This window comes from Trueperaceae bacterium, from assembly GCA_023954415.1.
GTDB lineage: Bacteria > Deinococcota > Deinococci > Deinococcales > Trueperaceae > JAAYYF01.
In genome coordinates this window covers 1-57,671 of the sequence record JAMLIB010000007.1, presented here as the reverse complement: position 1 = coordinate 57,671, position 57,671 = coordinate 1, and the positions used below count along the sequence as shown (strand labels likewise).

General features: G+C 68.6%; 52 protein-coding genes (1 of these 52 running past the window's edge). 24 read left to right on the top strand and 28 right to left on the bottom strand.

All coding sequences use genetic code 11. From position 1 onward, the window contains the following. Positions 1-106, top strand: the final stretch of a protein-coding gene (locus tag M9914_10060) for a hypothetical protein (GenBank protein ID MCO5174521.1). Its footprint begins 713 nt before the window's first position; only the last 106 of its 819 coding nucleotides appear in the window; its start codon lies beyond the left edge, outside the window; the stop codon is at positions 104-106. A 179-nt stretch (positions 107-285) separates the two neighbouring features. Here M9914_10060 and M9914_10055 read toward each other — a convergent pair whose 3' ends face one another. After that, positions 286-678, bottom strand: coding sequence for an Hsp20/alpha crystallin family protein (locus tag M9914_10055; protein MCO5174520.1), 393 nt, complete (start codon positions 676-678; stop codon positions 286-288). A gap of 47 nt (positions 679-725) precedes the next feature. Between M9914_10055 and miaA the strand changes: the two genes are divergently transcribed. Further along, complete coding sequence (miaA, locus tag M9914_10050; protein MCO5174519.1) at positions 726-1,742, top strand: tRNA (adenosine(37)-N6)-dimethylallyltransferase MiaA; 1,017 nt, start codon at positions 726-728, stop codon at positions 1,740-1,742. A 189-nt stretch (positions 1,743-1,931) separates the two neighbouring features. Here the strand turns inward: miaA and dnaJ are convergent, their stop codons facing one another. From dnaJ to mnmG, 12 genes are all read right to left on the bottom strand, one after another. Further along, positions 1,932-3,182 carry a molecular chaperone DnaJ gene (dnaJ, locus tag M9914_10045; GenBank protein MCO5174518.1) on the bottom strand — a complete coding sequence of 417 codons (1,251 nt, stop codon included), beginning with the start codon at positions 3,180-3,182 and terminating at the stop codon, positions 1,932-1,934. 120 nt (positions 3,183-3,302) lie between these two features. Then, positions 3,303-3,683 carry a DUF2089 domain-containing protein gene (locus M9914_10040; protein ID MCO5174517.1) on the bottom strand — a complete coding sequence of 127 codons (381 nt, stop codon included), beginning with the start codon at positions 3,681-3,683 and terminating at the stop codon, positions 3,303-3,305. Positions 3,684-3,871: 188 nt separating this feature from the next. Then, complete coding sequence (locus tag M9914_10035) at positions 3,872-4,300, bottom strand: hypothetical protein (protein ID MCO5174516.1); 429 nt, start codon at positions 4,298-4,300, stop codon at positions 3,872-3,874. Further along, positions 4,293-5,396, bottom strand: coding sequence for a hypothetical protein (locus tag M9914_10030; protein ID MCO5174515.1), 1,104 nt, complete (start codon positions 5,394-5,396; stop codon positions 4,293-4,295). The genes M9914_10035 and M9914_10030 overlap by 8 nt, the downstream gene beginning before the upstream one ends. Before the next feature lie 320 nt (positions 5,397-5,716). Continuing rightward, positions 5,717-5,986 carry a hypothetical protein gene (locus M9914_10025; protein ID MCO5174514.1) on the bottom strand — a complete coding sequence of 90 codons (270 nt, stop codon included), beginning with the start codon at positions 5,984-5,986 and terminating at the stop codon, positions 5,717-5,719. Between the two features lie 84 nt (positions 5,987-6,070). Further along, positions 6,071-6,997: a GNAT family N-acetyltransferase gene (locus tag M9914_10020; protein ID MCO5174513.1), complete on the bottom strand. Its 927-nt coding sequence runs from the start codon at positions 6,995-6,997 to the stop codon at positions 6,071-6,073. A 16-nt stretch (positions 6,998-7,013) separates the two neighbouring features. Next, on the bottom strand, positions 7,014-7,505 hold the full coding sequence (locus M9914_10015; GenBank protein MCO5174512.1) for a transcriptional repressor: 492 nt from the start codon (positions 7,503-7,505) through the stop codon (positions 7,014-7,016). A 200-nt stretch (positions 7,506-7,705) separates the two neighbouring features. Then, on the bottom strand, positions 7,706-8,683 hold the full coding sequence (locus tag M9914_10010) for a malate dehydrogenase (GenBank protein ID MCO5174511.1): 978 nt from the start codon (positions 8,681-8,683) through the stop codon (positions 7,706-7,708). Between the two features lie 698 nt (positions 8,684-9,381). Beyond that, positions 9,382-10,206, bottom strand: a complete 825-nt coding sequence (locus M9914_10005; GenBank protein MCO5174510.1) for a ParB/RepB/Spo0J family partition protein — start codon at positions 10,204-10,206, stop codon at positions 9,382-9,384. Further along, positions 10,190-10,948, bottom strand: a complete 759-nt coding sequence (locus tag M9914_10000) for a ParA family protein (protein ID MCO5174509.1) — start codon at positions 10,946-10,948, stop codon at positions 10,190-10,192. The genes M9914_10005 and M9914_10000 overlap by 17 nt, the downstream gene beginning before the upstream one ends. Beyond that, the gene (locus M9914_09995; protein MCO5174508.1) at positions 10,930-11,571 is read right to left on the bottom strand and encodes a class I SAM-dependent methyltransferase; all 642 of its coding nucleotides are present in this window, start codon (positions 11,569-11,571) and stop codon (positions 10,930-10,932) included. Before M9914_09995 ends, M9914_10000 begins: the two co-directional genes overlap by 19 nt. A 206-nt stretch (positions 11,572-11,777) precedes the next feature. Next, the gene (mnmG, locus tag M9914_09990) at positions 11,778-13,610 is read right to left on the bottom strand and encodes a tRNA uridine-5-carboxymethylaminomethyl(34) synthesis enzyme MnmG (GenBank protein MCO5174507.1); all 1,833 of its coding nucleotides are present in this window, start codon (positions 13,608-13,610) and stop codon (positions 11,778-11,780) included. 815 nt (positions 13,611-14,425) lie between these two features. Here mnmG and dnaA point away from each other — a divergent pair. From dnaA to pyk, 4 genes are all read left to right on the top strand, one after another. Next, on the top strand, positions 14,426-15,769 hold the full coding sequence (gene dnaA, locus M9914_09985; GenBank protein ID MCO5174506.1) for a chromosomal replication initiator protein DnaA: 1,344 nt from the start codon (positions 14,426-14,428) through the stop codon (positions 15,767-15,769). A 563-nt stretch (positions 15,770-16,332) separates the two neighbouring features. After that, positions 16,333-17,424 carry a DNA polymerase III subunit beta gene (gene dnaN / locus M9914_09980; protein MCO5174505.1) on the top strand — a complete coding sequence of 364 codons (1,092 nt, stop codon included), beginning with the start codon at positions 16,333-16,335 and terminating at the stop codon, positions 17,422-17,424. A gap of 19 nt (positions 17,425-17,443) precedes the next feature. Continuing rightward, the gene (gene eno / locus M9914_09975) at positions 17,444-18,718 is read left to right on the top strand and encodes a phosphopyruvate hydratase (GenBank protein ID MCO5174504.1); all 1,275 of its coding nucleotides are present in this window, start codon (positions 17,444-17,446) and stop codon (positions 18,716-18,718) included. Next, the gene (gene pyk / locus M9914_09970) at positions 18,715-20,142 is read left to right on the top strand and encodes a pyruvate kinase (protein ID MCO5174503.1); all 1,428 of its coding nucleotides are present in this window, start codon (positions 18,715-18,717) and stop codon (positions 20,140-20,142) included. The genes eno and pyk overlap by 4 nt, the downstream gene beginning before the upstream one ends. A 252-nt stretch (positions 20,143-20,394) precedes the next feature. Here pyk and rplI read toward each other — a convergent pair whose 3' ends face one another. From rplI to M9914_09925, 9 genes are all read right to left on the bottom strand, one after another. Then, positions 20,395-20,847, bottom strand: a complete 453-nt coding sequence (gene rplI, locus M9914_09965) for a 50S ribosomal protein L9 (protein MCO5174502.1) — start codon at positions 20,845-20,847, stop codon at positions 20,395-20,397. Continuing rightward, entirely contained in the window at positions 20,844-21,125 is a 282-nt protein-coding gene (gene rpsR / locus M9914_09960) for a 30S ribosomal protein S18 (protein MCO5174501.1), read from the bottom strand. Before rpsR ends, rplI begins: the two co-directional genes overlap by 4 nt. Beyond that, positions 21,126-21,944: a single-stranded DNA-binding protein gene (ssb, locus tag M9914_09955; protein ID MCO5174500.1), complete on the bottom strand. Its 819-nt coding sequence runs from the start codon at positions 21,942-21,944 to the stop codon at positions 21,126-21,128. Positions 21,945-21,995: 51 nt separating this feature from the next. Further along, the gene (rpsF, locus tag M9914_09950) at positions 21,996-22,349 is read right to left on the bottom strand and encodes a 30S ribosomal protein S6 (protein ID MCO5174499.1); all 354 of its coding nucleotides are present in this window, start codon (positions 22,347-22,349) and stop codon (positions 21,996-21,998) included. Between the two features lie 187 nt (positions 22,350-22,536). Then, positions 22,537-23,694, bottom strand: a complete 1,158-nt coding sequence (locus M9914_09945; GenBank protein MCO5174498.1) for a hypothetical protein — start codon at positions 23,692-23,694, stop codon at positions 22,537-22,539. Continuing rightward, complete coding sequence (locus M9914_09940) at positions 23,691-25,013, bottom strand: hypothetical protein (GenBank protein ID MCO5174497.1); 1,323 nt, start codon at positions 25,011-25,013, stop codon at positions 23,691-23,693. Before M9914_09940 ends, M9914_09945 begins: the two co-directional genes overlap by 4 nt. Before the next feature lie 170 nt (positions 25,014-25,183). Beyond that, a complete protein-coding gene (locus M9914_09935) occupies positions 25,184-26,071 on the bottom strand; it encodes a hypothetical protein (protein ID MCO5174496.1) in 888 nt (295 codons plus the stop codon). Positions 26,072-26,212: 141 nt separating this feature from the next. Continuing rightward, entirely contained in the window at positions 26,213-26,809 is a 597-nt protein-coding gene (locus tag M9914_09930) for a hypothetical protein (GenBank protein MCO5174495.1), read from the bottom strand. A gap of 29 nt (positions 26,810-26,838) precedes the next feature. After that, positions 26,839-28,368 (bottom strand): apolipoprotein N-acyltransferase, encoded by a 1,530-nt coding sequence (locus tag M9914_09925; protein ID MCO5174494.1) that lies wholly within the window; start codon positions 28,366-28,368, stop codon positions 26,839-26,841. Between M9914_09925 and M9914_09920 the strand changes: the two genes are divergently transcribed. After that, a complete protein-coding gene (locus tag M9914_09920) occupies positions 28,367-28,573 on the top strand; it encodes a hypothetical protein (GenBank protein MCO5174493.1) in 207 nt (68 codons plus the stop codon). The two genes, M9914_09925 and M9914_09920, sit on opposite strands and share 2 nt — an antisense overlap. Here the strand turns inward: M9914_09920 and M9914_09915 are convergent. Beyond that, a complete protein-coding gene (locus M9914_09915) occupies positions 28,570-29,082 on the bottom strand; it encodes a cysteine peptidase family C39 domain-containing protein (protein MCO5174492.1) in 513 nt (170 codons plus the stop codon). The genes M9914_09920 and M9914_09915 overlap by 4 nt on opposite strands. Positions 29,083-29,315: 233 nt before the next feature. Continuing rightward, positions 29,316-31,406: a heavy metal translocating P-type ATPase gene (locus M9914_09910; protein MCO5174491.1), complete on the bottom strand. Its 2,091-nt coding sequence runs from the start codon at positions 31,404-31,406 to the stop codon at positions 29,316-29,318. A gap of 155 nt (positions 31,407-31,561) precedes the next feature. Between M9914_09910 and M9914_09905 the strand changes: the two genes are divergently transcribed. Both M9914_09905 and M9914_09900 read left to right on the top strand, forming a co-directional pair. Then, positions 31,562-32,686 carry an endonuclease/exonuclease/phosphatase family protein gene (locus tag M9914_09905; GenBank protein ID MCO5174490.1) on the top strand — a complete coding sequence of 375 codons (1,125 nt, stop codon included), beginning with the start codon at positions 31,562-31,564 and terminating at the stop codon, positions 32,684-32,686. A 188-nt stretch (positions 32,687-32,874) separates the two neighbouring features. After that, positions 32,875-33,738, top strand: a complete 864-nt coding sequence (locus M9914_09900) for an META domain-containing protein (GenBank protein ID MCO5174489.1) — start codon at positions 32,875-32,877, stop codon at positions 33,736-33,738. Between the two features lie 354 nt (positions 33,739-34,092). Here M9914_09900 and ggt read toward each other — a convergent pair whose 3' ends face one another. Next, on the bottom strand, positions 34,093-35,685 hold the full coding sequence (gene ggt / locus M9914_09895) for a gamma-glutamyltransferase (GenBank protein ID MCO5174488.1): 1,593 nt from the start codon (positions 35,683-35,685) through the stop codon (positions 34,093-34,095). A gap of 375 nt (positions 35,686-36,060) precedes the next feature. Here ggt and M9914_09890 point away from each other — a divergent pair, with 375 nt between their 5' ends. The 3 genes from M9914_09890 (at position 36,061) to M9914_09880 (ending at position 41,758) form a co-directional block, all read left to right on the top strand. Beyond that, positions 36,061-37,326 (top strand): hypothetical protein, encoded by a 1,266-nt coding sequence (locus M9914_09890; protein ID MCO5174487.1) that lies wholly within the window; start codon positions 36,061-36,063, stop codon positions 37,324-37,326. Between the two features lie 125 nt (positions 37,327-37,451). Continuing rightward, on the top strand, positions 37,452-40,016 hold the full coding sequence (locus M9914_09885; GenBank protein ID MCO5174486.1) for an ATP-binding cassette domain-containing protein: 2,565 nt from the start codon (positions 37,452-37,454) through the stop codon (positions 40,014-40,016). Positions 40,017-40,027: 11 nt separating this feature from the next. Then, positions 40,028-41,758, top strand: a complete 1,731-nt coding sequence (locus tag M9914_09880; protein ID MCO5174485.1) for an ABC transporter ATP-binding protein/permease — start codon at positions 40,028-40,030, stop codon at positions 41,756-41,758. Between the two features lie 125 nt (positions 41,759-41,883). Here M9914_09880 and M9914_09875 read toward each other — a convergent pair whose 3' ends face one another. Together M9914_09875 and M9914_09870 are read right to left on the bottom strand one after the other, a co-directional pair. Beyond that, positions 41,884-42,327, bottom strand: coding sequence for a PIN domain-containing protein (locus M9914_09875; protein ID MCO5174484.1), 444 nt, complete (start codon positions 42,325-42,327; stop codon positions 41,884-41,886). Further along, a complete protein-coding gene (locus M9914_09870; protein MCO5174483.1) occupies positions 42,324-42,578 on the bottom strand; it encodes a hypothetical protein in 255 nt (84 codons plus the stop codon). The genes M9914_09875 and M9914_09870 overlap by 4 nt, the downstream gene beginning before the upstream one ends. Positions 42,579-42,964: 386 nt before the next feature. On the opposite strand from M9914_09870, the gene M9914_09865 reads away from it, so the two are divergent. The 7 genes from M9914_09865 (at position 42,965) to M9914_09835 (ending at position 51,468) form a co-directional block, all read left to right on the top strand. Further along, positions 42,965-44,119: an aminotransferase class I/II-fold pyridoxal phosphate-dependent enzyme gene (locus M9914_09865; GenBank protein ID MCO5174482.1), complete on the top strand. Its 1,155-nt coding sequence runs from the start codon at positions 42,965-42,967 to the stop codon at positions 44,117-44,119. Positions 44,120-44,177: 58 nt separating this feature from the next. Continuing rightward, on the top strand, positions 44,178-45,665 hold the full coding sequence (locus M9914_09860) for an ABC transporter substrate-binding protein (GenBank protein MCO5174481.1): 1,488 nt from the start codon (positions 44,178-44,180) through the stop codon (positions 45,663-45,665). A gap of 58 nt (positions 45,666-45,723) precedes the next feature. Further along, positions 45,724-46,614, top strand: a complete 891-nt coding sequence (locus tag M9914_09855) for an ABC transporter permease (GenBank protein ID MCO5174480.1) — start codon at positions 45,724-45,726, stop codon at positions 46,612-46,614. After that, positions 46,611-47,510, top strand: coding sequence for an ABC transporter permease (locus M9914_09850; protein ID MCO5174479.1), 900 nt, complete (start codon positions 46,611-46,613; stop codon positions 47,508-47,510). The genes M9914_09855 and M9914_09850 overlap by 4 nt, the downstream gene beginning before the upstream one ends. A gap of 9 nt (positions 47,511-47,519) precedes the next feature. Further along, complete coding sequence (locus M9914_09845; protein ID MCO5174478.1) at positions 47,520-49,268, top strand: gamma-glutamyltransferase family protein; 1,749 nt, start codon at positions 47,520-47,522, stop codon at positions 49,266-49,268. Further along, positions 49,268-50,614, top strand: a complete 1,347-nt coding sequence (locus tag M9914_09840; GenBank protein ID MCO5174477.1) for an MmgE/PrpD family protein — start codon at positions 49,268-49,270, stop codon at positions 50,612-50,614. The genes M9914_09845 and M9914_09840 overlap by 1 nt, the downstream gene beginning before the upstream one ends. A 104-nt stretch (positions 50,615-50,718) precedes the next feature. Next, positions 50,719-51,468 (top strand): GntR family transcriptional regulator, encoded by a 750-nt coding sequence (locus tag M9914_09835; protein ID MCO5174476.1) that lies wholly within the window; start codon positions 50,719-50,721, stop codon positions 51,466-51,468. A 173-nt stretch (positions 51,469-51,641) separates the two neighbouring features. On the opposite strand, the gene M9914_09830 is transcribed toward M9914_09835, so the two are convergent. Continuing rightward, the gene (locus tag M9914_09830; GenBank protein ID MCO5174475.1) at positions 51,642-52,619 is read right to left on the bottom strand and encodes a sugar-binding transcriptional regulator; all 978 of its coding nucleotides are present in this window, start codon (positions 52,617-52,619) and stop codon (positions 51,642-51,644) included. A 282-nt stretch (positions 52,620-52,901) separates the two neighbouring features. Between M9914_09830 and ulaG the strand changes: the two genes are divergently transcribed. The 5 genes from ulaG to M9914_09805 all read left to right on the top strand — a co-directional run. Next, a complete protein-coding gene (gene ulaG, locus M9914_09825) occupies positions 52,902-53,963 on the top strand; it encodes an L-ascorbate 6-phosphate lactonase (GenBank protein MCO5174474.1) in 1,062 nt (353 codons plus the stop codon). Positions 53,964-54,037: 74 nt separating this feature from the next. Beyond that, positions 54,038-54,865, top strand: a complete 828-nt coding sequence (locus tag M9914_09820; protein ID MCO5174473.1) for a BtpA/SgcQ family protein — start codon at positions 54,038-54,040, stop codon at positions 54,863-54,865. 61 nt (positions 54,866-54,926) lie between these two features. Next, positions 54,927-55,661, top strand: coding sequence for a creatininase family protein (locus M9914_09815; protein MCO5174472.1), 735 nt, complete (start codon positions 54,927-54,929; stop codon positions 55,659-55,661). A gap of 35 nt (positions 55,662-55,696) precedes the next feature. Then, on the top strand, positions 55,697-57,199 hold the full coding sequence (locus M9914_09810) for an ABC transporter substrate-binding protein (GenBank protein MCO5174471.1): 1,503 nt from the start codon (positions 55,697-55,699) through the stop codon (positions 57,197-57,199). Between the two features lie 140 nt (positions 57,200-57,339). Further along, a partial coding sequence (locus M9914_09805; protein MCO5174470.1) for an ABC transporter permease occupies positions 57,340-57,671 on the top strand: 332 nt, incomplete at its 3' end.

The window sequence follows — 57,671 nt, the reverse complement described above, 5'->3', positions numbered from 1 at the left end:
GGGCGAGGACGTCCTGAGCGGGAACCGCCTGCTCTACTACCTGGACAGCAACGACGTCGTGGTGCTGGGCAACGTCAGCGGCGAGCTGGACGTGGACCTGGAATGACGCCCGCCGAACGCTGCTAGGCCCCTCGTGGGCGCAGCGCTCGTCAGCCGGAACCGAACCGACGCCCGCCCGCGCATGGCTCGCCTGACGAGCGAACCGTCAAGGTCCGGCGCTGGGACCCGACGCCCGCGCGTGGCTCGCCTCGCCTGCGACAGAGCGCCGGCGAGGCGAGCGCGTGGCTAGCTCTCGACGAGCTTGGGGAGCGTGACGGTGAGGACGCCGCCAGCCAAGTGCGCGGTGGCGAGGTCCTTGCTCACGGGGCTCGGCAGCGCGAAGGAGCGCTGGAAAGGCCCGACGCCGCGCTCCGAGAAGAGCATGCGGCCGTCGAAGAGCGGCGGCTCGCGCAGCCCCGCCACCAGGAGCTCACCGTCCTCCACCGCGATCTCGAGGTCGGCCTGGTCGATGCCCGGCACCTCGAGGTGGAGTTGGAAAGCATCGCCGCGGTCCAGGAAGTCCGCCTTCGGCAGGTTGGCCTGCTTCGCGTTCGCCTGTTCTACGAGGGCCTCGATGTGGTCCCTGACCGCGAGCAGCTCCTGGACGTCTCCGGCCGTACCGAACTTCTCGATGCTCATGGCGCGAGTCTAGCACCGGACTTTGAGCCGCTTGTTAGCGTTGGGGCATGGGTCCCGACGTCCATGCGGTCACAACAGACGTGCCGCGCCCCGTCATCCCGGTGCTCGCCGGTCCGACGGCCTCGGGCAAGAGCGCGTCCGCCATGCGCCTGGCTCTCGCACTGGCCGGCACGCCGCACGCCGCCCAGGTGGTCGCGCCTGGGGCGGCCGCGTCTGGCGCCGGCGGGCGCGTCGAGATCGTCTCGGCGGACGCCATGCAGGTCTACCGGGGCATGGACGTAGGCACCGCCAAGCCGACGGCGGAGGAGCGGGCGGCGGTGAGGCACCACCTGCTCGACGTCGTCGACCCGTCCGAGCCGTTCTCCGTGGCGCAGTACGTGCGCCTGGCGGAGGCGGCGATCCAGACGGTCCTGGCGCGCGGCGGCGTCCCGCTCGTGACCGGCGGCACGGGCTTCTACCTCAGGGCCTTGCGGGACGGCCTCCCGACGGTGCCCCCCGCCGACCAGGCGGCGCAGGCCCCCTTGTGGGAGGCCGTGACGGCGGGCCGACTCGGCGAGCTCGAGGCGGAGCTGCGGGCGGCGGCCCCGGCCGACGCGGCGCGCGCGGCCGGGAACCCCCGCCGGATCGTGCGCAGCCTGGAGGTGCTCCGCGCCACCGGCAGGCCCCCGAGCGCGTTCCCCCGACTTCAGCCCAGGTACTCGTACTCCACGGCCCAGCTGTTACCGACCGTTGCCGAGCTGCGCCCGCGCATCGCCCTGCGCACGGCGGCCATGTTCGAAGGCGGTCTGGTGGCGGAGGTGGCCGAGCTGTTGCGCCTATACCCCGAGCAGCCGACCGCCCTCCAGGCGATCGGCTACAAGGAGGTGGCGAGCCACTTGCGGGGGGAGTCGAGCGAGGCCGAGGCCAGAGAGGCGGTCGAGCTGGGAACCGTCCGCTACGCCAAGCGCCAGCTCACGTGGTTCCGCTCTCCCGTCGAGGCGCCGGCCCTGCGCATCGCGGCTACGGGGGAAGGCGCCTTCGGGCGCCTGCGAGAGTGGTTGCTCGGGGTCATCGAAAGGCTGTAGGCGTGGTGACGGCCGGCACGGCTCGGTCGACGCACAGCCGACCAGCCGGGTGACGGGTATCGCCGCCTCCGACCGTCGGGTACGTCCGGTAGCCACGCAACCGACCGGCCTCATGGGTCGACGAACGCGAAACCACGTGCGCCGGCTGCCGGCGCACGGCGGAAGCGGCGGCCGGATTGGGGCCGGGCCTCAGGCGCTCGCCTGCGACCCCCGCCCGTCGCCCTTGCTCGCCTGGCCTTCCTCGCGTCCGCCTTGGACGCCTCTACCGCCGGGAGTATCGGAGGCGTCGACCTGGTCGTCCGCGCGCGCCTTGCCGTGCCCCCGCCGCTTGCCCTTGCCTTTGCCTGCGAAGAAGTCGCGCACCTTGCCTGCGACCGTCTCCTGCTCCTCGACCGTCTCGTCGACCGCTCCGGCATAGGCGGCGAGGTGCTCGCGCGCTTCCGCGGTGAGCTTGGTGGGGACGACTACCTTGACCTCGACGACCTGGTCGCCGTTGCCGGTCTGCCTGAGGCGCGGCATCCCCTTGCCGCGCAACCGGAACGCGCTGCCCGGCTGGGTGCCGGCCGGGACCGTGAGGCGCTCCCGGCCTTCGAGGGTCGGCACGTCGAACGTGGCGCCGAGCGCGGCCTGCGCCATGCCCACCTCGAGGGTGTAGTGGAGGTCGTCGCCGGCCCGCTCGAGGAAGGGGTGTTGCCGCATCTCGATGTACAGGTAGAGGTCGCCCGACTGGCCGCCGTCCACGCCGACGTTCCCTTCGCGTGGAACGCGCAGGCGGTAACCGCCGTCGATGCCCTTGGGAAGGGTGACGCCGACCGTGTCCTTGCCCCGTTCGCGGCCGCGACCGTTGCAGACCTTGCAGGGCGTCGGGATGACGTGACCGTCGCCGTGGCAGTCAGGGCACGTGCGCGCCGTGATGACGGCGCCGAAGATCGACTGCGCCTGCACGCGGACCTGACCGGCTCCGCCGCAACGCTGGCAGGTCGACTTGCCGGCGGAGCCCGGCTCGGCCCGCTCCCCGTGGCAGTGGTGGCAGGCGCGGAGCCGCTCCACCTCGACCTCGACGGTCGCCCCTTCGCGCGCCTGCTCGAGGGTTATGCGGAGCTGCGCCTCCAGGTCCTCGCCCGGTTGGCCGCCGGCCCTGCCGCGTCCGCCGGACATGTTGGCCACGTTGGTGCCGAACACGGAAGCGAAGATGTCGAAGATGTCGCCGCCGAAGACCGCGTTGTCGTCGACGGTGCCGTAGCGATCGTAGCGTGAGCGCCGCGCCTCGTCCGAGAGCACGGCGTACGCCTCGTTGATCGCCTTGAACTTCTCCTCGACTTCCTTGTCGCCCGGGTTGCGATCCGGGTGGTAGCTCATGGCGAGCCTGCGGTACGAGGCTTTGATGGTCTTGCTGTCTGCGTCCCGCGAGACTTCCAGGACGGCGTAGTAGTCGGTCATGCGGCCGCCAGTATACCGGAGGTCGCTAAGACTTCTTGAGTGTCGCGATGCGAAGTAGTGAACCCGACGCCCCGCCCGGAACAACGAGTCCGAGCGGGGTCTGCGCGGTCCCGCTTCGGCCTAGCCCTTGCGCGCCAAGGCGTTGAGCCTCCTAGCCGCCTCCTCGGCGTCGATGTCCCCGGCCTCGAGCCGGTCGAGGATGCCGGTGCGCTCCTCGAGGATGTCGTCGGCGACCTCGTAATCGAGCGCCAAGAGGAGCTTCTCGAAGCGGAGCCGCACCGTCGGGTAGCTCAAGCCCAGCACCCGTTCGACCTCCTTGAGGTTCCCCCGCACCTTGACGAAGATGCGCAAGAACTCGAGGTGGTCGGCCGGAAGCAGCGCGAACTCGTTGGGGGTGAAGCGCCCTTCGATGACGACGCCGCTGGCGTCGCATTCCAGGCGCGTCACGAGGAGGGGCTCGCCCGTCACCGGGCAAGCGGTCGGCATGGGGAGGATCTTCATCCGCTGTTACTCCTGTTCGGTCAGTGGGCTGGGGCCGGGGTGCCGCTCCAGCGGCCCGCCGGGGTCAGTGCGCGGCCCGATCCGCTTGCGGGGCCCGCAGGGTCGTTCCGGTCGCGGGCGGTGGCTGCGGCGCCAGTCCCCGGCTAGGCCGCAACCGTGGCGGGGTCCGAGGCCGTACGCGCACAGCCTCACACGACCTCGACGATCACCGCGATCTTCGCGTCGCCGGAGTCGTCTTCCGCTTCGATGTCCACCAGGCGCCCCTGAGGCAGGTCGTCACCGAGGTTCTGCAGCAACTGCGCCAGGTCGATGCCCTGGTCGCTCAGCTCCTCCGTCGTGTCACGCGGGATGAACCGCATGGCGTACTTGGCGAGGGCGAGCGGCACGTTCACGCGGACCTTGCCGCCGTTGCCGGTGTGGGGGGCGTCGACGAGGATGCGGAGCATGCGGGCGCCGCCGCGCTGGGGCGCCGGTGGGGGCGTAGGCACGGGCGGCGGGGAGGGCAGCCTCGGCCCCTGGGTAGAGACGGCCTTCAGGAGCTCGGCTGCGGCGTCCGCGGTGATGTGGCCGGCCGCCAGCATGTCGAGGATGCGCTTGCGGGTGTCGGAGTCAGCCACGGTCGTCCGTTCCGGTCTTGAGCTTGATGGTGCCGGCCGTGACCTTGAGGTCGAGCCTGGCGACCCCGGTGCCGAGGGTGCCGGTCACCGTCCCGCTCATCAGCCTGCGGCCAGTGGTGAACTCGGGCCCGGCCTTCACCTCGCCTATCGAGACGTCGCCGTTGACCGTGACGTCCGAGCCGGGCAGGAGCACGACCTCGAGCTCCCCCGCGGTGTTTATGATCCGGTGCCGACCGCTGCTCGCCCGCAGGCTCACCGACACATCGCCGGCCAGGCTCGAGAGGTCGATCCCCTCCAGCCCGTAGGCGTCTAGGTCCCCGGCCGAGAGGCTCCCGCGAAGGTAAGGCACCCCGTGGAGGTCGACGTCTCCCGTCGTCATGACCAGGTCGATGCCGAAACCCGCAGGCAGGGTGAGCTCCACGTCCCCGGGCCGGCCCCTGCCGGCCAGCAGCCCCGCGAGCGGGCCCTCGAGGTTGCGCAGGAAGAACCCCTCGCCCTTCCCGCCCAGCGCGACGCGGTAGCCGTAGGCGGTCGCCTCCAACGTGGCCTCGCCAGAGTCCGACGTGACCTTCGGCTCGCTGAGGCTCGGGTCGACGTGCACGTCGAGGTCGCCGGCTACGACGTCCACGCGCACCCATCTCGTACCAGCCGGGGCGGAGGCCTCGGCAGCCTGGTCGTCGGTCTTCGGCGCGCGGCCCTGCGTCTGCCGGCCGTCGCCTCGTGCACCTTCGTTGGCACCCGGCCGCCCAGGTTCCGCCGGCACGGTCGGCCTCGGCGCGTCGGCGCCCAGCGCTGGTCGTGATGCGGGCGGCATGGCCGCAGTTGGCGGGGTCGCCGGCTGAGCGGGCGGCGATGGTGTCGTCACAGGGACCGTCGGCAGGGGCGCAGGCGGCACGAGGGCGGGGGCCTGGTCGCCGTTCGGAGGCGAGGTCACGAGTCGTGCGTCCAGACCTTCGCCGCCTTCCGACGCAGCGTGCGCCGCCTCCAGTTCGTCGGCCTCTTGGACGGAGCGCAGCACCGCCTTGAGGCGCTCGCCCTCCTCCGCGGTTATGAGGCCTTCCGCGACCATCTGCTCGACTCGGGCTATCTCGTCCATCTGTGCTCCTGTCTCTCTTGCTTCGCTTTCGTGGGGTTCTGCGGTGGCCCGGGCACGTTATCGAGGGTCCTGACATCCTCCGGGCCGCCGAGGGTCCACCGCCTTGCGCTTACCGCTGGTCCGGCATCCGTGCTTCGTACCCTTCCGCCGGCCCGGCATCCGTGCTTCGTAACCCGCCGCCGGCACGGCATCCGCACCTCGCACCTCTCCGCCGGCCCAGTATCCGTACTTCGCACCCCGCCTGCCCGGCGTCAGACTTCTCGGTAGATTCGACGCTTTCGACGTAGCCCAGGCCCTAGTGCTCCGGACGGAGCGCCGCCTCAGCGCAGATTGGGCATCACTTCGCGCAGGTCGTCGAACTTGCCGGCGTCCGTTAGCGCTGCACGCCCGCCTTGGCCCTTCGGGTCCAAGCGACGGCTCACGGCGTCCAGCCGGGTCGCCGAAGCGTGGAGCCACTTGGCGCAGCGCGCACGCAGGCGCGCGCTCGGGCTGGGCGCGTTGGCCGCACGGACGAGGCGGTCGTTCGCGGCCTCGTTCCGCAGTTGTGAAACACGGTCAAGGGTGTGACGCTGATCGAGGTACGCGTTCATCATCTCGCCTCCTTGGCAAGATGATAGTCGCTAGTTTACAGATTGTCAAGTGGAGCTTTATAGATTGATAGATGCCATTTCGCATCAGCCATCGATGGGGTCGAAGACGTATGCGCCGGCCGCGAAGTCGACGGCTACGTAGCCGGCTGCCAGCAGGGGCATCATGGTCCGGACGAACGCGTCCTGCCAGCGCCCGGCACGCTCTGGCGCGGCTAAGCCGCCGGCCTCCGGCGGGGCGGCCACCATCACCCTGGCACCGGTCTCTACGGTTCGGGCGAGTAGGCCCTCGGAGAGCTCGACCACGGGTTCGGCGTCGCCATCGCTGGAAGCGGCTCGGACGGCCCAGGTCGCCAGGCGCTCCCGGACCGGAAGCGCGGACCGAGCACCTACTGCCGGTCCGTGTAGGGGTCCGCCACCCTCGGCGCGGGCCGTCACTCTCTGTCCGGTGAGCATCCAGAGCGCGAGGAGGCGATCGCTCCTTCCACCGCCAAGGGGTCCACCCATAGGACCGTAGAAGTCCACAAGATAGTCGACGCCGACCGCTCCGAGGTGACGAAGGTTCAAGTTCGCGTTACGCGCCTGCAGCGGATCGAACGTCCAGGTCATCCATTCGATGCCCCGCTCCAGGCACCAGGCACGCTGCTGCCACTTGAGCGCTCTACCGACCCCACGACCGCGCGCGCCCGGCCTGACCGCCGCCATGTGCGAGTGAAGACCTGGCCCTACCATCAGGCGGCCGTGGGGCGAGGCGAGGAAACCGTAGGAGAAGCCGACGAGCGCATCTTCGAGGAAGGCGCCGCCGAGTTGCCCCCCGGCGTGAAGCGCCGCTCGGAGCTGCGAGTTGGGCACGACCTCCAAGTCGTCCAGCCCCCAGACTTCCCGCTGGATGCGCTCGACCTCATGGAGATCGGCGTGACTGGTCAACTCCCGCAAGACCAGCTCAGGCGGTGACCCGCCGGTGGCCAGTTCACGGGCGGCTCCGTCGTCGTCGCTGGACCCGAGGTCTGGCATGGCAGTCTGTAACGGGTCAGTCTTCGGAAGCGCCACCCGCTTGGCCCATCGGCGGCTTGCCGGTGAGGCTGAAGCGGGGTTCGTCTACGGTCCAGCCCGTCTCGCGCTCGACGTACTCCTTGAGGAAGCGTCCGAGCGGGACGCCGTTCACGAGCGGAGCCGGCACGTCTCGCACCTCACCCGTATCGGCGCAGACGACGTGGTAGTGCGGTGTGACGTTGCTGTCGTAGAGGGCTTGTCCGGTAGCTCCCCTGAACTCCCGCACGAGCCCGGCACCGGCTAGGGCCGAGAGGTTCAGGTACACGGTCGAGAGGCTCAGCTCCTCGCCGCGCTTCTTCAGGTCGAGATAGAGGCTCTCCGCGCTCACGTGCCGGTCCTTCTCGAGCAGGTAGGTGAGGATGATCTCCCGCGGCCGGCTGTAACGCATGCCGTGGTCCTTCAGCACCTCACGCGCACCATCGACCATCGGCTGGTGGTCGGCGTGCTCGTGGTGACCCGCGGGCCGCACCGCACTTAGTTCATCGCCCTCGTGGCGCATCTGGCTACATAGCCTCTCTGACGGGCCGATCAGGCCCGCTCGGTTGCCGTCAAGGATAGCATGTCGGAACGACTCCGACTTGCCGGGGGGTTTCTCGACCTTCACGGTCCAAGAATAACCCGGCGGGGTGCCTGTCGCCACCGGGGCTCACCTGGTTGAGTTGCGCGTCTCTAGAGCAGGTCCTCCACGGCGGCGCGCTCTTCCAGCAACTCGCGCTCGGTCGCTTCCATCTTGCTCCGCACCGCTGGGCTTACGGAAAGACCGGCCACCAGGGTCACCCTGCCGTCTCGCACGGTCACCGGGTAGGAGTACACGATGTCCTTGGCGACGCCGTAGGCGCCGTCGCTCAAGATCCCCATGCTGACCCAGTCGCCCTCCGGGCTGCCCAAGGCCCACGTGCGCATGTGGTCGACGGCGGCGTTGGCCGCCGATGCCGCACTGGACGCACCGCGGGCATCGATTATCGCGGCGCCACGCTTCTGGACGGTCGGAACGAACTCCCCCGCGACCCAAGCGTCGTCCACGAGGTCGGCGGCCGGCTTGCCACCGACCGTCGCATGGGTGACGTCCGGCACCTGCGTGCTGGAGTGGTTGCCCCAGATGATCATCTTCCGTACGTCCGAGACTTGCGCGCCCGTACGCGCCGCGAGCTGGCTGAGCGCCCGGTTGTGGTCGAGGCGGGTCATGGCGGAGAACTGTTCAGGGGCCAAGTCGGGGGCGTTCTTCAAGGCGATGAGGCAGTTCGTGTTGGCGGGGTTGCCGACCACTAGGACCTTGACGCCGCGCGCGGCATGCTCGTTGAGGGCCTTGCCTTGCACGGTGAAGATAGCGCCGTTGGCTTGCAACAGATCCTTACGTTCCATGCCGGGGCCACGGGGCCGGGAGCCGACCAGCAGGGCGTAGTCGGCGTCCTTGAACGCCACGTTGGGGTCGTCCGTCGCTACGATGCCGTGCAACAGCGGGAAGGCGCAGTCGTCGAGCTCCATGACTACGCCCGCCAAGGCCTTCAACGCCGGCGTGATCTCGAGGAGTTGCAGTATGACCGGTTGGTCCTTACCCAGCATGTCGCCGGCTGCGATGCGGAACAGCAAGGCGTAACCGATCTGGCCTGCGGCACCTGTGACTGCCACGCGTACGGGTTGCTTCATGTGCTTCACCTCTGTTCGGTCTCGGCCCGACCCCTTGCTCAGGCAGGTTGTCGCGCACGGCTTCGCGTCTCATGTGGGCAGCACTAGCCGCGGCGAGCGCGCCGTGCAGACCGGAACGTCGGCGCCATAGTATCACCGGCCAAAGCAGCCGCCAGCGGCCAGAACGGCGAATCGTGACCAGGGCCTTGGTGACCGGTGACCGGTGACCGGACCCGGCCGCTGGGGGCTTGCCGGGGTCAGGGCCTTGGTGGCTAGAACCCCGCGTGCGGGCCCCTGCGCAGCGGCGTCCCGTGCGCGAGCGGAACCCTAGAACCCCACGAGCAGGACCCTGCGTCTTGTGCGCCCCCGCGCCTGTTCAATCTGGCTAGAACCTCCACGAGCAGGACCCTGCGGACCCGATCTAGATTGCCGCTCGCGCCCCAGCTCCAGAACCCCCATGCGCGGGGCCCGCGGAAGGGAATCCGAAGAGTCGCGCACGCAAACGCCTATAACCCCCGTGCGCGGGGCCCTGCGGTTGCGGCCGGTCCGGCCGGCCGCCGCAGCTCCTTTAACCCCCATGCGCGGAGCCCTGCGACCGGGACTCGGAACGACTGGCGGGTGGCGCCGGTCGCCTCTACTCGAGACGCTCAGGGAACACGGCGGGCCTCGCAGCGGGCCTCGCGACGGCCAGGTACCGCGACCGTGCGCCGGCTCTCGCTCTAGCTCTCGTACCCCAGTAGTTCCAGGATGCGCTGGAGTTCGTCCTCACTATGGAAGTGGAGCTCTATGCGCCCATTCTTCCCACTCCCCGCGATCCGCACGCGCGTCCCCGCGAAACGACTGAGGTCTTCCTCCAGGCGGGCGTAGCGCCCAGCGGCCTTGCGCTGGGAGGAGCGTGCCGTCGGGCGCTTCAGCCCCTCCGCCTCGCGAACGGTCAACTCGCGCCGCACGATCTCGCCCAGTGCCCAGAGCCTGTCGGGTTCGGGCTGCGCGAGGATCGCTCTGGCATGCCCGGCCGAGATGGCTCCCGATTCGATCGCTGCCTGGGCCTCCTCCGGCAACGCGAGCAGCCTCAGCGCGTTGGCGATCGCGCTCCTACTCTTGCCCACAGCCTCGGCCACGCGCTCCTGGTTCATACCGAAGTCGAGCAGGAGCTTGAACGCGCGCGCCTCATCCATGGGGTTGAGGTCCTCGCGCTGCAGGTTCTCGACGACGGCGATCTCCAACGTCTCCTGGTCGCTCAGCTCGCGTACCGTCGCCGGGACACTCGTAAGGCCCGCCCGCTGCGCCGCACGGAAGCGCCTCTCGCCCGCGACGATCTCGTACCCCCCGTCCACCGGCCGCGCCACGATGGGCTGTAGCACGCCTTTGCGGGCTATGGAGTCCGCTAGCTCCGCGATGCCGGCCTCGTCCATCTTCTGACGGGGTTGAAACGGCGAGGGTCGCAGCTGCGCCACCAAGAGCTGCTGGACGCCGCCCTTCTCCACCTTGGGCAACAAGGCGTCCAGGCCGCGACCAAGACCTCTACTAGGCTTCGCTGACACGCTCGATGACCTCCTCGGCCAGTTCTCGGTAGGCTACCGCCCCTTGCGAGGTGGGTGCGTACTCGAGCACGGAGCGCCCGTAAGAGGGCGCCTCCGCCAGCCGCACGGTGCGGGGGATGATGGTCTTGAACACCAGGTCACCGAAGTGCTTCCTGACGTTCTCTTCCACTTCCTGCGAGAGCCGCGTGCGGCTGTCGTACATGGTCAGGACGATACCCAGGATGCGCAGGTCGGGATTGACGGAGCCGCGGACGCGCTCGACCGTATCCATCATCGACGCGATGCCTTCTAGGGCGTAATACTCGCTTTGCAACGGGATGATCAAGAGATCGGCAGCCGCGAGGGCGTTCAGGGTGAGGACGCCCATCGACGGTGGAGCGTCGACGATTATGAAGTCGTAGTTCGGGCGCACGCCCATCAGCCCCCTAGCCAGGAGCCGCATGTTCTCGCGACCGGCATCGACCTCGACTTGGACCCCGGCTAGGTCCGCCGAGGCGGCGAGCACGTGGAGGTTCTCCGTGCTCGTGGCTATGACCGCCTGTCGGGCAGACGAGCGGCCTGCGATGACGTCGTAGAGCGTCGCCTCGGGAGCGCCGATGCCGACGCCGCTGGTGGCGTTAGCCTGGGGGTCCAGGTCAGCGAGGAGGATCCGGCGCCGCTCCGCGAGGGCGGCCGACAGGTTGACCGCGGTCGTGGTCTTTCCGACGCCCCCCTTCTGGTTGATCACGCCGATGATCGGCACGTCGAGCCTCCGAGGAGCTTAAGTGCGACGAGGCTACCACGGTGTTCCAGCGGCTCCTCCACCATCTCGGCTCCTGCCGCGTTGCTCTCGGCCCGGTCCATTCCCGTACGCTTGGCGGCACCGGCCGCGTCGAGAAGCGCTTGGGCCTCTTGGCGCCAACCCTCCCCGCGGCGCGTGATCAGCCAGGCCGAGTCCGCGCGCACGCCCACCGACAGCTCAGCCAGCTCGGCCAAACCCGTCACGGCCTGCGCGGTCACCGCGCTTGCCGCCACGCCGGTCATATGCCGCACATCCCCACCGAAGACCCGGGCGTTACCGAGCCCAAGCGTGGCCACGGTCATCTCTAGGAACGCGGCGCGGCGTCGCCGTCGTTCGACGAGGTGGACGGTGGCTTCCGGGAGACAAGCGGCGATGACTACGCCCGGCAGGCCGGCTCCGGAACCGATGTCCACCACGGTCGCATCGGCACCAACCAGGCGCTCTATGAGGGCTGCGAAGCGGTGTCCCTCCTCGAGGAAGCGGTCGAGCTCGGTTAGACCGCGGTCGGACATGAGGTCGAGGGCGGCATGGTAGCGGGTGAGCAGGTCCCGGTACCGCCCGAGCGTGGCCCCTGCATCCTTCATACGGCTTTCTCCCGGTTCGACCCGTGCCTCGCGGTAGTCGTAGCTCTACCGCGAGCGCATGCGGCTCCGATTCGGCAACCTTCATGCCCTTCGGCACGGGGAACCGCGCTCCACGACGGTGTCGATCGCGATTGTTTCACGTGAAACATTTCCAGGAACCCGTCGTCGGCCGAGCCGGTCCGGCAAGGCGCGGCGCGGTCCGCAGCTTACCTTGGCGACACCCGCTTATCGGACCCACCGTGGCGATGCGCCTTCAGGTGAACTAGGAGCGCGGCCACGTCGCTGGCCCTGACGCCCCGCACCCGCTGCGCAGCGCCCAAGGAAGCGGGGGCCGCTCGGCGAAGTGCTTGCAAACCCTCGGTCGACAGACTGGCCACCGACTCGAAGTTCACGCCTTCGAGGCTCATCCGCTCGTAGGCGGACTGCCCGTCTCGCTGCTGTTTAGCCCGCTCGATGTACGAGGCGTACCGCACCTGGGTGACGACCCGCTCGACCTCGCCAGGTGTCAACTCGTCGGCCGCCACGCCTACCAGCGCCACCACGTCCTCGTACTCCACGCCCGGGCGGCAGAGCATGGTGACGGCGAGGTCGCCGCCGTGCCGCGAGCGAGCTAGCCGCTGTACCTCACGGCTCACCCGCTCCTCGGAGGCGCGCTGCCTAGCGAAGACCTCGTCGGGAACGAGGCCCCACTCGTGACCCATGCCCATCAGGCGTTCGTTGGCGTTGTCCTGTCGATGTAGTAGCCGGTGCTCGTTCCGCGAAGTCATCATCCGGTACGGCTCGGCGATCCCCCAGCGAACGAGGTCGTCGAGCATCACCCCGATGTACCCCTGGTCCCTGAGGACCGTAACCCTCACGGCGCCCCCCGCGTGCCGGGCGGCGTTGACGCCGGCGATAAGCCCCTGCGCCGCCGCCTCCTCGTATCCGCTCGTGCCGTTGATCTGACCAGCCGAGAACAGCCCCCGCAGCTTGCGAGACATGAGCGTGACATCGAGTTGCGCCGGATCGAGGGCGTCGTACTCCACGGCGTAGGCATACCGGTGGATCACGGCGCGCTCGAAGCCGGGCAACGTCAGGATCAACTCGTCCTGCACGTTCGGGGGCAGAGAGCTCGACAAGCCCTGAAGGTAGAGTTCGCTGGTATCCAGTCCATCCGGCTCGACGAACAGCAGATGATGGTCCTTGTCGGAGAAACGGACGACCTTGTCCTCGATCGACGGGCAGTACCTGGGTCCCGTGGCGTCGATCTCGCCCCCGTACATCGCGGACTCGAGCAGATGCTCCTGGATGAGAGCGTGTGTCTCGGAGGTAGTGCGTGTCAACCACGTCGGCGTGCTCGTCATGCGTGGACCGGGCACGCCGCTGAAGGTGCCTGGCGGATCGTCGGAGGGGACCTCCTGCAAGACGCTCAGGTCGACCGAGTCGGCGCGAATACGCGGAGGCGTGCCTGTCTTGAGGCGGACCAAGTCGTGGCCCGTCGCGCGCAGCGACGCGGAGAGGTGCCGCGCGGGAGCCTCGCCCTGCCGACCTGCCGGACGTTGCTTCTTCCCATACCAGACGACGCCCGCCAGGAAAGTTCCCGTGCAGAGCACGACGGCCGGCGCGACCAACGTTCGACCGTCGGTCGTCAGCACACCGGTCACAGAGGCTCCGTAGGTGAGCAGCTCGGCCACCTCAGCGCGGACGATGGCCACGAGGGGCTCGTTCTCCACCAAGGCCCTGGCGGCGGCGGCGTACCCGTCACGTTCGTTCTGGACGCGCAACGACTGCACCGCCGCCCCCTTCGAGGCGTTGAGCATGCGTGTATGGATGGCCGTTTCGTCCGCCAGCCTACCCATCACGCCACCAAGGGCATGCAGCTCGAAGACGAGTTGCGACTTCCCTGGTCCACCGATGGCCGGGTTGCACGGCATGACGCCGATCTTGTCGGGGTTGGGGATGACCAGCGCCGTTCGGGCACCGAGCCGAGCTGCGGCGATCGTTGCCTCGATACCCGCATGCCCGCCCCCAACGACGACCACATCGAACTCCTGCCGCATCCTGCCCTCCTTTGCCCTCGACATCTGCTCTTGACACCGGAGCGGAACCGCTCGGGCGGCCGCGGCCACACCTCGCAAGCGCCCACGAGTATAGCTGTCTGGCACATGCGGCGGCGTCGCGGTTGAGTTCTCTGCCCGGGTGGGTCCCCCACCGGTCGTCGACCCCACCCCCTGGCTTCGTCCCGAGGCCGCTACGATCGTGCCGCCGGCCAATCATGCCGCCGGCCTCCGTAGTCTCTGGCCGCTGGCTTCAGTCTCTGGCCGCTGGCTTCGTCCCGACGCGGCTGCTACTCGCCGCCGGGGTTCACAACCCGAGGGTGGGGTCAAGGTCACTTCGCACCGGGATAGCGGCACGACGGGCTAGGACCGCCAACCTATCCTTGTCGTGGGGCCCCACGACAAGTCGGGAGGCGGGAGACGTCTGATAGACTGGCTCGGTCAACGGCGCCTGCGAGGGCCTTCGAGCATGCACGCAGTTCAAGACGAGCGGTCGGCCAACGAGCACCGGGCTGGCCCCTTGAACCGGGCGAGAACTACCCGTCACGCAGGACCCGCCGCCTAACGCGTCGGGGTGGTCCATGCACCCGGTTCCGCCCGGGACAGCGCGAGGCGGTCTTGCGGGCGTCCTCAGTGCGGATGTCCTCGTCCCCGAGTTCCGTGACGCGCAGCTTGGCTCGAGGCTACCGTCGCCCAGCAGGGCAGGAACGTGGCGCATATCTTGAAGTCGTTGCCGAGGTCGGCGGGCTTGCCCCGGAGCAGCGGGCAGTGGCAGAATCGGCGTCTCGCAGGGTGTATTGGGAAGGGGAAGGTTTGCGATGGCGGGCAAGGCACAGGGGATGTGGGACGACGTCATCGCGCGCATCCGCGCCGAGATCCCCGAGGTCGAGTTCCGCACGTGGTTCAGCCAGGTGAGCCCACACGGCATCGAGGACGGCGCGTTCGTCCTTGGTGTGCCGCACTCGTTCGCCCGCGACTGGCTCAGGTCCAACTACAGCGGCGTGATCGAAGCTGCACTCCGGGACCTCGGCGTCGAACCACCTCGCGTCGTGTTCCAGGTCATCGGCAGTCAAGTCATAGAGCAACGGGACATGTTCAGTGCGCCGCCGGCACCCGAGACGCCGGCGGGCTCCGTCGAGACCCGGCGCCCCAAACTGAACCCCAAGTACGTCTTCTCGCACTTCGTCGTCGGGCCCAACAACAACCTCGCCCATGCGGCCGCACGCGCCGTGGTCGAGGCACCTGGTCACGCCTACAACCCCCTCTTCCTGTACGGGGAGTCTGGTCTGGGCAAGACCCACCTGATGCACGCCGTCGGGCACGCCGTGTTCGAATCACGGCCGGACCTCCAGATCGAGTACGTGACCACGGAGGCGTTCACCAACGACCTGATCACTGCCATCGCCGAGCGCCGGATGACGCAGTTCCGCGACCGCTATCGCACCGTTGATCTGCTCCTGATCGACGACATCCAGTTCATCGCCGGTAAGGAGCGCACGCAAGAGGAGTTCTTCCACACGTTCAACGCCCTCTACGAATCGGGGAAGCAGTTGATCGTGTCCTCTGATCGACCGCCCAAGGACATCCCGACCCTGGAGAAGCGGCTCAGGAGCCGGTTCGAGTGGGGACTGATAACCGACATCCAAGCTCCGGAGCTGGAGACGCGCATCGCCATCCTAGGGATGAACGCCGAGTACCGGGGCGTCAAGGTGCCGGCCGAGGTCATCGACTACATAGCGAGGCATGTGACATCGAACATCCGGGAGCTCGAGGGAGCCCTGGTCCGCGCGATCGTCTACGCATCCATGAACCAGTCGCCCCTCAACCGCCAGACCGTCGCACGCGCCCTTTCAGACGTCTTCGCGCCAGGCGACATCAACCTGACGATGCCAGACATCCTCAAGCGAACCGCCGAGCACTTCGGCGTCAAGCCGGACGACGTGCGTGGCAAAGGCAGGCGCCAGGAGCTGGTGGTACCGCGTCAGGTCGCCATGTACCTGATCCGCGAGTTGACTACCCACTCCTACCCCGAGATCGGGCAGTACTTCGCCGACCGCGATCATTCGACCGTGATGTACGCGGTACAGAAGATCGAGGGTGTCATCCAGGAGGAGGGTGACCTCAGCCGGGCCGTGCGTAGCCTACGCGAGTCGTTCGTCTGAGCGTTGCCCCTCCGTCCCGATCCCCCACCTAGAGCCATCCCCTCTCACGGAGCAGCCCTCTTGCCTCCTTTACTGCCTGTGGATAACCCTGCGGACAATCTTGTAGAGAAGCTGTTGATCCGGTTGTGGAAAGCCCCGGGTCGTACCCAGCTGTTGAAGGTGGTGGAGGAGTCGAACGCTGTTCCACAGGCGATCCCTGATCGTCCACAGTTTGCTCCACAGCCCAGATCGTGTGCCCGACGCTCGACAAGCGGTTATCCACAGTCTCCACAGGCCCTACTAGGAGGACTCCCATGATCTCTAGTTAGGCTGAAACCTAGTAAGCCTTCTTAGGGATGAAACGGGTCCGTTTCGAGTCAAGCGTCAAACACGGGGTTAGAGCGCGTGGAAACCTCGCCAGGAAGGGCTTAACAGGGTATGCTCTGGCACCAGGAGCTAGGCTTCGACAGCCTGGAGGCAACCGGTCCGTGCCACCCGTCAACCCTCACGAAAGCGAATATCATGGAAAGAACCCCGATGAAACCGAGTGAGGCGCACGCGGAGAAGGAACCCAGGAGAGTCGCATGAAGGTGCTCGTCCCGAAGAAGAGCCTAGCCGACACACTCGCACGCGTCGAACGCATCGTTCCCAGCCGGTCCAGCAACCCCGGGCTGAGCTTGCTGCGAATAGACGTCACTGAGGACGGCATGGAGCTCAGCGGGTCGAACATGGATGTCGATATCCGCGCGCGCTTCGCCGTAGACGCCCCTGGCAGGGGCAGTTACGCCGTCGTCGGGCACGTCTTCAGTCAAGTAGTGCGGGCCCTGCCGGGCGAGGACGTCCAGCTCGACCTAGGCGACGACGAGATGCAGATAAGCTCCGGTTCCTATTCGACGAAGCTGCAACTCATGTCGCCATCTTCGGCACCCGTACTGAACTTCGGCACGCAGTTCGGTGGCAGCATCGAGGCCGCGCAGCTTGCCAGGGCGCTCTCGGCCGTGAAGTACGCCGCCTCGGTAGCCGACTTCCAAGCAGTCTTTCGGGGTGTCAAGCTGGAACTGGCCGACGGTCACACGCGGGCCGTTGCAACGGACGGCTTCCGGCTCGCCTACTACGATCTCAAGGAAAGCACCGGCTTGAGCTCCGAGGTAATAGTTCCTGCCCGTAGCGTGGACGAGCTCCTGAGGGTGCTCGGCGACGGTGAGGTGAAGCTGGCGCTCGAGTCCGGTCAGCTTTCCGTCCAGCACGGTAACTACTCCCTGAACCTCAAGCTCATGGACGGGACCTTCCCCGACTACGAGCGCGTCATTCCCAAGACCTTTCCCGTCAGCATCACCTTGGAGGCCGGCCGTCTCGCCGAGGCAGTAGCGCGGGTCGCGCTCATGGCCGACAAGACGACCAACAACCGCGTCGATCTGTTCGTGAAGGGCGGCGAGTTGCGCATCACGGCCGAGGGCAGCTTCGGTCGTAGCCAAGAAGCGCTGCCCGTGCTGCAAGAAGGCACGGACCCGGAGATCGTGCTGGCCTATAACAGCAAGTACCTCACGGACGCGCTCTCCCCTGCGGACGGCGAGGTTCGTTTGAGCTTCTCCGGCTCCAACTCCGCTCCGAGCGTGGTCACGGACCTGGGCGACAACAGCTACCTCGCCATGGTCGTGCCGCTCAGGACCTCGTAGACCTGTTCCAGGAGGAACGATGACGATCATCGAAGACGTGCGCGCGCTCGAGGTGCTCGACTCGCGCGGTAACCCGACCGTGGCAGCCACGGTGACCTTGACCAGCGGCGCTACAGGGACCGCGCTAGTGCCGTCCGGTGCCAGCACCGGAGCTCACGAGGCCGTCGAACTGCGCGACGGCGGTGGCCGTTACGCCGGCAAGGGTGTCCTGAAGGCCGTTCAGAACGTCAACGAGCGCATCGCTCCCGAGCTGATCGGCTACGACGCCCTCGAGCAGGCGGCCGTCGACCGTGCGATGTGCGAGCTGGACGGCACCGCGAACAAGTCCGAGCTCGGCGCCAACGCCATCCTCGCCGTCTCCCTCGCTACCGCGCGCGCGGCGGCGGAAGCCGTCGATCTACCCCTGTACCGCTACCTGGGCGGCCCGAACGGCCGTGTGCTCCCCGTGCCTCTGATGAACGTCATCAACGGCGGCAAGCACGCCGACAACGCGGTCGACATGCAGGAGTTCATGCTGGTGCCGCTCGGCTTCTCCACCTTCGGCAGCGCGCTGCGGGCCGGCGTAGAGACGTTCCACAGCCTGAAGAAGGTCCTCTCCAAGCGCGGCTACGACACCAACGTCGGCGACGAGGGCGGTTTCGCGCCCGACCTGAAGAGCAACAGGGAAGCGATAGAGGTCCTCCTCGAGGCCATCGAGAAGGCCGGCTACACGCCCGGTGACGAGATAGGCATCGCCCTCGATCCTGCCAGCACGGAGTTCTTCTCCGAAGGACGTTACGTCCTCAAGGCCGAGAACCGGGAGTTCGACTCTGACGGCATGATCGCTTACTGGCTCGACTGGATCGACCGCTACCCTATCGTCTCGATAGAGGACGGCATCGCCGAGGACGACTGGTCCGGTTGGGCGAAGCTCACCAAGGCCGTCGGCACCCGTGTACAACTCGTCGGCGACGACCTGTTCGTCACCAACAGCGCCCGTCTTCAGAGGGGCATCGACGAGGCCGTAGGGAACGCCATCCTCGTGAAGGTCAACCAGATAGGCACGCTCACGGAGTCCATGGACGCCATGGAGCTGGCGAAGACCTACGGTTACCGGAACGTAGTGAGCCATCGCTCCGGCGAGACCGAAGACGCCTTCATCGCCGACCTGGCCGTGGCCGTCAACGCCGGTCAGATCAAGACGGGCTCGGCCAGCCGCTCCGATCGCATCGCCAAGTACAACCGCCTGCTTGCCATCGAGAGCGAACTTGGCGACGCGGCACGCTACCTCGGCAAGGCGGCGTTCAAGCGATGAGGGCGGGGCGTTGCACCAAGATCGTCGCTACCCTGGGCCCCGTCTCGAACTCGCCAGAGGTGATCGAGCGTCTGCTGGAGGCCGGAGTCAACGTGTTTCGGCTCAACTTCTCGCATGGCGCGCAAGAAGTTCACCGCGCGACGGTGGACACCATCCGGAGCACGGCCGACGCGCAGGGGGTGTCCGTCGGCATCCTGCAGGACCTTCAGGGCCCTAAGATCCGCGTGGCCCGTTTCAAGGACGACCACATCACCCTCGTCCCCGGCCAGAAGTTCACCCTGACCTGCGGTGACTCGAGCCCGGGCGATGGCACGCGGGTCGGCGTCACGTATACGAACCTCGTCAACGACCTCAAGATAGGCGACACACTCCTGCTGGACGACGGTCGCCTCGAGCTGCGCGTCACGGGGCTCCAGGACGATGACATCCATACTGAGGTCGTCGTAGGGGGCGTGCTCAGCAACAACAAGGGCATCAACATCCCGGGCGCCCATCTCAGCATCCCCGCGCTTACCGACAAGGATGTCGAGGACCTGCGCTTCGGGGCGGAGCTGGACGTCGACTGGGTCGCGATGAGCTTCGTCCGTACTCGCGACGACCTCCTTCTGGCCCGGCATTACCTCGCCCGCGCCGGATCGCAGGCGCGGCTCATGGCCAAGATCGAGAAGCCGAGCGCCGTCGAGCGGTTCAGCGAGATCCTGCAGGAAGTAGACGGCATCATGGTGGCTAGAGGCGACCTCGGCGTCGAGATGCCGGCCGAACGCGTTCCGCTCATTCAGAAGCAACTCATCCGCGAGTGCATGCAGGCGGGCAAGCCAGTCATCACGGCCACGCAGATGCTCGAGTCGATGATCACCAACCCGACGCCCACGAGGGCGGAGGCGTCGGACGTGGCGAACGCGATCTTCGACGGTACCGACGCAGTGATGCTCTCCGCCGAGACGGCGGTAGGCGCGTATCCGGTCGAAGCCGTGCGCATGATGGACCGCATCGCCAGGGCCGTGGAGGCCTCGCCGGAGTATCGCGACGCCATGCATCAGCTCGTGCCGACGGCCGACGCTTCCACGGCCGACGCCGTGGCGCTGGCCGCCGTCGAGATGGCTTACAACCTGGACGCGCGGCTCATAGTCACGTTCACTTCGAGTGGGAACACCGCGTTGCGAGTGTCGCGCAACCGGCCCCCTACCCCGGTTCTGGCCATAACCCCGAATCCGCGGGCCTTAAGGCAGATGATGGTTGCCTGGAGCGTCGTTCCCTACCTTAGCGACGACATTCACAACACGGACGAGATGGTGGTCGTGGCCAAGCGCGGTATCGAGGCTACGAAGCTCATCGGGCGCGACGACCGGTTCATCATCACGGCCGGCGTGCCGTTCGGCATGCGCGGCACCACGAACCTCATCCGCGTGGAGCGGAACCGCTGAACCGAAGCGGCGTATGCCGGTGACGGTCGGGCGCGGCATGCCGAAGTTGGTAGCCGGCCAACCGCACGGGCGCCCCGCAGTACTTGGCTGACGCGCGGTCCGGTTGCTGAGAAGCGGGCGGCGGGAGCGCATGCTCTGGTGCGGTCCGGCTGCTGACATGTCCGAACGAGCGACCCGACCTCCAAACGAGAGCCGCGGCCGGTAAGTCACCGGCCGCGGCTTTTCAGTTGCTAGGGCAGGCTAGCCCGGTCCTCAGGCTTCGCCCTCGGCCACGACCAGCACTTTGAGGTCGATAGTGACCTCGGGGTGCGGGCGGTACGGGACCGAATGCTCGCCGGTCACCTTGATGGGCTCGGCGAGGAGGACCTTGCGACGGTCGATCTCCACGTCGTAGGCGGCCTTGAGGGCGTCCACGATGTCGCGGTTGCCGACAGAGCCGTAGATCCGGCCTTCCCCGGCCTTGACGCGAATCTCCACCTTGGCGTCGCCGAGCATGGCGGCGAGGCGTTCGGCGTCGGACTTGCGCTCCGCCAACTGGCGGGCGCGCTGAGCCAGGCGCGCCTGGAGTTCGGCCTGGTTCGACTTGGTCGCCGGCAGCGCCAAGCCCTGCGGAACCAGGAAGTTCCGGGCGTAACCGTCCTTGACGCGGACGATGTCGCCTGCTTCGCCCAGCTTCTCGACGGGCTCCAGCAGGATCACGTTCATTTCCGCACCAGCTTCTCTGTGATCGGGATGATCGCGAGCATACGCGCACGCTTGATGGTGGTGGCGAGCCGACGCTGATGCTTGGCGCACACGCCGGTGCGGCGACGGGGCAGGATCTTGGCGGTGTCCGAGATGAAGCGCCTCAGCACCCTGCCGTCGTGGTAATCCATGATCTCGTACTCACCCGCGCAGAACGGGCAGACGCGTGGCCTGCGGCCGCGGCGGCCGCCTCCACGCCGACGGCGATCGCCGCCCTTTTCCCGTGCTTCTCTTGCCATCTAGAAGGGTAGATCCTCTTCTGGTGGAAACTCCTCGTCGATATCCAGCTTCGACGGTCTCGCCTGGGCGCCGGTAGCGACTGTGCGCTCCGGACGGGTTCCGGCTCCACCGCTGCCGGGACCGCGAGTGAGGAACTCGACGCGCTGGCCTTCGAGGCGCGTCGTGAACCTGCGATTGCCTTCCTTGTCCGTCCAAGAGTCGTTGACGAGACGACCGATGACGAAGACCGCGTCGCCTTTGCGAAGCGACTCGCAGCCCTCCGCCAGGTCGCGCCACACGGTGACGTCGACGAAGGCGGTGCGCTCCTGGTCGTCCCCGCCGCGCCCCTTGAAGCGCTCGTTGACGGCCACGCCGAAGCGCGTCACCGACGCCCCCGAGGGGGTGGTGCGCAGCTCCGCGTCGCGGGTCAGGTTACCCACGATGAGCACCTGGTTGAGGGCGTCCTTGAGGCGATGCTGACCGCGCGCGTCGATGACCGTCGGCTCACCCGTGCGAACGCCGACCGTGACGACATCGACGCGCTGGGCGTTGACGTCGAGCGCGTTGCGCTTCTGGCCGTCCTGGGCATCCCAAGTGCGGTAGTTGAGGCGGCCTTCCACGAACACGTGGGTGCCTTCCTGCAACTGCTCAGCCATCGTCTCGGCCTGGGCGCCGAACAGGGTGACCCTGTGGTACCAGGCCAACTCGCGGGGTCTGTCGTCCTCCCCCATGACGTGATCGTTGCCGGCCAGGTTCATCTCCAGGATGGCCAACCCGCCAGGGGTATAGCGCAGCTCCGGTCTTTGAACCAGCGTGCCGACTAGTAGAACTGTGTTCATGCCACGTGCCATGGGTGACTCTCCAACCGCTCGTCAACAGGTTCTCTCGGCTTAGGCGGCGACGCTGGCCTTGCCTTCGGCCTTCGGTTCCTTCTTCGTCTTCCACTCCGGGCGTTCCCGGACGACCAGGACTCGCATGACGTTATCGCGTTGGCGTAACGCAGCTTCGATGGTCTTGGGGGTTTCGCCGCTCAAGCGTAGGCGATAGATGAGGTAGTAGCCCTCGTTGCCCTTGCGGATCGGGTACGCCAGACGGCGCATGCCCCATTCGTCGAGCTGGAGAACCTCGCCTCCCGCGCGTTCCACATGGAGCGCCACGGCGTCCTTCTCGGCCTGGACCTGCTGCTCGCTGAGGCTAGGGTCGAGGATGACGTTGAGATCGTACTTCGCTGCTTCGTTCGGCATGTGCACCTCCTTCCTTGACGGGTAGAGACACGACGCGACAGACCGTGATACGGCCCGCGCTCGCCCTACCCAACGTTGGCTCGCCACCACGCGTGCCCGGGCATGCCCGATGCGTTCACGCGGCAAATGCCCATGGTAGCACACGGCGGGGCGGTCCTGGCGTTGTCGCCCGGCCGCCGCCCCACCCTCACGGCCCCGTCCATCCGACGGCCAGGCGGTCGCGCACGAGCATGCCGCCCTGCTCGCCAGCGGCGGTCTCGTACAGGACGAGCGGACGGAAGAGCACGGGCCTGCTCGGCCTGGTCGGGTACAACGATGCGGTCGTCACGACGATGAGGGCCGCTTGATCGGGCTCGATGGTTAGGTCGAGGCTCGCCGCCGGGCGGACGCGGAGCGCTTGGTCGGCCGCCGTCCGCGGTCCGGAACCGTCGGCAGACGCGCCGCCGCTCGCGGTCGGGTTGGTCTGCGTAGCACCCGGCGGCAGTGCGTCAGGTGACGTGGGGTCGGAACCGCCTGGTTCGCTCCCGAACAGGCTCGCCCGCCACCTGGCCACTTGCTCGACGCTGCCGGCGCCGGCGAGGACCTGGCCGGTCGCGGCCACTTCCGGCGCGTACTCTACACGCGTCAACCTCGCGGGCCGGTGCCCGAGGTTGAAGACCGAGAGCACGGCCGGAACGCCGCCCGAAGGCGTGGACGAGGTGCTCACGACGAGGCCCGCGCTGTCGGCCGGCCGCGCCACTATGCGCACCGCGCCGAGCTGGTGCCGGGTCTCCTCACCGGAACGGCACCGCGCCGTGGCGCCTGCCGAGTACTCTCCGGGCGGTAAAGGGGCCGTCACGGTCGTGAGGGGGAGGCGGTAGCCGATGCCGACGTCGTCGTCGGTGGCGACCACGGCGCTGCGCTCGAGCTCGATCCGCGTATCGCCGAGGGACAGCGTCAACGTCACGAGGGGGTCGGAGGCGCTGCAGGCGTGCCCGTGGAACGTGATGCTGCCCCTAACACCGTCGCTCCAACCGAGGTAAGCACCAGGACCAAGCGCAGGCTCGCTCGGTGCGCCGGCATTCGACCAAGGCGCGGCAGCCGTGGGCCAGCGCGAGACCCCGACCACATGGCGGCGGACCCACGCCCAGGCGGGCGATCCTGCGAACGGCAGCGTTGGCAGTGCGCGGGCCAGTCGGTACGGCGCCCGCGGCGCCCAGCTAGGAAGGATGCCGGCCCCGGTCCAGACCTCGGCGAAGGCGAGCATGCTCCCGATGAGTACGGCCGCGAACAGGACCCCGGCGATGCAGGCGGTCCCGCGGAGCCGCCCCCGCTCGAAGCCGAGCGTCAGGCGTCGACCGCTCACGGACCGGGTGCTTCCGGCTGCGACGAGCCGAGCCGTCCCGTTCCGCACGCGACCTGGAGGTCCAGCGCGAGGCCGGCGAGCTCCGCTTCCGCGAACGCGAGCTCGGCGCGGGCGTTCACGACGTGCATGGCGAGCACCGGATCCTCGACGGCACGCGCTGCAGCGCGCGCCGCCTCGAGACCGACTGCGTCAGGCATGTGATCACGCACTAGCCAGAGGAGCGTCAGCTCCGCCGCGTCCACTCCGGACGCTGCGGACTCGTAGGAACGGAGCAGCGCCGTCACCGTGGCCGTGAGGTACTCGAGGGAGTCGGCAAGCTCGAGATCGTCGAACCGTTCGTCATCCGTCGACCCGAGTGAACCGGTCGTCGCGGCGGTCGGCCAAGTCAACCGGAACGCCTGCTCGGCGCCGGTCGGACTCACCCTGCCGGTCAGCTCGCCGGAGGCGGGCCAGTGGCCCGGTAGCGGGATGCGTGCCTCCAGCCCGATGGCCGCGGTCGCCGCCCCTGCGTCGGAGGCGCTCGGGAACCGGCCGCGGTAGTCGGCCCGGGCGAACAGCCCGATCTCGACGCCGGCCGTGGAGGCCAATGCCCGCTCCAAGGCGCGCTGGCGGTGCAGCGACACCGCGGCTAGAGCCTCAGGACCGCTCGCAAGACAGACCGTCAGGCTCGGTGGGTCCGTGAGGATGGCGGATTTCAGCTCATCGAAGGTCGGCAGGCTCAAGGCGGTCGCGGGCACGCCGTGGATGCGCTCCAGCCTGCGCCACAGTTCCGTCGCGTTGGCGGCGGCGAAGCGCGCCAGCCCGGCGACTTCCTGGTGGACCACGAGCAGCTCGCGTTCCCCCGGGCGCAGCACAAGCGCATCGGCATGGCTCGTCGGCGGTCGCCAGTACCGCTCGAACTCGGTCAAGGTCGCCGTAGCGGCGGCACTAAGATCCGTCACGAGGGCCAGGGAGAGAACGTCGCGTATGAACTCGGCCCTTGCCGCAGTCGCTGTCGCCGTCGTGAACGCCGTGAACGCGGATCGCTGCTCGGCGAGCAGAGCTGCCTCCGGCTCCGTCCGGAGGCGATAGAGGGGTATCGACGCGCTCATCCCTAGGCTCACCTCGACGCTGGAGAAGTCGCGCCAGGTGACCGATTCCGCGACGCTTAACTCAGGGAGCCGCGCCAACTCGTGGGCGAGCGCCGAGGTTGCCAGCTCGTTCGCCTGCTGCGTCAAGAACGCGGGCGGGGAGTAGTGGGCCTCGTACGCGGCGAGGAGGGGCTCGAGAACCGATCCTTGCGCGGCCGCCGCTGCACCGGGAGCGAGCAGGGCGAGCAACAGGGCGGCGCGCGTTGTACGCCCTGCGCGGGTGCGCGGCGACCGGCCCGGTAGGGCGCCCCACGACGGGCGCCGGAACGCGCGGACCGGGCACCGTCGCGGAACGCCCGCCCGCTCGTGCCCTGGAGTGCGCGCCGATCCGCAGCGCGGCGCGCGGGACGACTCGCCTATCAGCGACCGTCTGGCCATGAGAACGACGTCACGAGGCCCGTCTCGAGGTAGTAGCTCACCTCGCCGATGGAGACGATGGGCAGTAGGCCGAGCGTGACGGCCGTCGGGCTGCCCGTCAGGCGTCCGTTGGCCGTGGCCTCGATGCCCACCGTGAGCCGACCACCTGGCGGGATGGCGATGCCGGCGCGCGGGATGCGGTCGTCCGGCAGGGGCTGTCTGAGGCGGGTGCCTCGCTCTTCCGCGCGGAGGAAAGGGCTGCCGAGGAGCTCGTCACGGGCGGGGTTCCGGCTCAGGCTCATGAACCGTACCGTCAGCTCGGAGCCGTTGACCAAGGCCAGCTCGTCGAACTTGCGCCCCGGTTCGCCGCCGCTGTCCTCGTACGCATCGGTTCCCGAGACGACCGTGAGCTCGAGCCCAGAGCCAGCCCCGAGCGGAGAGATGTCCGCCAGCGGATAGAGAGCGACGAGCACCCTGCCGAGCCATGTCTCCGCGCCGTACGTCGCTGCGACGGTAACGCTCGCGCTGCAAGGCTCCATGCGCGTGAGCTTCGCCGGAACGCGCCAGACCTCGAAGCGGGTGTTGGTGGGTTCGGCCACGTCCAGACAGTCGGAATCGGACGTGGCCGATACGGAGTCCGCCGCCGCACGGCGCGGGTTGGCGACCGCGAGCGTGGCGCCACCGTTGGAGCCCGGGGCCAGGTCCTCGAAGTGGATGCCTACGACGGGTGCGAGGTCCGGCCCCGCCCCCGCCACGGACCGGCCGACGGCGGCCAGACCAGCCGTGGCGAGGCAGACGAGCGCCACCGCATGGCGGAGGCCGCCCAGCCGCACGCCTGCGAAGCTGCCGTACCCGGCCGCGACCTTGCTGGACCGAAGGCCGGGCCGCATGCGTGCGAGGCCGCGCCAAGGAGCATGTACCCTATGGGTGCTCAGGAGCCGAAGGCGATAACCTGCTTGTCTCATGCTTCTCCCATCTCGACGCTTGGTGGTGGGTGGTGAGCGCGAGCGCGCCCACCACCCACCGGCCGATCAGAGTGCGCCGTCCATCGTCGTGTACTTCATGTAGGTCTTGTTGGTCGTGCCGCGGTCGGCGACGCCGGTGTCTTGCGAGCTGCCGTCGCTGTAATTGGCGAACTTGTGTGCCACGTACGTCGTGGTCACGCGCATGTTGCCCTTGTAGAGCTTGATCCGCTTGTTGGGTGGGACCGTGAGCTGGGCCGTCGTCGGATTGGAGCAGACCCTGCTGAAACCGACGGACAGACTGAGAGCCGCCGAGATGCCTGCTCCGCCGCTGGTCAGGGTCATCCTGCACTGCTCGTCGATCACGTACGTATAAGTGACCGGCACGGAGGACGGGTTGGTGAAGTCGCGCTCCATCGAGTAGCTCGTCTGAGTGGGCTTCCCGGTGCTGGAGCTCACGATCTCCCACGAGTAGCCGACGAGCTTCGGCGGTGGGGGCGGCTCGTTCGGTTCCTCGTCCGGTGGACAGTTGTTGCAGAAGCCGGCCGTCACGGCCGCGAGCTCGCCCATGCCGAGCGGAACGGTGGCGGCGTGGGTGGAGCCGAGCGACATGCTCAGGAGCATGAGTAGCAGCGTGCTAGCGGACCGTAGTTCGAGGCGTTTCACGTTTCCTCCGGTGGAAGTGTCGAGGTGCTTCAGGCGGAAGGCGATCGGCGGTATCCACCCCCTTCGCGCCCCGCGGCGCCCACCAAGCCCAGCGCGGCTAGGCAGGTGAGCACCCCGGCCCAGTCCCCGTACCGCGAGTACGGCGTGGAACCGGCCCTAAGCCTCGCGGTCGCGCCGAGCGTGGTGGCCACGCCAGGCGTGGAGCGCTCGACCAGCCGTCCGGCCGGGTCGATGATGGCGCTGGGGCCGCCGTTCGAGGCGAAGGCCGACCACACGCCGTTCTCGACCGCGCGTAGACGCGCGACGCGTAGGTGTTGAAGAGGAACGTCGCCGCCGGCCGCGAACGTGTCGTCCGTGATGACGGCAAGCAACTCGGCCCCGTCGCGCGCGGCTGCGCGCACCGTGGCCGGGAAGGCGATGTCGTAACAGATCACCGGAACGACCAGGACGCCGCCCACCTCGGTGGCGCCCTGGGTCGTCCCTGCCGTGAGGCCGGCTTCGGCGAACGGCACGAGGCGCCGCTTGTCGGCGACATGGATGAGCTCCGAACCGACGAGCACGAAAGCCGAGTTGCCGTATGCGCCGGCATCCTCGTCGCGCGACGCGGCGCCTGTGAGCAGCGGCGCCAGTCCGGCCAGGGTCAGGCGCTGGTCGCCGGTGAGCGGCGCTCCGGAAGCGGCGCGCGATGAGACATAGCCGAGGCGGCCCGGCCAGACTCCCTCGGGCCAAACGGTGACGGCCGCGGTTCCTGTGCCTGCCGAGCGGGAGAGGTCGGCCAGGGTCGCTAAGAGTTCGGCGGCGAGGGTCTCATCGGACCCGGCGGCGGCGCGCGCGGTGGCCGGTAGGTTGGGTTGCACCACCACGATGCGCGTGACGCCCCACTCGCCTGCCGGCGCGGCAGCAACGGCCTGCCCAGGGGTGGCGACCGCCTCTCCGACAGCCTGCTTACCCGCTGCGATCGTCGCGCCGTCTACGGCAGTAAGCGACGTGGCGGCCGGTGCCCCCGTGGCGACCGACCAGACGACCAGCGCAAGGAGCCCGAGGCCCCCGACGGGCAGAAGGGTCGCCGACGCGGTCCGAGGCGCCCAGCCGTGAAGACGAGCGCTCGCCATGACGCGGTGCACAGCCTCTAGCGCCAGCGCGTTGGCGAGCAGGACCGCCAGGCTCACTGCCGTTACCGAGCCGAGGCGCGCCAGGTGGACGGCGGGCGTCTCCGCCTGGGAGTAACCGATCACGGCGAGGGACGGTGCCCAGGCTCCCGCAAGCCACTCCTGGCGGGTCGCCAGCTCGGCGCAGCACCAGAAGACAGGGGGGACGAGCCAGACAAGGCGCCGAGCGCCGCCCCGCAAGCGCGCGACCACGAACGCGGCCGCGCCGCAAGCGGCGCCGAACGGCAGCGCGGCCGCGCTGGCGACGACCAGGTACGCGGGCAGTGAGAGGGCCAGGGTCGCTTCGTAAGCCACCGAGGTGACTCCGAGCGCAGTGAGCGCGCCGCAGACGGCCGCGAGCAGGAAGCGCCGGCGCGCGGCCAGGACCTGTACCAGATGGAAGGTCGGCATGAAGGCTACCCAGGCGAGGGCGGGCGAGGCGGCCCACGGCCGTGAGGCGGCTGCCAACAGGACCATGCTCGCCAGGCAGGAGACGTATAGCTCCGCCCCGGTGGCGGGAGCGCTCCAGGATGAAGCGGTCGCTGTGGCCGCGCCGGGCGAGTCGTTCCTGAACGCGGTGGGACGGGGCAGCGATGTGAACGGGGCCGACATCTAGAGCGCCCCGAGCAGGAACACGCGGCCGCTGAAGCGGCGCGCGAAGGCGTCGAGCGGGAGCACGTACGCGCCAACGGCGGGGTCTGCCACCGTCACCGCGCCGCGAGTGACGGCGCGCACGGCGACGAGGTGACCGAGCGGCGCGGAGCCGACGACGTTCATGTGAGCGACGAACGGTAGGGGCAGCCCGGCCAGGTCGGCAGGACCGACCCGGTACCACGTGCCAGGGAACCCGAAGCGGTCGGCGAGGCGAGCGAACTCGCCCAAGCTGAGGCCATCGGGAGCGAGCCGCGCGGCGGCGGTGACCGAAGCCAGTTCGAGCCTACTCCCGGACCAGGCGGCGAGCGTGGCGACGACGGCCGGCCCGCAGTCGTTGCGCTGCGACTGCAACACGACGGGCACCGAGCCGAGAGGGTAGGGCGTGGCGTTCCAGGCGCGGCTGGCCTGGGCGCCGAGGGCCGTAGGCAACGTCAGGACGGCCGCTGCCGCCAAGGTGGTGAGGATCGGCACGAGCGAGCGCCACCGCCTCGAGGCCCGGACCCAAGACCGGGGCGCCGCGCCTTGCCGTTCGCCATGCCGATCGGCGACCGCCGGCCGGTTTCCGCTGCGTGCTGCCCTGCCCATACCCTCTCCCTCCTTCGAAAAGAGGCTAGGGGCTGGGCGTTACTTGTGAGTCACGCAAGTTGGTCGGAGCCGACCAGATCTAGGCGCTCGTCCTGCCCGGGCTCACGTGCCGCGCGCCGTCAGCTCACGCTGGTCGAGAGGGTGGTCGCAGGACGCTCGGCGTCCTTGTGCGCCCGCGGCGCGAAGCCCAGCAGGCGCAAGCCGTTGGCCACCACCAGGATGGTGCCGCCCTCGTGCCCGATGACCCCGAGGGGCAAAGGAAGGTGGGAGAAGAGCGTGACGATGACCATCAGGACCATGATCCCGAGCGCGAAGGCGAGGTTCTGCCTGATCACGCCGTTGGCGCGCTTCGCGAGCTCGAACGCCTCGGGGAGCCGTGAGAGGTCGTCCGAGAGCAGGGCGACATCGGCTGCCTCCAGGGCCGCGTCGCTGCCGGCCACTCCCATAGCCACGCCGACGTCGGCGCTCGCGAGGGCGGCCGCGTCGTTGACGCCGTCACCCACGAAGGCCACCGTGCCGCCCGCTCCCAGCTCGCGGACGACCGCGACCTTCTCGTCCGGTAAGAGGTCGGCGCGTACCCCTTCGGACCCCAGCCCGAGCGTGCGCCCCACGTCGCGCGCTACGGCCGCGTGGTCGCCCGTGAGCATCGCGAAACGTTTCACCCCGGCCCGGGCGAGCTGTGACAAGGCGGGCGCCGCGCTCGGCCGCACGACGTCGGCCATGCCGAAGAGCCCGGTGACGCGCTGCGCGTCGCCCAGTATGACCACCGTCTTCCCCGCGCTCTCGAGTCGAGCCAGGGCGGCGGCGGCCTCTTCGGCCAGCCCGACCCCGAGCTCGGCTGCCAGCTTGCGGTTGCCCACCCAGTGCGGTGTGCCGGCCAGCTTCCCCACCAGGCCCTTGCCGGGCACGGCGACCACGTCGGAGGGGGTCGGACAGGCGAGCCCGCGGCTGTCGGCCGCCAGGCAGAGCGCCTTGGCGAGGGGGTGGTCGGAGGCGGCCTCGATGGCCGCGGCGGCGGCGAGCGCAGCATCGTCGCTCTGGCCGAACGCCATGATGTTCGTCACCTGCATGCGTCCCTCGGTGAGGGTGCCGGTCTTGTCGAACGCGATGGTGGTCACGGCCCCGAAGCGCTCGAGGGCCCCGCCGCCCTTGAAGAGCACGCCCATGCGAGCCGCGCGCGCTAACGCCGAGAGGACGGCGGCCGGCACGCTGATCACGATGGCGCATGGGCTCGCCACCACGAGGAGGGTGGCGGCCTTGTAGAACGCCGCGTGCGGGTCGGTGCCCGAGAGGAGGAACGCGGCGAGCGCCAGCGCCGTCCCGGCGATGACGAGCACCGTATAGCGCTGGCCGAACCAGTCGCTGAAACGTTGGCTGGGCGAGCGGCTGGCCCTGGCCTCGGTGACGAGCTCGATCATGCGAGCCAGGGTCGAGCTGGACGCGTCTTTCGTGACCCGCAACTCGAGCGCCCCGTAGCCGTTGATGCTGCCGGCGAACAGGGCGTCGCCGACGGCTTTGTCGACGGGAACGGACTCGCCCGTGATGGGCGACTGGTCCACGCTCGACGCGCCGCGCTCCAGTACGCCGTCGAGGGGCACGCGCTCGCCCGGCCGCACGAGCAGGCGTGCGCCGATGGGGACCGAGTCGGACGGCACCACGCGTAGCTCGTCGCCCTCCAGGAGCGTGGCCGTCTCGGGCTTCAGCTGCATGAGCGCCGCGACGGCCCCCTTCGTGTTGGTGAAGGCATGGTCCTCGAGCGTGCCGGCGAGGCTGAAGAGGAAGAGCAGCACGGCACCGTCTCGGGGTTCGCCCACGAGTGCCGCCGCCACCGCGGCGAGCACCATGAGGAGGTCGATGTCGAACTTGCGCTCACGCGTCAGCTCGGCGAGGGCCTCGGCGGCGGCCGGCACGCCGCCGGCCAGGAAGGCGACGGCCAGCCCGACCGCAGCGACGAGGCCCGCCACACCGCCGACACCGACGTAGTCGGCGAGCCAGCCGCTTCCCTGACCGTCGTAAGCGCGCCCGACCACCACGGCCAGCACGGCGGCGGCCAGGCCGAGGCCCGTGAGACCCGTGAACACGGCAGCCATGCGGTTCCGCCCACGCTCCGCCGCCAACTCGTCGAGCAGCCCCTCGGAAGCGGATCTTGGGGTCTCCCCCGAGGCGGCAGCATGGCCGGCCCCCGTGTTCGGTCGCTCCGGTTCTCGCATGCCCATAACCTAACCCGGAATCGTTCCGATTACAATATGGCTACCTTCGCGACTATGCCGACCCCAGCCGCCGGACCCGAGAAGCCGGTCTCCCCTTGCCGTCCAGCCCCAAGGCCCGGTCTCCCCCTCATCATACGGCGCGTTAGGCTGCGGCGATGTCAGGCAACCGTCTGCGCCCCTTCGCGAACGCGTTCCTGACGGCCATCGCCTGCCTAGCCCTGAGCGTTCCGACCTTATGGTTCGCCCTCTACCTCTTGTTCGCCGATCGCTGGTGGTGGTTGTTCGTCGCCAACTCGCTGGCGCCCGTCCTCTTCATCCCCGTGCCCGTAGCGATGCTGGTCGCCTGGTTGCTGCGGCGGAAGCGGCTCGCCCTGGCCGGCCTGCTCCCCCTCGCCGTCGCCGCCTACCTGTGGACGGGCACGTACTTCCCGTCGCGCGCCGACGGGCCCGCCGTGGTCGAGCAGGCAGCGACGGTCTCGGTGATGACGTTCAACGTCAAAGCGGGCAACCATGACGCGAGCGAGCTGGAGGCAGCCATACTCGCCTCCGGCGCGCACGTCGTGGCCCTGCAGGAACTCAACGAGGGTGTAGGCGAGGAGCTGGCCGGGCGTTTGGCCGGCACGCACCCGTACGTCGACCTGGCGCCCTGCCCGCCGTGCGGCGACTGGGGAAGCCTCGGCATCTTCTCCGCGTACCCGCTCGAGCCCGTGGCGGCGGACCTCGGCGGCCCGGCCGCCCGCAACCCTCAGGTCGCCATCGTCCACCACCCGCGCGGCGACCTGCTCGTCGTCAACGTCCACAACCTCTCCACCCCAAGGTTCCCGCAGATATGGCCGGCGGAGATAGCCAGAGCCGTCGAGTCGCGGGAGGCGGTCGCCGCCGCGCTCGTCGCGCTGGTGCGCGACGCCGACGTGCCGGTCGTCGCCATGGGTGACTTCAACACCACCGAGCGCAGCGGCGCCTACCGCGTGATCACGAGCGAGCTGCTCGACGCCTGGCGCAACCGGGGCTTCGGGTTCGGCAGCACCTTCCGCGGCGGCGGCCAGAGCGGCGCGGCTGCCCGCCCCGACACCACACGCTCCGGGGCCGCGGGCTCCGACACCGCGCTCGACGGCTCGCTCGGCGGAGCGCTGCCGCGACCCGCACTCCCGGACTGGCTCCTCAGGATCGACTACGTGTTCCACTCGCGGGGCCTCACGACCCTCTCGGTGAAGGTCATGGCATGGCAGGCGGCGTCCGATCACCGCCCCGTCACGGCGCTGCTCGCGTTCACCGACTGACCGGAAGAGCCGCGAGTGCTCCAGAAGTCACGAACGTTCCAGGGGCCGTGAGCGCTCCGGAAGCCATGAACGTTCGCTGAACCGAGCCAGCGGCCGCGCCTCACCGTGGCGTCTTAGCTTGATGAGCGTAGAGCCCGGTGCGCTGCGCGTGAGCGCGCACGGCGCCGCGAGCTCCTTAGGAGGCGAACATGCGCATAGCGCTTCGTAACTTGGTGATGACGGCAACGCTCCTGGTGGCGGCCCTCGGCGGCTTGGCCGGCGCCAGGGGCGTCGACATCGTCCTGCCGGACGGCGACACCTGCAAGATCGTCAGCCCCGAGCTGAACCCGAGCCTCGCCAACGGTCGCGTGAGCCACTTCTGCAGCGACGGCGTCGCACTGGTGGGCGGGCTGCAACTGGGCGATGGCCTCGGCCTGGTGACGCGCGTCACCTACGACCCGAACGATCCGCAGAACGTGTTCTCGGACGGGCTCGTCTCCATCGAAGCGCGCGGCGTGACGTTGGAGGACGGCACCGTCTGCCTGCATGCCGGCGAGGGGGCGACCATCGCTTTCGACGGCGAGCGCGCCAACTACACGTGTGACGACGACTCGGTGCTCCTCGGCGCCTTCGAGGCCGACGGCGACGAGGTCTTCGCGACGCAGGCCACGTTCACGCACGATGACGCCGGTTTCCACCTGGTCGGCAAGGAGCGCGTGGCGGTGCAGACCATCGATGCGAGCAGCCCCATCACGAACGTCGAGTGGAAGCTCGAATCGTTCGGCGTCGGCGGTACCCCGGCCCTCGAAGACGCTCCCGCGACCCTCAGCATCCTGGCCGGCCGCGCCGGCGGCAAGACGGGTTGCAACAGCTACTTCGCGGCGGTGACGTTCGGGCTCGACGGCGCCATCGGCTTCGCGCAACCGGGCGCGACCATGATGTACTGCGACGGCGCCATGGACCAGGAGCAGAGCTTCTTCACCACGCTGACGGGCATAGACCGTTACGAGCTGACCACCGACGGCAAGCTCGTCCTCAGCGGCAGCGAGGGGTCGTTGGTCTTCGTTCGCTGAGTCCCGCGTCTACGCCGCGGCTCGCCGCGGTCGCCGCCGACCTCCAGGTTCACGCGTGGGGTCGCCTCGGCGCCTACGGGGCTCGGGCCGCGCGGCACGCGCGGGGAGGGACGTCGCCTAGGCGCCTACGAGACCGGGAGGGCTTCCCGAGCCCCGGTGTGGTCGAACCAAGGTTGAGCGATAACTTCAGCCAACCGACCTCTTTGGCTGAAGTTATCGCTCAACCTTCGCTCACTTACTAGGGGTCGGCGGGGGATGACTAAGCCCTCGCCGCGTCCCCATCCAACCTTCTTCGCTCACTTCGCAAGGCCCACCCGCTTGCGGCGGCGGAGCCAGAGAGCGAAGCGGCTCGGCCTAGTACCCCATCGCCGCGCCCTGCGGCCTGCGGCTGTCGTTGGCGCCGTACAGCACGCCGGTGGTCAGGTTCCTGAGAATGGCCTCGGCCGAGCCCCAGTTGCCGCCCTCCTGGATGACGTGGCCCATCGCCTCGAGGAGCGCCCGCGTGTCGGCGGAGAGCGCGAACCGCTCGACGTACAGCACGTCAGGGAGCCACTGGTGGTGGATGCGGGGGGCGTCGATGGCTTCCTGCACGTCCATGCCGTGGTCGATGACGTTCATGATCGACTCGAGCGTGATCGTGATGATGCGCGAGCCGCCCGGGCTGCCAGTCACCATGAAGATGTCGCCGTCCTTGGTTATGACGGTCGGCGACATGGACGACAGCGGCGTCTTGCCGGGCGCCACCGCGTTGGCCTCGCCCTGCACGAGCCCGTAAGCGTTCGGCACGCCTGGCTTCACCGTGAAGTCGTCGAGCTCGTTGTTGAGGAGGAAGCCCGTGTCGCCGGCGATCTTCTTGACGCCGAAGCTCAGGTTGAGGGTGTACGTGACGGCCACGGCGTTGCCCTGCGCGTCGACGATGGAGTAGTGGTTCGTGTTCGTGCCCTCGTGCGGGGGCGTCCCGGGCATCACCTCGCTGGAAGGCGTGGCGCGGTTGCCCACGATCTGGGCGCGGATCTGCGCGGCGTAATCCTTCGAGAGCAGCCGCTCGAGCGGGTTGTCGACGAACTCCGGGTCGCCGAGGTACGTGTTGCGATCGACGTAGGCGTGGCGCATGGCCTCGGTCATGAGGTGCACGGTCTGCGCGGAGTTGAAGCCCAGGTAACCGATCGGGTAGCCCTCGAGGATGTTCAGGATCTCGCAGATGATGGTGCCGCCGGAGCTGGGCGGGGGCGAGGAGATCACCTGGTAGCCCCGGTAGTTGCACGTGACCGGCTCGTACTCGGCCACCTTGTAGCTCTCGAAGTCCTCCTTGCTCAGGATGCCGCCGTTCGCTTCGCTCGCGGCCACGACGGCGTCGGCGATCGAGCCCTTGTAGAAGGCGTCCGGCCCCTCGTCCGAGATGAGCTGCAGGGTGTTCGCGAGCTGCGTCTGAACCACCGTGTCGCCGACCTCGTAATGCTCGCCGTCCTTGAGGAAGATGGCGGCCACGTTCTCCTCGGCGCGGAAGGTGCTCAGGGGGACCGTGAGGATGTCGTCGCCAGGCACGAGCTCGAAGCCGTCGCGCGCCAGCGCGATGGCCGGCGCCATGAGGGCCTCGCGGCTCATCGTGCCGTACTTCTCGCGGGCGTACTCGAGGCCCATGACGGTGCCAGGCACGCCGATGCCGAGCCAGGAGTTCGTGCTCGCGCCCGGGATGACCTCGCCGTCGGCGTCCAGGTACATGTCCACGGTGGCGTTGAGGCTCGCCTTCTCGCGGAAGTTGATGAAGATGTCTTGCCCATCGGCCAGGTGGACGAGCATGAAACCGCCGCCGCCGATGTTCCCCGAGCTCGGCAACGTCACGGCGAGGGCGTAGCCGACCGCCACCGCGGCGTCGACGGCGTTGCCTCCCTGCTGCAGGACGTCGAGCCCTACCTGGCTGGCGAGGTGCTGGGCCGTCACGACCATGCCGCTACTCGCCTGGACCGGGGCCGGCGACTTGGCCAGGGCCGGCCAGGCCGCGAACGCCGCTAGCAGGCCAAGGGTTACCAAGAGACACTTGGGCCGGTGTTGCATGCTGCACCACTTCCCTTCCGAGCTGGATACTCACCGGTGAATGTAACGCCTGAACTCGGGCTCGAGTCGGACCGATGAGCGAAAGGGTACTCACATGAGCCCTTCACGCCAGGTAGGAACCGCGTCTGGCACGCGCGGATGCCCGACCGCAGTGGCCGCCGCCCGGCCAGTACCGGTCTCCTGCTGGGCTCCGGCGGCTCCGGCCGGGCGGTAGGCGGCCTCAACCCCGCCAGGCACGCGGTTGCTGCATGCCATGATGGTGCGGATATGACGCCCGACCACCACGGCGCTACACCCGCGCTCAAGAACGGTCACGGCAACACGGACAGCGCGAAGCGGCCGGGCGACGGCAACGAGCTCAACCCCCGCCGGCTCCCCGCCACCCCGACCGAGCTCGCCACCGCCATCCACTCCACCCCGCACAAGATGGTCATGGCGTTCGCGGGCGCGGGGGCGCAGGCGCTCGCCTGGCTCCACGGCGTCGGCGGGTCGAGCCGCACCATCCTCAGCGCGGTCGACGTCTACAACGAGGAGAGCATGCGCGACTGGGTGGGGTTCATGCCCGCCCGTTTCACGTCGCGTCGCGTCGCGCGCGCCATGGCTCGGCGCGCCTACCAGCAGGCGCGGCGTTACGCGAAGGCGGCCGACGCCGTGTTCGGCCTCGGCAGCACCGCCACCATCGCGACGGACCGCGCCAAGCGCGGCGAGCACCGCGTGGCCGCCGCCGTCCAGGACTCGTTCGGCATGACGACGTACTCCCTCACGATCGAGAAGGACGCGCGGGACCGCGCCGGCGAGGAGGAGCTCGTCTCGCTGCTGCTACTACGCGTCGCGGCCGAGGCCTGCGGGGTGTTGGCGCGCCCGGAGCTGCCGCTGACGGCCTCGGAGCGCCTCGAGATCGAGTTTCAGCCCAGCGAACTGATCGCCGCCGTCGAGCGCGGTGAGCGCGACGCCGTGATCGTGAGGTCGGACGGGTCCGTCGTCGGCCTCCCCCGCGCCGGCGCGGGGCAGCGCATGGCGGTCCTCTCCGGCGCCTTCAACCCCGCCCACGAGGGCCACCTGGCCTTGGCGCAGGCGGCCAGCGAGCATGTCGGCCTCCCCCCTCTGTTCGAGCTTCCGCTCGTGAACGCCGAGAAGGCGCCCATCGGGCTCTTCGAGGCGCGCCTCAGGGCGCAGCAGTTCGCTGGTCGCGGGTCGCTCGCGCTCACGCGGGCCGCCCTCTTCGTCGAGAAGGCTGCGCTCTTCCCCGGCAGCGTTTTCGTCGTCGGCGTCGACACCGCCGAGCGGATCCTCGAGCCGCGCTTCTATGGGGGTTCGGAAGCCGCCATGCGCTCCGCCCTCGAGGCGATCGGCGCTCACGGCTGCCGCTTCCTCGTGGCCGGGCGGTTGGATGAGGCCGAGGGTTACAAGACGCTCAGGCGCCTGAAGGTGCCTCCCGAGGTCGCGCGGCTGTTCGAGGAGCTGCCGGAGCGGAGCTTCAGGCACGACGTGAGCAGCACCGAGATCCGGGCCGGCTGGGCGGGCCGGGCGTAGCGTCGCGATCGGGGCTTCGGGAGGGTGCGTTCTTCCGGCCCGCATGCTGGCGCAGGCGACCACCGGCTTAATCTTGATCAAATAACTCTGGATTAGGCACGTTGCGCCGATGGCGCGGAACCGACATGGCTAGACGCGGCTGGCAAGGCTGGTTCATGAAGGCCTTCGGGGCCGAGGACCGCGAGCTCGAGGTCACGGCCGTGACCCAGCACACGCCCCTCTACCGGCGTATCACGTTCGCGAGCAAGCAGCTCGTGAGCGAGCGCGAGTACGGTCCCGGCGCGTGGCTGCGCCTCTGGCTGCCCGCCGTGGACGGGAGCGGGCGCGAGTTCCAGCGCGGCTACACGATGGTCGAGATCGAGCCGGAGACGGGGCGGTTCGCCATCGACTTCCTCCTCCACTCCGCCGACGGCCCCGGGTCGGCTTGGGCCAAGCAGGCCGAGGTCGGCGACCGCATCGCCGTCCAGTACTACGGCGGCGAGGGGTTCCGGCAGCCGGAGCTCGAGCCGGCCGGCTGGCTGCTCATCGCCGACGAGGCCTCCCTGCCCGCTGCCAACGCGATCGTCGCGTCGCTCCCGGACCACCTCCCCATCGACCTCGTCCTCTACTGCGAGGAGGCGCACCTCGCGCAGCTGCCGGTAGTCGACCACCCGCAACTGAACATCGTCCGCGTGGCGACGGAGCGGGGGATCGAGGAGGTCGTGGCCGCGGTCGCCGCCACGGACCGCTCCGACTGGTTCGCCTGGGTCGTGATCGAGGCAGCCGACACGAAGCGTCTGCGCCTGGCCCTGGGCGAGCTGGGCTTCCCGAAAGCCTCGACGCACTACCAGGCCTACTGGGTCAAGGGGAAGGAGATGGGGACCACCCGAACGGCGGACGAGGCCGGGGAGGCCGTCCGCGCGCCCCGCACGAAGGGAACGGGTAAGAACGCCGGGAAGGCCGGTGGCGCCGGCGACGCCGCGCCCGGCGTCTGGCGCAGCGCCGCCGGCACGCGGCTGCTCGCGCCCCTCAGGCGGTTCCTCGGCTACGTCGCGGCCGCCCAGACCCTCGCGAGCCTCCTGGAGCTCCTACCGCTACTCGGCCTCAGCTACCTCGCCACGCGCCTCGCCGGTGGCGACGTGCCCGCGAACGTCACGCGGCTCATCGTCACCCTCGCCGTGCTCGGCGGCGTCGGCACCCTGCTGACGAGCCTCGTCCTCGGCGCCGGCCACGTGGTCGACGCTGGCTTCAGCGCCGGCCTGCGCAAGCGCTTGGTGGCCCACCTCCGCACGCTCCCGCTCGGGTGGTTCGACCGCGGCAGCTCGGGCCGCGTGCAGCAGGCGGTCGAGGGCGACAGCTCGAGGCTCCACGTCCTCACCACCCACGCCGTGCCCGACATCGTGGCGGCGGCGGTGCCGCCCGTCTTCATCCTCCTCGCGCTCCTCTGGACGCACGCTGGCCTCGCGCTCCTCCTGCTCCTGCCGGTCGCCGTCGCCTACGTGTCTTACGCGCGGGTCTACTACGCGGGGATCGACGACCTGAAGAAGTCGGTCAAGTGGTTGGAACGCGTCAAGACGCGCGCCGCCGCCTTCCTCTCCGCGGTCCAGGTCGACCGGCTCTTCCCCACCCCGGCGTTCGCCGACCTGCTCGAGGAGCGCCAGGCGTTCTTCCAGCGCCTGCAGCGCCCGACGGCCCGCGTTCGCGCCCTCACCGACATCGTCGTGAGACCCGCGACCGTGTTCGGCATGTACGTCCTCGTCGGCGTGCCGCTCGTGATGGCCGGCGCCCTCGGCCTCGGGCGGCTGGTGCCGTTCCTCGTGCTGGCCCCGAGCTTCGGGACGAGCATCCTCGGCCTCCTCTACACGGCCGCCGCCGTACGCGAGGCGAACGCCGCGGCGCAGCGCATCGGTCTGCTGCTGGAGGAGCCGCCCCTGGCACCGCCGACCTCGACCGCACCGCTGCCTGACGGGCGCGGGCGCCTACGGGGTCGCCTGCGGTTCGAGTCCGTCACGTTCGGCTATCACCCCAGGCGGCCGGTCGTCAGCGACCTAGAGCTCGACCTGAGTCCGGGCACGGTCACCGCGCTGGTCGGTCGCTCCGGCGCGGGCAAGTCGACCGTCGCCGCCCTCGCGGCCAGGCTTCACGACCCGCAGCGCGGCGCCGTCACCCTCGACGGCTGCCCGCTCGCCGACTACCCGGCCGACGAGCTCGGCCGGCGCCTCGCCTTCGTGTTCCAACAGCCGCAGCTCCTCGACGACACGGTGGCGGCCAACCTTCGCCTCGCCAGGCCGGGCGCCACCGACGACGAGCTCGCCAGGGCCTTGGACGCGGCGCAGTTGACCGGCGTCGTCGCGGCCCTGCCCGACGGCCTTGCCACGCGCCTTGGCGGCGCGTTCCGGCTCTCGGGAGGCGAGGCGCAGCGCCTCGCGATCGCGCGGCTCCTGCTGACCGACCCGGACGTCGTCGTGCTAGACGAGGCCACCGCCTACGCCGACCCCGAGTCAGAAGCGCTCATGCAGCGCGCCATCACGGAGCTGGTCACCGGGAGGACCGTGCTGGTCATCGCGCACCGCCTCCAGACGATCGCCAACGCCCACCAGATCGTCGTGATCGACGACGGCGCGGTGGCCGAGCGCGGCACGCACGCCGACCTGCTGAACGCGGAGGGCCTCTACGCGCGGCTCTGGCGCGAGACGGGGGTGGCGGCGTGAGGAGCCTGCGCATGCTGCTGAAGGCCGCCAAGCTCGGTCGGGCCTCCATGGCCGCGCTCGCCTGGCTCCTGGCCGGGTCGCTCGGACGCGCGGCCACGGCCGTCCTGGCCGTCCCCCTCATCGTCGGTCTCGCCACCCGCAGCGCCGGCACGTGGTGGTACCTGGCGGCGTTCCTCGCCGCGCTCGTCGTGGGCACCGTCGTCGACCTGCGCGCGTCGCTGGCGGCGTTCGACGTCGGCCTTGGCGTGGCGGCCCGCCACGACTCGGTGCTCCTCGGGCGCATCCGGGGCGCCCCGCTCGCTTGGTTCACTCCCGAGAGGCGCCAACGCCTCGAGCAGATGTTCTCGAGCGGCGGCATCGAGCTCGCGCAGGGGTTCGCCCACCTCCTGGCGCCCCTATGCGACGCCGTGTTCACGACGACCTTCGTCGCGCTCGGCGTCTTCCTCTTCGCGCCGGGGCTCGCCTGGGTGCTGCTCGGCCTGGTCGCCCTTCACCTGGGCGCCTTCGCGCTGCAGGTGGCGCTCACGCGGAGCAGCGAGCGCCGGTGGTTCGAGGCCGCGGAGCGCTTCGGTCGCGCCCTCGCCGAGTTCTCGCGTCTGCAGCCCCTGTTGCGCCTGTCCGCGCAGGGGGCCGAGGCGCGGGTCGACGAGGCCGTTGAGCAGCAGCGCGCCGCCGCCGGCGGGCTGGCCGTCACGAGCGTCGTCGGGCATCAGGCCGTGACCGTTATCCGCGTAGCCGCGCTCGTGCTCATCCCGTTGCAGGTCGTCGTTTCGCTGACGAGCGGCGCGACCACGGCGGTCGAAGCGGCCGCGCTGATCGTCGTGGCCGCGCGGTTCCTGGACCCTTTCATGCAGCTCGACCGGCTGGGCGCGACGCTGGCCGGCGCCCTCGCGATCCTGACGCGTCTGGACGGGGTGTTCGAGGCGCCGGCCGGCGCCGTCGTCGTGCGGCGGGGCGGGGGAGAGGCCGCCACGCCCCAGGAGCGGCCCGACACCCCCGCCATCTGCCTAGAGGGCGTAGGCTTCAGCTACCCCGGCCGCCCAACGGACGTCGTTTCCGGCGTAAGTTTCGAGGTGCCACCCGGCGCCACGCTGGCGATAGTCGGGCCGTCCGGCTCCGGCAAGAGCACGCTGCTCGCGCTCATGGCCGGCCTCATGCCGCCGGACGCCGGCACCATCAGCTACGCGGGTGTGCCGCACGACGTGCTCGGCCCGGAGGGCATAACGGAGAGGACGTCCGCCGTCTTCCAGTCGATCGCGCTGGTCGGCGACACGCTCCTCGAGAACGTGGCTGCGGGCCGACCGGGAGCGACCGTAGCCGAATGCGACGAGGCTGCGCGCGCCGCGCAGCTGAGCGAGCTCATCGCGCGCTTGCCGCGCGGCTGGCTCACGCCCGTCGGCGAGGGCGGCGGCCAGCTCTCGGGTGGCGAGCGCCAGCGTGTGACGCTGGCCAGAGCCCTCCTCAAGGAGGCGCCCGTGCTGCTCCTCGACGAGGCGACGAGCTCGCTCGACACCCTGACGGAGGCCGGCTTCATGTCCGCCCTGGCCGAGCGGCGCGGCAAGCAAGCGTGCGTCATAGTGGCGCACCGCCTCAACACGATCGCGAGCGCCGATCGGATCGTCTTCATAGAGGGCGGCGCCGTCCGGGAGGCCGGCACGCTCGACGAGTTGCTCGCGCTGGGTGGGCGGTTCGCGGCTTACTGGCGCCAGCGGCAGGTGGCGGCCGCGTGGACGTTGGGGTGAGTCGAGAACCCGGCCATGATACCGCCGGCGAGCTGTGGCGGCCGCGTGGGCGTTGAGGTGAGAGGCGGGCTCGGGTCTCGGCGGTGAGAGCGGGCAGGGGAGGGGGCGACTAGGCGCCCTCGTGCTTAGGAACCGCCCAGCCCCGGCACTTCCCAGTCGAGCTCCGGGAACCGCGCGAAGTCCCTGTCGAAGGTGACGACGGTAGCGCCGTACTGCAGGGCGATGGCCGCCAGGTGCGCGTCGTTGACCAGGTTCCCGCCGCGGCCGGTCGCGCTCAGCAGGGTGCGCATGCGCCGGGCGTGCGCCGTATCTGGTTCGGGCGTGACGACGTTCGGTCGGCCGAGCCAGGCCTCCGCCACGCTCAAGGCCTGGTCCGTCGTGAGCGGGAGCTCGTACACGGCCGGGTGCGTGACGAGGCGGACGAAGGCCAGCAGGCTGATCCAGGGCAGCAGCACCGTCTCCCGATGTCCGCCGGAGAGCGCGGCGTCGAGCCACCCCTTGGCCGCTGCGTGGTTCTCGGCCCGGCTGTCGACGGCGTAGATAAGCACGTTGGCGTCGACCAGCTTCACTTCCGGAGCGCCCGCTTGTGCAGTAGTTCCTCGTCCTCGAGTTCGCCGGCCAGCCGGAGGGCGTGCTCGACCGGAACGCGAGCAGCACCCAAGTCGAAGCTCGGGGTGCTGAAGGGTTCGTCGGAGGCGGGGGGGGCGAAGCCCCGGAGGATGGCAGCGTTGACCGCCTCCTTGAACGAGAGGCCGCGCTCGCGCATGGCCTTCTGTATCAGCGCCGCAGCCTCGGGGCTGAGGGTGACGGTGGTGCGCATGGCTGAATCATAGCATCAATGATAGTGATGACATGATGTGCGCCCCACCCCTGGCGCCCCATTGGCGCCCTGCATCCGGCACCGCACCCACGCCCACGCTCACACCCGCCCCACGCCCCCGACCACGCCGCTGAGGCGGCCCGCCGACGAGCCGAGGCGTCCGGCACGAGGTTGCCCAGCGCGAGGCCGTCCGACACGGGGCCGCCCAACACGAACGGCTCCCATGAATACCAGGCCTTGGGTGAACATGAAGAACAAGCCCTATTTAGCGCGATCATCCTATCCACGCCTTGCGTTCCTAAGCAATCTGGTATACCATCTGACCCCATGCAAACCAGATGCTGGTCGGGGAGGGTCGCCTGAACCCTCTACCCCTGCCCACACGCTTGAGGAGCGTCCAACCCAAGGCCACCAACACGGCGGCCGAGGGTATCCCAAGCTTCGAGCGCGGTGAGCGCGAGGTCCTGAGCCTGGCTACCGCGCGGCCCGACCTGGACACGCCCGCCGTCGTCAAGGCGGCCGTCATCGCCGCCATCCAGATACCGCACACGTACATGACCTACACCGCCTCGCGCGGTCTGCCAGAGCTGCGCGAGTCCGTGGCGCTCAAGCTCGGTGCACGTAACGGCGTAGCCTACGACCCCGAGAGCGAGGTGCTGATCACGGCCGGCACCCACGAAGCGCTCTACGTCGGCCTGCAGGCCGTGGTCGAGCCGGGCGACGAGGTGCTCGTCCTGGACCCTAGCTGGGTCGCCTACAACGGCATGATCGGTCTGGCCGGGGGCGTTGCGCGCATGGTCACGCTCCGAGACAACCGGCTTGACATCGACGCCCTGAAGCGCGCGATCACCCCGCGGACGCGCGCCTTCGTCTTCAACAACCCGAACAACCCGACGGGGACGGTGTTCACGCGCGAGGAGCTCGCCGCGGTGGTGGACCTGCTGGCGGCGCACGACATCCTGGCCATCGTCGACGAGATCTACGAGGAGTTCGTCTACGACGGCAGGCAGCACGTCAGCCTCGCGTCGCTGCCCGGCGCGCGCGAGCGCGTGCTGCTCATCAACGGCTACTCGAAGGCCTACGCCATGACGGGCTGGCGCGTCGGTTACGCCGCGGGACCGAGTTGGTTGATCGACAGGATGCTCATCATCCACCAGCACCTGATCTCGTCGCCGTGCGCCTTCGCTCAGAAGGGCGCGAGCGTCGCCTACTCGGAAGCCGCGGAGCACGTCCGCGCGATGGTGGCGACGTACGACCGGCGGCGGCTGCTGCTGAACGAAGCGTTGGCGGCGGTCCCCAAGGTGAGCTACAGCCTTCCCGAGGGGGCGTGTTTCTACTTCCTGCGCGTCGATTCCGGCCTGGACTCCGCGACGCTGGCCAAGACGATCGCCAGCAGGGAAGGCCTCGTGCTCACCCCGGGGGGCGCGTTCGGTCCGAGTGGGGAGCGCCACCTGAGGTTCTCGTTCGCCGCGTTGCCGGAAGCGCGGGTCGGCGAGGCGGTAGGCCGTCTCGCAGCGGCTTTGGAGGCGATCGTGGAGTAGGCATACCTTCCCCCGTGGACGACAAACCAGAACTCAGGACAAGAAGGCGGTGCAATAGATGAGAAGACTGTTGGTACTAGTGATCGCCGCGCTCGTTTGGAGCGCGAACGCCCAGACGCTGACGATCGCGATCAGCGAGGGGATGCCGGGCTTCGACCCCACGCAGACGACCAGGACCGTGGCGAACGACGTCTACCCGAACATCTTCGACGGGCTGCTCGCCTTGGACCGTGAGGGCCAGATCGTCCCGTCGCTGGCGCTGTCCTGGGACGTCGTCAACGAGAAGGACTGGCACCTGACGCTCCGCCAGGGCGTCAGATGGCACGACGGCGAGACGTTCGATGCCGAGGACGTCAAGTTCACGTTGGAGCGCCTCGCGACCAACCAAGAGCTGATCCGGCACGTGCTGATGGCCGAGCTCCAGTCGGTCGAGATCGTCAACCCGTACGAGGTCGTCCTCCACATGGCCAACCCGGATCCGCTCCTCCCCGTCAACCTGACGATGCCGGCTACCTCGATGCTGCCCGCGCACTACTTCGAGGCCGTCGGGTTGGACAAGGCCACGCAGGCGCCCATCGGCACCGGCCCGTACAAGTTCGTCGAGTACCGCCCCGACGACAGGCTCGTCCTGGCGGTCAACGAGGATTACTGGGGCGGCAAGGCCGCCTTCAGCGAGCTCGTCTTCAGGGTGATCACGGAGTCGACGACCAGCGTGAGCGAGCTCGTCACGGGCGGCGTCGCCGTCTCCAACATCGGCCCTAACGACCTCGAGCGGGTCGAGTCGAGTGGCGTGGCGCACGTGACGACCCAGGTGACGAACCGCGTCGTCCACTGGACGCTGAACGTGTCCGACGGGCAAGCCACGGCAGACAAGCGCGTGCGCGAGGCCATCGACCTCGCGATAGACAACCAGGTCTTCATCGACGTCCTCGAGAACGGCTACGGTACGCCTACGCGCGTGCGCACCGGCCCGGGCGACAACTTCATGCCGACCAAGTACTACGGCACCTACAACTACGACCCCGCGAGGGCCGTCGAGCTCCTAGCCGAAGCCGGCTACGGCCCGGGTGAGCTGACGATCACGATCATGGGCGCCAGTAGCGTCAGCGACCGCGCCGAGCTGACCGCCGCCATGCTCGAGGCGGTCGGGATCGTGCCGGACATCCAGCTGTTCGAGAGCAGCGTCTGGTCCAGCAAGTACTGGACGCCGGGCGAGTTCACGAACATGGCGGGCGTGGGTTCGAGCAACTCCGCCATGGACTACGGCTCCACCCTGAGCGACCTGCAGTGCCCGGAGGGGGCGCACTCGCAGCGGAGCCACTGGTGCAACGAGGAGTTCAGCGACCTCGTGCGCGCCGCCAACCGCGAGATGGACACGGCGAAGCGCGCCGAGCTCCTCGACGCCGCCACGGAGATCCTCGTGGAAGAGCTGCCGCAGATATACCTCTACAACTCGGTCGGCTTCATCGGCGTCAGCGATGACCTCGACTGGAGCCCGCGCCCCGACGGCAGCCTCCTCATGTTCGACGCCCGCCCCGCCAACTGAGCGATACGCGGTGTTCGGTTACGTCCTCAGACGCCTCTTGCAGGTTATCCCCACGATCTTGGGGATAACCTTGCTCCTGTTCGTCGTGGTCAGGTTCTCCGGCGACCCCCTCGCCATCTACCTCGGCGACGACGACATGGTCGTGGGGCAGGTCGGGAGCGACCAGGTCGAAGCCTTGCGAGCGCGTTTGGGTCTCGACCAACCGCTGCCGCTCCAGTACGTATACTTCCTGCGCGACGCCCTCCACGGCGACTTCGGTCGGTCGTTCATCTACCAGAACCAGCCGGCCCTGCCCCTCGTCGTCCGCCGCCTGCCTGCCACCGCCGCGCTCGGCGGCGCCGCGCTGCTGATAGGGATCCTCATCAGCCTGCCGGCCGGGCTGATAGCGGCCCGGTTCCGCAACCGCTTCCCTGACACGTTCGCCAGCTTCTACGCCGTAGTGGGGGAGGCGATCCCGAACTTCTGGCTCGGCATCATGCTGATCTTGCTGTTCTCCGTCAACCTGCGCCTCCTGCCCGTATCGGGCTCGGGAACGTGGCGGCACCTCATCCTCCCCGCCTTCACGCTCGGCACCGGCATGTCGGCACTCCTCATGCGGCTCTTGCGGGGCAACCTTATCGAGGTCATGAGCCTCGACTACATACGTACGGCTAGGGCCAAGGGCCTGTCGGCGCGCTCGGTACTCTTCAAGCACGGGCTGCGCAACGCCGCCATCTCTTACATAACCGTCCTCGGGCTGTCCGTTCCCGGGCTGCTGTCCGGCTCCGTCGTGACCGAGAGTATCTTCGCTTGGCCCGGTATGGGCCTGCTGTTCATCACCGCTATCAACGGGCGCGACATGGCCGTCGTCCAGGCCATCGTCGTCTTCACGGCCTTCCTCGCCATCCTCGGCAACCTCGTCGTCGACCTCGTCTACGTCGTCGTCGACCCCAGGATCACGTACCGATGACGACCACTAGCCCAGGGGAGGAGCGGGTCGCGAAGCGGGCGCCTGGCCTGCGCCGCGCGGGGCGCGAGCTCCTGCGCAACCCGCCGGCGGTGTTCGGCGCGGTGGTGCTCACCGTGTTCGTCTTGGTCGCGCTCTTCGCTCCGCTGATCGCCCCGCACAACCCGAGGCAACAGAACCTCGGCGACCGGTTCACGCCCCCCGTGTGGGACAAGGCCGGCGATGCGCGCTACCTGCTCGGCACCGATCAGCTGGGGCGCGACATCCTGAGTCGGCTCGTCTACGGCTCTCGGGTGGCGCTGGCCGTCGGGGTGTTCGGGACGGGCCTCGCGCTCCTGATCGGCGTGACGCTGGGCTTGTGCGCAGGCTACTTCGGGGGCAGGGTGGACGCTATCGTCACCCGCATCACCGAGGTGATCATCAGCATCCCCAGCAGCATCCTCTACATCACCATCCTCGGCGTGTTCGGGCCGAGCCTCTGGCTCCTGATCCTCGTGATGGGCCTGTTCGGCTGGATCACTTCCGCCAGGGTGGTCAGGGGCGAGGTGCTCTCCCTCCGCAACCGCGAGTACGTCGAGGCGTCCATCGGGCTGGGGCAGCGGACGGCGCAGGTGCTCATCAAGCACGTGTTGCCCAACGTGCTCGGCTCCATCATCGTCGTCGGCACCCTGAAGGTGGCGAGCATGATCATCCTCGAGGCCAGCCTCAGCTTCCTCGGCTTCGGGGTGCAGCCCCCGGCGGTCACGTGGGGGCAGATGCTCTCCGACGGCCGCCGCTTCATCACCAGCTCCTGGTGGCTGGCGACGCTGCCCGGCCTCGCGATCTCCCTCCTGACGCTGAGCCTGTTGTTCCTGGGTAACTGGCTGCGTGACAACTTCGACCCCAGGACCTACGACTAGGAGACCGGAATGAAGACGGCCGAAGCCCCTTACCCGAAGAAGGAAGTAGTCGCCCGCGACGCCATCGTGGCCGCCTGCGACGAGCGCGCCGCCGATTGGGGCGTCGAGGTCATGAAGCAGGGCGGCAACGCCGTCGACGCCGCCGTCGTGACCGGGTTCCTGATGATGGTCTACGAGCCGTTCTCGTGCGGCCTGGGTGGCCACGGCGGCCATATGGCGTTCTACGACGGCACCACCGGCGAGGTGGTCGGCATCGACGCGTCCAGCAAGGCGCCCGCCAAGGCCCACGCCGACATGTTCAAGGACGAGCTACTCGAGGTGCCGGAGTTCTACGGCGACGTCGACCGCGTCAAGGTGAAGGACGACGCGAACGCCCTCGGCTTCCGCGCCATGTATGCCCCAACCACGGTGGCGCAGTACCACTACGTGCAGGAGCGCTTCGGGACGTGGTCGTGGGAGCAGGTGCTAGCCCCGGCCATCAAGGTCGCGGAGGAGGGGTTCGTCGCCGACGAGATCTACACGCGGCGCATGAACGCCACCCGCGCCCTCCTGCTCGAGCACGGCGACCCCGCCCTGATCGAGCCGTTCGAGGCCACCTTCTTCCCGAACGGCCGGGAGCTGAAGCCCGGCGAGCTCATCGTGCAGGGCGACATGGCGAAGACGATGCGCCGCCTCGCCGCGGAAGGCCCCGGCCTCTTCTACGGCGGCGACGTGTCCAAGCAGATCGTCTCCTGGGTCGAGGAGCACGGTGGGATCCTCAGCGACGTCGACTTCACGTCGTACAAGGTCGAGTCGGGCCCCTTGAGCGTGAGCACCTACCGGGGCTACGAGATCCACGGCTACGCCAACTGCGCGAACGGCTCCACCATCGCCGCGATCATGAACATCCTGGAGAACTTCGACCTCAGGTCGCTGGGCTACCTGAGCCCCGACCTGATACACGTCGTCGCAGAGGCCATGAAGCTCGCGTTCTCGGATCGCTACGCGTACGTGAGCGACCGCGACCAGGTACCGGTGCCGTACGACGGGCTGATGTCGAAGAGCTACGCGCGCCAGCGGGCGAAGCTGATAGACCCGAAGCGGGCCAAGCTGCATAGTCCGGGCAACCCCTGGCGGCACCAGGCCAGCGGGTCCAAGCTCTACAAGGAGTTCGGCCTCGACCTTGCGGCCATCACGGGCGGCGGCACGGCGAAGGAGCCCGACTCCGACACGACGTTCATGGTGGCCGGCGACGCCGAGGGCAACCTCATGCTCATAACCTCCTCCAACTTCTCCAACTGCAAGGTGGTGGTACCAGGCCTCGGGTTCCAGCTCAACAACTCGATGGAGGGGGCCAACCCGGCGCCCGGGCACGCCCTGTCGATCGCGCCTTTCAAGCGCATCCTCCGCAACAGCGGGCCGACGCTCGTGTTCAAGGACGGCGAGCCCGTGTACGCCCTTTCGGCTCCGGGAGGCCGGCGGATCATCACCGGCACCGTCTGGGCGCTCGTCCAGATGATCGACTTCGGCCTCGGGCCGCAGGCTGCTCTCGATGCGCCGCGCATGCACTGCGAGGCGCACGACATGGAGCTCCGGATCGAGGACGGCGTCGGGGCCGAGACGCTCGACGTGCTGCGCGCCCGCGGCCACGAGCTCGACGTGTCGCCCATGTACCAGGAGGTCTACTCCCGCATGCAGGTCCTCAAGATCGACAGGACGGCGGGCCTGTACGTCGGCGGTTCCGAGCCGCGGAGCCATAGCGGGGTGCGGGGCTACTGATGATCACGGACGCGCTGGCCGAGTACATCTCCTCGGCGCTGAGCAAGCCCCTGCCGCCCGCCGTGACGCTCAAGGCGAAGCATCACGTGCTCGACACCGTCGCGGCGATGCTCTCGGGAACGCAGCTGCTCCCCGGCGAGCGCGCCTTGGCCTACGCCGACCGCCTGGGCGGGCCGCCCGAGGCGTTCGTGTTGGGCAGCGGGGCGAGTACCGGCTACCTCACCGCGGCCTTCGTGAACGCGCTCCTCGCTCACGCGGACGAGACGGACGATTCGCACGCCCCGTCGCTGACCCACCCCGGCTGCTCGATCGTGCCGGCGGCCCTCACGACCGCCGACTGGACGCGCGCCAGCGGCGAGGACCTGCTCAGGGCCGTGGTGCTCGGTTACGACGTCTGCACCCGCGTGAACCTGGCCATAACGGTGCCGGTGCTCGAGCGCACCCAGCGCAGCACCTACAGCATCAGCGGCGCGTTCGGGGCGATGGCCGCCGCCGCCGCCCTGACCAGGCTCGACTTCGACGCGGTCAGGTACGCCCTCTCCTACACGGCGCAGCAGGCTTCCGGCCTGGCGAGCTGGCGCCGTGACCTCGAGCACGTCGAGAAGGCGTTCGTGTTCGCCGGCATGCCGGTGAGGGCGGGCACGAGCGCCGTCGACATGGTGCTGAACGGCTTCACGGGCGTGGCGGACGTGTTCGACGGGCCGACGAACTTCATGGGCGCGTTCTCGCCGCACGGGGAGCCGGGCGAGCTGACGCGCGGGCTCGGCACCGATCACGAGATCATGCGCACCAACATCAAGCGGTGGCCGGTCGGTTCGCCCATCCAGGCGGCCGTCGACTCGTTGACGGCGCTCATGGCCGAACACGACCTCTCTCCGGAGCGCATCGAGCGGCTCACGGTCAGGTTGCCGACCGGCGGCGCCGAGACGGTGGACGACCGGCACATGCCGGACATCAACCTCCAGCACATCATGGCCGTGACGCTCCTCGACGGCGGCCTCGTCTTCACCGCCTCGCAGGACTACGCGAGGATGGCCGCGCCGGACGTCGTCGAGCTGAAGAAGCGCATCCGGCTCATCGGCGACGCGAGCCTGGACGACACCGACCCGCCCCGGCAGGGGATCGTCGAGATCGAGCTCAAGGACGGCAGGAGCCTGAGGCACCACACGCGCGCCGTCCGCGGCACTTACGACAACCCGATGCCGGAGGACGAGGTGGTTAGGAAGGCCGAGGACCTCTTGGTCCCGCTCCTCGGCGCGCAGAGGTGCGCCGAGCTGGTGCGGGCGGTGCTCGGCTTGCCGAACCTCGACGACGTCCAGCGGCTCCGGCCGCTCCTCACGCTGTGACCCTCGACCGCGGGTCCTGCCTCGCCACCGCGACCGCCGCTGGTCACGGCCACGCGCTCCCCGGCCGAAGCTCGTGGGAAGCGCGATGCTAACCTGACTGAGGAGTGAGACACACGGTCAGTTCCACCCGCGAGGAGGACCCCCTTGCCCGCACGACGGCAGAATGGGTCGTCGAACGCCTCAAGGACGACATCCTCACCGGGCGCCTGGCACCTGGCACGAAGCTCGTGGAGCGGGACCTCGCCGAGCGCTACGGCGTCAGCAGGACCCCGCTCCGTGAGGCGTTGAACCAGCTCGTCGCGAGCCAGCTCGCGACCACGGTGCCGTACCGCGGCGTCTTCGTCCGCAAGGTCGACCTCGCGTTCGCGCGCGACGTCTACGAGGTGCGCTCGGCCCTGGAAGGGCTGGCGGGCAAGCTCGCGGCCGAACGTGCGACCAAGGACGAGCTCCGGCTGGTGGAGGCCCACTTCAAGATCATCGAACGCCTCTCGCGCCTACAAGCTTCCGACCAGGGCGTCAGAGACGACATCATGAGGAACAACACGCGCTTCCACCGGGCCATCGCGGTATCCGCCCACAACGCGCTCCTCCTCAACAAGATCGAGGAAGTATGGACGAGCGTCAGCCTCGTGCGCTTCTACGTCTGGCAGACCGAGGACCGCATCGAGAGCAGCCTGCTCGAGCACGCCGAGATGCTGGAAGCGCTGCGCAAGCGCGACGGCGAGCGGATGCAGGCGCTCTGCGCCGCGCACGCGGTGAAGGCTTGGCGGCATGTGGATCGGGTGTTGCGGGGGGGTGGGGATGGGCCGGTTGCCAGGGAGGCCGGGATTGGACCGGCGGTGGCCGGGGGCTAGTGTGTCTTCGGATAGCTGAGTTGTCTAGGCGGGTAGGAAGGGCGCTGGTTCATGGGCGCGCTGATGGTTGCATTACCTACGCATTGATGACACTAGTCATTGTCGCGAGGCGGCTGGGGCACGGCCTCGGAAGCAAGTTGGGACCCGAATGCGGAGTTGACGCTTGGATCCCATCAAGCCAACGCACTCCGAGCCGCGAACTCGTCGGTGACCAGCACATCGATGTAGCCGCCGCGTAGGGCTGCCGCGATGGCGTCGGCTTTCTCGGGACCGCCCGCCACGGCTACCACGCGTTTGGCGGCGCGGAGCGACTCCAGGCCGATGCTCACCGAGCGTTTGTTGATGGGGATGTCGAGGACCTTCCCGTCATGGTCGAAGAACTCCGCGCACATATGGCCCACGGCCCCTTTGAGGCGGAGCTTCGAGAGGTCGTAGTGTGACAGGTAGCCGGACCAGAAGCTCACGGAGCTGGGGGAGCCGATGCCTATCAACACTAGGTCGGCGGCCCGGCCGAGGTCGATGGTCTCGCGGACGAGCGGCTCTTGGAGGATAACGTCCCGTGCGCGCTCGCTCTCGACCATGAGGGGGGCGAACAGGTAACGGTACTCGCCACCGAAGGCTAGAGCGAGTTCGCGGGTCAAGTCGCCCCCCTCTATGCGCGGGTCGGCCGAGCCTAGCGCGCCGATGATCTGGACCACGGTCATGCGGACGCGTTCGCGTGGTTGCAGATGGGCCACGGTCGCCGCTATCGAGTGTCCGTAAGAGACGCCGAGGATCATCCCTTCACGGACCTCGCCCGCGAGCAGGTCTGCCGCGAGGCGGCCGAGGCCGTCCAGGAGCTCTTCGTGGGTGTAGCTGGGGTTCTGCAGCACCCTGGCTTCCCGCAAGCCGAAACGGCTCACGAGTCCGGCCTCCAGGGCCTTGTCGCGCGCCCACTGATAGTCGAGGGTGATGCGCACGACTCCCAGGCGCCGGGCGTCGCGGAGCAACCGCGACACCGTGGAGCGCGATGTTCCGAGCCTGCGCGCGATCTCTCCCTGAGTCTGGTCCTGCTCGTAGTAGAGGCGAGCGGCTTCGAGCATGAGGGTGGCCGCCGCCGGCGAGCTGCTCACTGGTTCCTGCGGGCCCTGGTCGGCGCCGATCGCCTTCATTCCTCCATTCTTGCACATATGTGCACCATTGTACTCAACGGCCCCGCTGGGTCTCGGCCGTCGAGGGGCGTGGGGCCGGCCGGGCATCGGGCGTTGTATGGATAAGTTCGTTTAGAGCGCGATTATCTTGCAACCTAGGATAGAGGTCTCTCGACTCGGGGCGCCGGATCTGCTTGCACAAATGTGCAAGGACATGCGAATTCGTCTTGACAATTCAGACGGCGGCCGCCTAGGATTGTGGCTATCGCGGGCGATGAGCCCAGACAGTCTGGAGGGTCTAGGGTGGCGATCAGCAGCATCACAAGAGAGTCGTGGATTCTGGAGACGTTCCCCGAATGGGGAACGTGGCTGAACGAAGAGATCGCTAGCGAGGTAGTCCAACCGGGCACATTCGCGCTCTGGTGGCTAGGCTGCACCGGAGTATGGGTGAAGACCGAGGGCGGGGCCAACCTCTGCGTCGACCTGTGGGTCGGGACCGGTAAGCGCACGAAGAACCTTCCTGATATGCCGCCCCACCATCAACACGCACGTGCGATCGGCGCTCGCAAGCCACAGCCGAACCTGCGGAACTCGGTGTGTGTCCTGGACCCGTTCGCTATCCGGGAGGTCGACGCCGTCCTCTCCACCCACAACCACAGCGACCACATAGACAAGAACGTCGCCGCAGCCGTGCTGGCGAACTGCTCGTCCGACGTACCCTTCGTCGGACCGCAGTCGAGCGTTCAGACATGGCTCTCGTGGGGGGTGCCGGAGGACCGCTGCGTGGTCGTGCGACCTGGCGACACGCTCAAGTTCAAAGACCTCGAGATCGTAGTGCTCGAGGCGTTCGACAGGACCGCGCTAGTGACCGCGCCGGCCGGGGTTCAGATGCGCGGTCAGCCTGTCCAAGACATGAACGAGAAAGCCGTCAACTACCTGGTGAAGACGCCCGGCGGCAACGTCTACCTTGCCGGCGATTCCCACTACTCGAACTGGTTCGCGCGGCACGGCAACGAGCATCAGGTCGACGTAGCGCTGTGCGCGTTCGGCGACAACCCGCGAGGCATGACGGACAAGATGTCGTCGCACGACGTGTTGAGGGCGGCGGAGAGCCTCAACGCCAAGGTCGTCATGCCCGTCCATCACGACATCTGGAGCAACTTCCAGGGCGACCCCAACGAGATCATCGTGCTCTGGAACATGCGTAAGGACCGTCTGCAATACGCTTTCAAGCCCTTCATCTGGCAGGTAGGCGGCAAGTTCGTGTACCCGGACCATGCCGACCGGCTCGTTTACAACCACCGGCGCGGCTTCGAGGACGCATTCAGCCACGAGCCAGACCTGCCGTTCCCAGCCCTTCTCTGAGCCGGCACTTCTAGGCTCGACGCTCCCGAGCGCACACGAAAGTCCCAAGCGAACGACGCCACGAAGGAGAGAGTATGTCCTGGTTAACCGAGGTCTACGGAACCGAGAAGCCCATCGTCGGGATGGTTCACCTCCCGGCGCTGCCCGGCACACCCCTGTACGACAGTTCCGCCGGCATGAGCAAGATCATCGACAGTGCGCTTGCCGACCTGTCCGGCCTGGCCAGCGGCGGCGTCGACGCGGTGCTGTTCTGCAACGAGAACGACCGGCCCTACCAGCTACAGATGGGGCCGGAGATAGTCGCAGCGATGACGAAGGTCGTCGCCGAAGCCACGCGCGACATCTCGATCCCCTTCGGGATCGACTTCCTCTGGGACCCGATCGCTGCGATAGCGGTCGCCCACGCGACCGGCGCCGGCTTCGTGCGCGAGGTCTTCACCGGCACGTACGCGGGCGACATGGGCTTGTGGAGCGGCAATCCTGGCGCCGCTCTACGCTTCAGGCGCAACATCGGCGCCGACCACATCAGGCTGCTGTTCAACATCGTGCCGGAGTTCTCCGTCTCCGTAGGCGACCGCTCGCTCTCGACCATCGCCGCCACCAGCGTGTTCAGCTCGTTGGCCGACGCCGTCTGCGTGTCCGGGCAGACCGCCGGCACCGAGGTGTCGCCCGCCTGGCTCAAGGAAGCGAAGGCCGGCTTGCCGAACACTCCGGTGTTCGCCAACACGGGCGTGAGGGTAGCGAACGTCAAGCAGATGCTAGAGAACGCCGATGGGGCGATCGTCGGCTCCTCGTTCAAGCGCGCCGGCGTCACGTGGAACCAGATCGACGCTTCCAGGGTCAAGGAGTTCATGGGCGTCGTGAACACCCTGCGCGGCAGCGGAGCCGTAGTAGCGGGATGAACGGTCGGAGCCGCGGCAGGGCCGGAGTCGATGTGAGCCGGTCGGCAAAGGGCGGGCGAGGATGAACCGAGCCTTGGACGCCATGACCTGGCCGGAGGCGGAGGTCGCCTTGACCGCGACGCGCCCCGTCATCCTCCCGCTGGGTTCCACGGAGCAGCACGGTCCCCACATGAGCATGGGAACCGACAACGTGATGGCGTCGTTCTGGGCGAAGCGCCTGGCGGCGAGTTGCGACGGCCTGTATCTGCCTACGCTCAACTACGGGCAAGTCTGGTCGGCCCGCGAGTTCCCAGGCACCATCAGCCTCAGCCCGTCCGCCCTGGAGGCGGTACTGGTAGACGTGGCGGACAGCCTTTATCGGCACGGCGTGCGCCGGCTCGTGCTGCTGAGCGGCCATATGGGCAACGCCCAGGTGATGGTCTCCGCGGCCCGGAGGCTCCTAGAGCTCTTCCCGGACATGGTGACACTGAGGATCTGTTATCCGAGCACCAAGCAGGTGATGGACGGGATCGCCGAGACGCCCTTGTGGAACGGCAACAACTTCCATGCGGCCGAGATAGAGACCTCGCTGATGCTGGCAGTTGCCCCCGAGGCGTGCCGGATGGAGCTGGCTCCCAGTGAGTACCCGGAAGTGCCCACCGGCTACGCGGGACGCGTCGTGCCATGGCGAGAGTTCAGTCGGACAGGGGTCTTCGGAGATGCATCGGCCGCTACGGCGGAGAAAGGTGAGCGTTTGATCTCACGCTGGCTGGAGGTGATGACCGAGCTAGTGCAGGAGGCGTTCGAGGCTACCTAGACGACGTTCATTGGTCGAGATTCCGGAGGCATACAGTGCGATCCATCGTGAACCTGGCAGTGCGGCTGCTGTTGATCCTAGCGACGACGGTAGCTGTGAGCAGCGCGCTCGGACAGACCGTCACGATTGCCGTGAAGGCTGAACCGAACACGCTTGACCCGCATAAGGTGGTGGGCCGCCAGTCGGAAGCGTTCTTGGCGAACGTCTTCGACGGGCTGACGGCGAGAGACGCGTCCGGGACCCTGGTCCCGGGGCTCGCGGAGTCTTGGGAGCAGGTCGGCGACACCACGTGGCGCTTCCACTTGCGTCAAGGCGTGTCCTTCCAGAACGGGGAGCCTTTCGATAGCGCATCGGTGCAGTTCACCCTCGCGCGCGCTGGCAACCCCGACAGCCCGGCCACGACCTGGTCTCAGATCAACACCATCACGGGTGTCGACATCGTAGACGCGTTCACGGTGGACATCCATACGGTCAGTCCAGACGTGCTGCTGCCGGCGCGGCTCGCCGAGCTGTTCGGGCCGATGCTGCCGCCGGTGTACACGGTGGAAGCCGGTGACGATTTCGGCACGCACCCCGTCGGAACAGGACCGTTCGTCTTGAAGGAGTGGGTGAAGAACGAGCGCCTGGTACTTGCGGCCAACGAGAACTACTGGCGCGGTGCCCCGAGCGTCAAGGAGATCGTTGTGAGGCCCATCGCCGAGGACGCCACGCGCGTGGCGGCGCTGATCGCCGGTGAGGTCGACCTCATAGAAGGGCTGCCGCACGTGATGGTCGACATGATCGACTCGCGTCCGGAACTGCGCGTCGAACGCGTGTCGGCCTCACGGGTGTTCTACATCTCCATCGACGCCTCGGTGAAGCCGCTCGACGACGTGAGGGTCAGGCAGGCGCTCAACTACGCCATCGACCGCCAGGCCATCATCGACCGCCTGTTCGGCGGGCTCGGCAGGCCGGCCGCGACGATCGTCTCGGCGCAGGCGTTCGGCTTCGACCCGTCTGTCGAGCCGTACCCGTACGACCCAGAGAAAGCGAAGGCGTTGCTGGCCGAAGCCGGCTACCCCAACGGCTTCTCGGTGGAGTTCGACTACTTCACCGGTTCGGTCGCCGACCATTACGCGCTCTCTCAGGCCGTGGCCGGCTACTGGTCCCAGATAGGCATCGACGTCAAGGAGAACGCCTACGAACTCGGCGTGTTCCAGGAGAAGCGGGGTGCGAACCAAGCGGCTCCTCTCTACGTCTACAGCCTAGGCGACGTGTTCCTCGAGCCGTTCTGGCTGGTCGAATGGCTAGCGGCCGGCGACATGAGCCGCCGCTATTCGAACCCGGAAGTCAACACCTTGATCCAGGAGATCAGGTCGACGTTCGACGCGTCACGAAGGGCCGAACTCTATAGCGAGGTTCAGAGGCTCATGAAGGAGGACGCTCAGCACGCGTTCCTCTTCCAGGTCGACACACTATGGGGAGCGAACGACCGCGTGAACTTCACGCTGCGGGCCGACGAGGTTCCCTGGTTCTACCCGCTCTCGCTGGCGGACTGACCTACGGATCATGCATGCGTATGGTGGGGTGCCGCGTTCCGGGCGCCCCACCGTTGCGTTCGGTGCGGACGCAGCCTCGGCGCGTAAGACCGAGGGCCATGGCGGCCGCGCGGAGCAGCCATGCGTAGGGTGAGGCCAGTGTGATCTCCTACTTAGCACGCCGGCTCCTTACGGGCCTGCTCGTCATAGTCGGCGTCACCGTCATGGTGTTCGGGCTTACCCGCTTGGCGGGCGACCCAGCTGCCCTGATGTTGCCGCCCTCGGCGAGCGCGGCAGACATCGCGGCCATGCGCGCCCGTCTCGGTCTCGACGACCCACTGCCGGCTCAGTACTTGCGATTTCTCGCCGCGGCGGTCAGGGGCGACTTCGGCAAGTCCTTGCGGCATGGTGAACCCGCTTTGCCTCTCCTCATCGCCCGCCTCCCAGCCACGTTCGAGCTCGGGATCGCCGCCGTGGGGCTGGCGCTGGTCCT

Excerpts from the sequence above, each read along its gene's own strand:
- M9914_10055 (MCO5174520.1), bottom strand. The coding sequence starts at position 678 with ATGAGCATCGAGAAGTTCGGTACGGCCGGAGACGTCCAGGAGCTGCTC.
- miaA (MCO5174519.1), top strand. The coding sequence starts at position 726 with ATGGGTCCCGACGTCCATGCGGTCACAACAGACGTGCCGCGCCCCGTC.
- dnaJ (MCO5174518.1), bottom strand. The coding sequence starts at position 3,182 with ATGACCGACTACTACGCCGTCCTGGAAGTCTCGCGGGACGCAGACAGC.
- M9914_10040 (MCO5174517.1), bottom strand. The coding sequence starts at position 3,683 with ATGAAGATCCTCCCCATGCCGACCGCTTGCCCGGTGACGGGCGAGCCC.
- M9914_10030 (MCO5174515.1), bottom strand. The coding sequence starts at position 5,396 with ATGGACGAGATAGCCCGAGTCGAGCAGATGGTCGCGGAAGGCCTCATA.
- M9914_10025 (MCO5174514.1), bottom strand. The coding sequence starts at position 5,986 with ATGAACGCGTACCTCGATCAGCGTCACACCCTTGACCGTGTTTCACAA.
- M9914_10020 (MCO5174513.1), bottom strand. The coding sequence starts at position 6,997 with ATGCCAGACCTCGGGTCCAGCGACGACGACGGAGCCGCCCGTGAACTG.
- M9914_10010 (MCO5174511.1), bottom strand. The coding sequence starts at position 8,683 with ATGAAGCAACCCGTACGCGTGGCAGTCACAGGTGCCGCAGGCCAGATC.
- M9914_09995 (MCO5174508.1), bottom strand. The coding sequence starts at position 11,571 with ATGAAGGATGCAGGGGCCACGCTCGGGCGGTACCGGGACCTGCTCACC.
- mnmG (MCO5174507.1), bottom strand. The coding sequence starts at position 13,610 with ATGCGGCAGGAGTTCGATGTGGTCGTCGTTGGGGGCGGGCATGCGGGT.
- dnaA (MCO5174506.1), top strand. The coding sequence starts at position 14,426 with ATGGCGGGCAAGGCACAGGGGATGTGGGACGACGTCATCGCGCGCATC.
- dnaN (MCO5174505.1), top strand. The coding sequence starts at position 16,333 with ATGAAGGTGCTCGTCCCGAAGAAGAGCCTAGCCGACACACTCGCACGC.
- eno (MCO5174504.1), top strand. The coding sequence starts at position 17,444 with ATGACGATCATCGAAGACGTGCGCGCGCTCGAGGTGCTCGACTCGCGC.
- pyk (MCO5174503.1), top strand. The coding sequence starts at position 18,715 with ATGAGGGCGGGGCGTTGCACCAAGATCGTCGCTACCCTGGGCCCCGTC.
- rplI (MCO5174502.1), bottom strand. The coding sequence starts at position 20,847 with ATGAACGTGATCCTGCTGGAGCCCGTCGAGAAGCTGGGCGAAGCAGGC.
- rpsR (MCO5174501.1), bottom strand. The coding sequence starts at position 21,125 with ATGGCAAGAGAAGCACGGGAAAAGGGCGGCGATCGCCGTCGGCGTGGA.
- ssb (MCO5174500.1), bottom strand. The coding sequence starts at position 21,944 with ATGAACACAGTTCTACTAGTCGGCACGCTGGTTCAAAGACCGGAGCTG.
- rpsF (MCO5174499.1), bottom strand. The coding sequence starts at position 22,349 with ATGCCGAACGAAGCAGCGAAGTACGATCTCAACGTCATCCTCGACCCT.
- M9914_09935 (MCO5174496.1), bottom strand. The coding sequence starts at position 26,071 with ATGCGGCCCGGCCTTCGGTCCAGCAAGGTCGCGGCCGGGTACGGCAGC.
- M9914_09920 (MCO5174493.1), top strand. The coding sequence starts at position 28,367 with ATGAAGGCTACCCAGGCGAGGGCGGGCGAGGCGGCCCACGGCCGTGAG.
- M9914_09925 (MCO5174494.1), bottom strand. The coding sequence starts at position 28,368 with ATGCCGACCTTCCATCTGGTACAGGTCCTGGCCGCGCGCCGGCGCTTC.
- M9914_09910 (MCO5174491.1), bottom strand. The coding sequence starts at position 31,406 with ATGCGAGAACCGGAGCGACCGAACACGGGGGCCGGCCATGCTGCCGCC.
- M9914_09905 (MCO5174490.1), top strand. The coding sequence starts at position 31,562 with ATGTCAGGCAACCGTCTGCGCCCCTTCGCGAACGCGTTCCTGACGGCC.
- M9914_09900 (MCO5174489.1), top strand. The coding sequence starts at position 32,875 with ATGCGCATAGCGCTTCGTAACTTGGTGATGACGGCAACGCTCCTGGTG.
- ggt (MCO5174488.1), bottom strand. The coding sequence starts at position 35,685 with ATGGTCGTGACGGCCCAGCACCTCGCCAGCCAGGTAGGGCTCGACGTC.
- M9914_09890 (MCO5174487.1), top strand. The coding sequence starts at position 36,061 with ATGACGCCCGACCACCACGGCGCTACACCCGCGCTCAAGAACGGTCAC.
- M9914_09885 (MCO5174486.1), top strand. The coding sequence starts at position 37,452 with ATGGCTAGACGCGGCTGGCAAGGCTGGTTCATGAAGGCCTTCGGGGCC.
- M9914_09880 (MCO5174485.1), top strand. The coding sequence starts at position 40,028 with ATGCTGCTGAAGGCCGCCAAGCTCGGTCGGGCCTCCATGGCCGCGCTC.
- M9914_09870 (MCO5174483.1), bottom strand. The coding sequence starts at position 42,578 with ATGCGCACCACCGTCACCCTCAGCCCCGAGGCTGCGGCGCTGATACAG.
- M9914_09860 (MCO5174481.1), top strand. The coding sequence starts at position 44,178 with ATGAGAAGACTGTTGGTACTAGTGATCGCCGCGCTCGTTTGGAGCGCG.
- M9914_09850 (MCO5174479.1), top strand. The coding sequence starts at position 46,611 with ATGACGACCACTAGCCCAGGGGAGGAGCGGGTCGCGAAGCGGGCGCCT.
- M9914_09845 (MCO5174478.1), top strand. The coding sequence starts at position 47,520 with ATGAAGACGGCCGAAGCCCCTTACCCGAAGAAGGAAGTAGTCGCCCGC.
- M9914_09840 (MCO5174477.1), top strand. The coding sequence starts at position 49,268 with ATGATCACGGACGCGCTGGCCGAGTACATCTCCTCGGCGCTGAGCAAG.
- M9914_09830 (MCO5174475.1), bottom strand. The coding sequence starts at position 52,619 with ATGAAGGCGATCGGCGCCGACCAGGGCCCGCAGGAACCAGTGAGCAGC.
- M9914_09820 (MCO5174473.1), top strand. The coding sequence starts at position 54,038 with ATGTCCTGGTTAACCGAGGTCTACGGAACCGAGAAGCCCATCGTCGGG.
- M9914_09815 (MCO5174472.1), top strand. The coding sequence starts at position 54,927 with ATGAACCGAGCCTTGGACGCCATGACCTGGCCGGAGGCGGAGGTCGCC.